The following is a 56111-nucleotide window of genomic DNA, read 5'->3' as shown; positions in this document are numbered from 1 at the left end:
GGGGTGCGGATATAGTCGCAGATGTAAACGTCTCTCATGGCTTAAACCTCCGGTGCCTTCAGATCTGTCACGTCGCCTTCGATGTGGAGCTTGCCGCCGGTAACGGTCTGCAGCTCCTCCACGCTCATCGCTCCGAGCTTCTCGCGCAGGATGAAGTGGCCATCAGCAATATCGATAACGGCAAGCGATGTGTAGACCCGGGTAACGCAGCCGACGCCGGTCAGCGGCAGCGTGCAGCGCTCGACCAGCTTGGGCTGGCCCTTCTTGGTGACATGCTCGGTCAGCACCGCGACGCGCCTTGCGCCGTGGACCAGATCCATTGCGCCGCCGACGGCGGGAACCCCGCCCCTGCCCGTCGACCAGTTGGCAAGGTCGCCGGTTTCGGCAACCTCATAGGCGCCGAGAATGGCGACGTCGAGATGGCCGCCCCGCACCATGGCGAAACTGTCGGCGTGGTGAAAGAAAGCTGTGCCGGGCTTCAGGGTGATCGCCTTCTTGCCGGCATTGACCAGATCCCAGTCCTCCTCGCCCTCTGGCGGTGCGCCGCCAAAGTCCAGCACGCCGTTTTCGGTATGGAAGATCGCCTGCTTGCCCTCGGGCTGGAACTTGGCGACCATTTCGGGAAAACCGATGCCGAGATTGACATAGGCGCCATCCTCGATGTCCTGCGCGGCGCGCCAAGCGATCTGGGCATTGGAGAGCTTGATGTCGGAAAAGTCGCTCATGGGTAACGCGCCTCCTCGCGGGTCAGGATTTCCTCCTGCAGCGGGTCTCGAACTTCGACAATGGTATCGACGAAAATGCCGGGTGTGACGACGTGTTCCGGATCGATATCGCCGAGCGGCACCACATGGCTTGCCTGAACAATCGTCCTTTTCGCCGCCATCGCCATCAGCGGCGAAAAATTGCGCGCGGCCATGCGGTAGGTCAGGTTGCCGTGCTGATCGGCACGTTCGGCCTTGATCAGGGCGAAGTCGGCCTTCAGCCAGCGTTCGCGCACATAGTGGCGGCCCTCGAACTCTTCCACCGGCTTGCCGTCGGCCAGTTCCGTGCCGTAGCTCGTCGGCGTGTAGAAGGCCGGAATGCCTGCGCCGCCGGCGCGGATGCGCTCGGCCAGCGTGCCCTGGGGAACGAGTTCCAGCTCGATCTTGCCGGCCAGATACCGTTCGTTGAAGACCGTCGCATTCGACGACCGCGGGAACGAGCAGATGATCTTTGCGACCCGATCCTGCTCGATCAGAGCCGCAAGGCCGATATGGCCGTTGCCGGCATTGTTGTTGATCACCGTCAGATCGCGCGCGCCCTGATCGATCAGGGCGTGGATCAGTTCGATCGGCGAGCCGGACCCGCCAAAGCCGCCGATCATGACGGTTGCGCCGTCAAAGATGTCGGCAACCGTTTCCGCAAGGGAAGTTGCAGTCTTGTCCATTGATGGATCTCCTTCCAGAAACCGGTTTTAGAAGGTGATTCCTCGAAGGGCCAGACAACTTGTTCATACTGCGATTTTTGTTCGCACTGAGGACAAGCCTGTGCGCATGTTGAACATTGCAGGCGTGAAATGCCGGGGCTGACACATGGAATCCAACTGCCGCTCAGCGTCCGTAGTGATGATTTACGAAAATCGTCATCTTTCTGGCATTGGGCGGCTTTTTGCCATAAAAATGACATGTGCGGACTTGCGAAATGACATTCAACTGCACATCTCGTCCTTACCTTTTAAATCAGACATATTGCAGGAGCGTTCATGTCACGCCTGTCGGAATTTCCAATCACCCAGCGCTGGCCGGCGCAAAACCCCGACGTCATTCAGCTCTATTCGCTTGCAACCCCGAATGGCGTGAAAGTCTCGATCGCGCTTGAAGAGATGGAGCTGCCCTATGAAGTGCATCGCATCTCCTTCGATACCGACGATCAGATGACACCGGAATTCCTGTCGCTCAACCCGAACAACAAGATTCCTGCCATCATCGATCCCGACGGTCCGGACGGCAATCCGATCGGCCTGTTCGAATCCGGCGCCATCCTGCTCTACCTTGCCGAAAAGACCGGACGGCTGATGCCGAACGATCCGGTGGGCCGCTACGAGATGATCCAGTGGATCATGTTCCAGATGGGCGGCATCGGCCCGATGTTCGGCCAGTTCGGCCATTTCCACAAATATGCTGCTGATAAGGTCGCCAACAACCCCTACCCGGCACAGCGCTACACCAATGAATCGCGCCGCCTTCTGGGCGTGCTTGAGGGCCGCCTGCGCGACCGCAAGTTCATCATGGGCGAGGAGCCGTCGGATTACAGCATCGCGGATATAGCCATATTCCCGTGGGTGCGCGGCCTGTCTGTCCACTATGACGCCGCTGAAGCGCTGAAGCTCGCCGACTTTCCTTCGGTCATGGCATGGGTCGAGCGTTGCTCGGATCGCCCGGCAAGCGTGAAGGGCTTCATGGTGCCTCCGCCGGTCTGATCCGGAACGCTTCCATCGGTTTGAAACGGGCGTGGCGAAGGCCGCGCCGGTTTCATTTTGAGGTTGCGCGCTTGTTGCGGAACCGGCTTGCCCCAGGGACGTTTCAGGGACAGCAACACCCGAATGCCGGGTGCCAACCGAGGAGAGACCCATGGCTAAGCAGAAAACGTTGGACGACCTGTTTCTGGATACTCTGAAAGACATCTACTACGCCGAACGCCAGATCCTGAAGGCGCTCCCGAAAATGGCGCGGGCCGCAAGTTCGGAAGATCTCGCTGAAGCCTTCCGCGCTCACAAGGAAGAGACCGAAGGCCAGGTGGAGCGCCTCCAGGAAATCTTCGAAATTCTCGGCAAGCCGGCGCGCGGCAAGACCTGCGAAGCGATCCAGGGCATTATCGCCGAGAGTGAGGAAATCATCGAGGACTTCAAGGGCACGCCTGCGCTCGATGCCGGGCTGATCTCGTCGGCCCAGGCTGTCGAGCACTACGAGATGGCGCGCTATGGCACGCTTCTCGCATGGTCGCGCCAGATGGGCATGAAGGACGTGGCCAAGCTGCTGGAAGAAACCTTCGAGCAGGAATCGAAAGCAGACCTCGACCTTTCCAAACTGGCTGAAAAGTCGATCAACCGCAGCGCCGAAGCGGCCTGACCTGACGCCTTGAAGAGGAAAGACCGTTCCGCGACCAGGGTCGCGGAACGGTCTTACTTAATACACTCAAGACATAAAATGAGAGACCGGGGTCGCGTCAGAACCTGAAGCCGATGCCTGCGCTGATATTTGCTTGCGTCACCTTGGTGTCCGAGAGCGCTGCAAGGCCGGTTGCATTGCGGACCAGATCTGTATTGCCATAATCGCTGTAGCTCGCCTTCAGCCGCCCGAAGACCTGCTCCGTAAAGGCGTAGTCGAGGCCCACCCCTGCGGTCCAGCCGTTCAGCACATCATCATAGCTCTGCCCCGTCAGCGAGAAATCGCCTTCAAGCCGGGTGGCGGCATAACCGCCGCTTGCAAACAGCAGAGCGCGCCCGAATGCATAACCGACCCGCCCCTCGACGGACGCATGCCACTGCGTGCCGAAGGTGACGGTCTGCCCGTCCAGGATCGGCAGCGGCGATGACACGGTGTAGGAATTGTCATTCCAGTTATAGCCGTAGGATGCGGCAAGGCCGACGACCATGTTGTTCTGGAACTGATGATCATAGCCGAGAAACACGCCTGCCGTGCCGCCGGATGCCGCTTCGGTGGCGCCGGCCGTCACCAGGCTTTCCGGGATCTTGCCGGCGAGCCAGCCATAACCGCCCTCCCCGCCGACATAAAAGCCCGTCCACGAAATTGCGGACTCGACCTCCGCGACCGGCTGCGAAGGCGGCGCGACAACAATATCGGCGGCCACCGCTGCAGGCGCCGAAACAAGAAGTGCAATTATGGTTGTCGAAACGGGTTTCATCACGGGCCTCTTCGCTCGGCGATCATATTTAACAGAAATCAAATATGATTCCGCTCTGCGGTGAAAGCCGCAATTCTACCAGTCCGAGAACCGCAGATCCAATGTTGCTCTGGAAGCACACAAAGGCACGCTTAATAGGGCAATCCGATATAGTTTTCCGCGAGATCACGCCGAGCGGTTTCCGATGACGCAAGATGGGCAAGGCTTGCCCGGCGCATGGCGGCGGCGAAACTGTCCTCGTCATCAAACCTGTGCAGAAGCGTTGTCATCTGCCAGCTGAAGCGCATTGCCTTCCAGATCCGGGCAAGCGCGCGCTCCGAATAGGCGTCGATGCCGGCATTGCTGTCCGATTTCAGCTTCTCGATCAGCGCCGACGACAGGTAGAAGACGTCCGAGGCCGCCAGATTGAGACCCTTCGCGCCGGTGGGGGGCACAATATGGGTGGCATCGCCCGCCAGGAACAGATTGCCCCAGCGCAGCGGTTCCGAGACGAAGGAGCGCAGCGGCGCGATGCTCTTTTCGATCGACGCGCCTGTGACCAGATTGTCCGCCGCATCGGATGGCAGCCGCCGCTTCAGCTCCGCCCAGAACGCATCGTCCGACCAATCCTCGACCTTGTCGGTCAGGGGCACCTGGATGTAGTAGCGGCTGAGTTCGGCATTGCGCATCGAGGCCAACGCAAAGCCGCGATCGGAATTGGCGTAGATCAGTTCGTCATGGACGGGCGGCGTGCGGGAGAGAAGTCCGAGCCAGCCAAAGGGATAGACCCGCTCGAATGCGCGCCGTTTCTCGTCCGGAATGGTGCGCCGCGAGACGCCGTGAAAGCCGTCACAGCCAGCGACATATTGGCACGTGATCGTCCTGCGCTCGCCCTCATGGGTGAAATGCACCTTCGAAAGCGCCTGATCGAGATCGGCGATCTCGACATCCTCGACGCCGTGGAAGAACGGCGTCCCGGCACGGTCCTGCGCGGCATAGAGATCGGCGGTGATCTCGGTCTGGCCGTAGACCATCACCCTGCGACCGGTCAGTGCCTCAAAATCGATACGCACCTGAAGATCATTGTCGGAGAGCACGCAGCCATCATGGGGAATGCCTTCCGCATCCATGCGCGCGCCGACACCGGCCGCGCGCAGAAGCTCGACCGCGCCCCATTCGACAATGCCGGCGCGGATGCGCGAGAGCACATGCTGCCGGCTGGTGCGTTCCAGCACGACCGTGTCGACCCCCGCATTGTTGAGGATCTGAGACAATAGTAGGCCTGCCGGCCCGCCACCGACTATGGCAACCTGACACTTCACGACACTCTCCTCCCGTGCGCCTTGAAGGCGCGTCAGGACACTGCGCGCGCAGCCGCCCTGATGCGAACGATAGCATATAAAAACAAACAGTCCATAACTGTTCATTGACAAAACAATTAAGTCGACCTCTAATAACGGAACAGGGATCGGAGGAGCCATGAAAATCGAGGGTGCGACAGCGCTGGTCACCGGCGGCGCAAGCGGACTGGGTGCCGCAACCGCAAGACGGCTTGCCCGTGCCGGCGCAAAGGTCGCCGTGCTCGACCTCTCCGCAAGCGCTGCGGAAAGCATCGCCGAAGAGATCGGCGGTTTCGGCTTTGGCGCCGACGTTGCGGATGGGGCGCGGCTCGAGGCAGTATTTACAGAAGTGAAAGACCAGCTCGGCGCACCACGCATCGTGGTCTCGTGCGCAGGCATCGGCACTGCCCAGCGCATTCTGCCGAAGGACGGCGCGCTCACGCTCGACAGCTTCGAGCGCACCATCCGTACCAATCTGATCGGCACTTACAGCGTCATGAACATCGCCGCCCGCCTGATGGCCGAAGCCGATCCGCTGGACGATGACGGCGCGCGCGGGGTGATCATCAACACCGCCTCCGTCGCCTTCGAGGATGGCCAGATCGGACAGGCGGCCTATGCTGCGTCGAAGGGCGGGGTCGCCTCGATGACGCTGCCTGCCGCCCGCGAGCTGGCGCGTTTCGGAATCCGGGTGATGACGATCGCGCCGGGCCTGTTCGAGACCGGCATGAGCGCCGGACTGCCGGATGATATCCGCGCCGATATCCTGAAATCCGTGCCGTATCCGAGCCGGATGGGCCTGCCGGACGAATTCGCGATGCTGGTGGAACAGATCGCCGTCAATCCAATGCTGAACGGTTCGGTCATCCGCCTCGACGGCGCTGCCCGCATGCCGGCGAAATGACCACAGGATGAAGAAGAGACAAGAATGATCCTGAAAACCGAAATCGATGGCCCGATCGCGACGCTGACGATGAACCGCCCTGAAAAGCGCAACGCCATGTGCGACGCATTGCTGGCGGCGATCGATGGCTTCTTCTCCGCGCCGCCGGAAGGCGTGCGGGCGGTCATCCTGACCGGCGAAGGCGGTCATTTCTGCTCCGGTCTCGATCTCTCCGAACATGTTGCCCGCAACGCCGAAGACACGATGCGCCATTCGCGCGGCTGGCATCGGGTGATGGAGCGGGTCGAATTTTCCGGACTGCCGGTGGTCTCGGCCATGGCCGGCGCGGTGATTGGCGGCGGACTGGAGCTTGCGAGCGCCACCCATGTGCGCATCGCCGAAGCCTCGACGATCTTTCAGCTGCCGGAGGGCATGCGCGGCATTTTCGTCGGCGGCGGGGCGACCGTGAATGTCGCCCGCATCATCGGCGCCGACCGGATGCGGGAGATGATGCTGACAGGCCGCAGGTATGATGCGGATGAAGGCCTTCGGTTGGGACTTGCCCATTACAGCGTCGGCGATGGCGAGGCGATGCCGCTTGCGCGCAAGCTTGCCGGAAAGATCGCCGGCAATGCCCAGCTTTCCAACGACATGATGATCCAGGCCATCAGCCGGATATCGGAGATGCCACGCGCCGAGGGTTTCTTTACCGAAAGCCTGTGCGCGGCCATTTCGCAGACGAGCGCCGACGCCGAGGAGGGATTGCGCGCATTTCTCGAAAAACGCCCGCCAGTGTTTCGCTAGAGGAGCCGGAACGGCAGCGCGCCGTCCGGAAGAGCGAGGCACGCGGCGGGTCCACCGGCAAGCCCGGCGGAATGCCGAAACTGAACGGTTGAAACTCGGGAGGAGAACCGACATGACCAGCACGCTGAAAATGACCCGACGCTCCGCACTTGCCGCCATTGGCGCAACGCTTGCGGCGCCCGTCTTCATCCGCAATGCGCAGGCTGCGGAGGTGACGTTGAGACTTCACCACTTCCTGCCCGCCATGGCGCCGATCCAGAGCGGCTTCTTCGATCTCTGGGTCAAGGAGCTTGCCGACGCTTCCGGCGGCGCGATCGAGGTCCAGATCTTCCCGGCCATGCAACTCGGCGGCAAGCCGCCGCAGCTCGCCGACCAGGCCCGTCAGGGCATTGTCGACATCGCCTGGTCGATGCCGGTCTATACGCCGGACCGTTTCCCGGTGGCGGAAACCATGTCGGTACCTTTCATGGTGACCTCGGCGGAGGCGACATCGGTCGCCATGGACACGCTGATGCGCGAATACGGCATGGCGGAATACACAGACAACGGCCTGACGCCGCTTGCCTTCCACACCCATGCGGGCGGCAAGCTGCATACCCGCGGCAAGGCGATCACCTCCAAGGCCGATATGGCCGGCATGAAGCTGCGCGCGCCCAACCAGGCCACCGGCGACATGCTGACCAAGCTCGGCGCGGAAGTGGTGTTCTTCCCCGTGACGGAGATGGTGGTCGGCCTTTCCAACGGCGTGATCGACGGCTGCTGCCTGCCCTATGAGGTGGTGCCGGCCTACAAGCTACAGGAACTGACGGAATATTCCGCAGCCCCGGCTCCGGGCGCCCGTGGGCTCTACACCAACACCTTCGCGCTGGTGATGAACCAGAAGAAATATGAGGGTCTTTCCGACGATGTCCGCAAGGTCATCGACGACAATTCGGGCCCGGCCCTCTCGAAGCGCATCGGCGCAAGCTTCGACAAGTTCGAGGCCGGCGGCAAGGCAGTGGTCGAAAAGCACGGCAACACCATCGTCGAAATCCCGGCTGACGAAATCGCCTCCTGGCAGGAGGTTGCAGCCCCGATCGCCGAGGCCTGGCAGAAGAAGCTCGACGACAAGGGCTATGATGGTGCGGCGATCATGAAGCGCGCCAACGAACTGCTGGACAAGGGCTGATCCATGGCGGAGCCGCTTCCAGCCGCAGATGAAGCGACCGGGGGCGGCGCCCCCCGGTTCGTCTGGCTCTACCGGCTTTGCCTTGCAAGCGCCGCGCTTGGCGGCTTTGCCGCTTTCGCGACGGCTGCCATGGTGACGCTGTCGGTGGTGATGCGCGTCCTCGGCTACGGCGGCATCAGGGGCGATTTCGAGGCGGTGGAGCTTGTCTGCGCCGCCTGCGCCTCGCTGTTCCTGCCGCTCTGCCAGTTCACCAGGGGGCATGTGATGGTCGACCTCTTCACCGGCTGGATGGCAGAACAAAGCCAGCGCCGCCTTGACGGCGTCTGGACCTTGCTCTTTGCCTTCGCCTGGGCGGTGCTGAGCTGGCGGCTTACCCACGGGCTTCTGACGCTGCAGGGCTATGGCGACCGCACCATGCTGCTCGGCTTTCCGATCTGGACCGTCTACATCCCAGCCGTCTTCGGAACCGCACTGTCTGCCCTCGTTGCTCTGGTGACCGGGCTCGATGATATCCTTTCCCGGGCCAGGCGCCCTGCGGAGACCGCCTGATGGAACCGCTGACAATCGCGCTCGGCATGATCGTGATCCTGCTTGCGCTGATCTTCCTGCGCATGCCGATCGCGCTTGCCATGGGCGGCGTCGGCGCCGCCGGCTACATGCTGCTCGCAAGCCCCTCGAGCCTGCTGTTCTATCTCGACACCGCCTGGGTCGACAAATTCATGTCCTATGAAATGGCGATCGTGCCACTGTTCATCCTCATGGGGCATATTGCCACGCGGTCCGGCATTTCCGCCAAGCTGTTTGCCGCCTCCAATGCCTGGATCGGCCATTATCGCGGCGGGCTTGCCATGGCCGCCGTTGCCGGCTGCGCGATGTTCGGCTCGATCTCCGGTTCCTCGCTTGCCACCGCATCGACCATGGCGCGGGTGGCGCTGCCGGAAATGCGCAAGCACGGTTATTCCGGCGCGCTGTCCGCCGGTTCGCTGGCAGCCGGCGGCACGCTCGGCATCCTGATCCCGCCATCGATCGTGCTGATCATCTATGCGCTGCTGACGGAACAGAACATCGTGAAGCTGTTCCTCGCCGCCACCATTCCGGCGACGCTTGCCGTGCTCGGTTTCTGCGCGGCGATCGCAATTTTCGTCAGGATCTATCCCCACCACGGCCCCAATCATGATCCGGTGCCCTTCAGGGACCGTCTCAAGGCGACGCTCGGCATCTGGCATATCGTCGGCATCTTCGTGGTCGTGCTCGGCGGCATTTATGGCGGCTTCTTCACACCCGCCGAAGGCGCGTCCGTCGGGGTGGTCCTGACGCTGATCCTCGGCATCGTTTCCGGCGGGCTCGGAGTGCGCGATATGGTCGCCTCGCTGATCGACACTGCCGCCGCCTCCGCGATGATCTTCGCAATCGTTTTCGGCGCCGATATCTTCAACGTCGCACTCGCGCTCAGCCGGATGCCGACCGATGTCGCGGCCTGGTTCTCCGCCTCCGGCATGGCGCCGATGCTGGTGATGCTCGGCATCGTGGCATTTTACCTCGTCATGGGCTGCGTCATGGACAGCCTGTCGATGATCCTGCTGACGGTGCCGGTGTTCTTCCCGACGATCATGGCGCTCGATTTCGGCATGACGCCGGAACACACAGCGCTCTGGTTCGGCATCATCACGCTGGTCGTGGTTGAAATGGGGATGATCACGCCGCCGGTCGGCATGAACCTGTTCGTGATTTCCTCGATGGCAAAGCATATACCGCTGAAGCAGATCTTTGCCGGGACGGTTCCCTTCATCCTGTCGGAACTTGTCCGGGTGTCCATACTGATCGCCTTCCCGGCGCTCAGCTACGGTCTGGTGGATCTGGTGGCAAACTGAGAAGGAACAGGCACATGACCTCGGCGAAGGCGGAAAAGACGATCGAAGACAAGACCGGCAGCGGCGCAACGGATGACGCGCTCAGAAATTTCGTCGGCTACAACATGAAGACGGCCTATCTGCTGCTGCGCGAGGATCTGAACCGGACGCTCGCGCCGCTCGATCTCAGGATCGCAACCTTTTCGGCGCTGACGGTGGTGGTCGAGAACCCGGACATCTCCCAGACGCAGTTGAGCCAGGTGCTGAAGCTCGAACGCTCCGGCATGGTGGTGCTGGTGGACGAGCTCGAAAACGCCGAGCTGATTTCGCGCAATCGCGTTCCCGGCGACCGCCGCACCTATGCGCTGCGGGCAACGCCAAAGGGCCGCAAGCTCTGGAATAGAGCCCGCGAGGCGGTGGAGCAGCACGAACGCTCGCTGTTTGCAGGCGTGCTCGACCAGACCGAACAGGAAACGCTCAAGGAACTGCTTTACCGGATCAGCACGAGATCCTGACCGTGAGGCCGGCGGGAGGAACGGCGGCCGGAGGAGAAGATGCGACTGAAACCCCTGACGCTCGTTGCCCATGCCGTCGATACCGAACGGCGCGGTGACGGCAGCCTGATCCTGACGTCTCGCGTACCGCTCGACCCGGTGGTCGCGCGCACCGGCGTCTGGCTGGAAAAATGGGCGGACGAGGCCCCTTCCCGCGTGTTTCTGGCCGAACGTTCCGGCGCCGGCTGGCGGGCGCTTGGCTACCGCGAGGTGCTTGAAAGCGTGAAGGCGATCGCGTCGGGACTGATCGCGCGCGGCGCCATGCCTGAGCGGCCGATCCTGATCATGTCCGGAAACGGCGTCGATCACGCTTTGCTTTCCTTCGCCGCGCAATATATCGGCGTTCCGACCGTACCGCTTGCCGAACAATATTCGCTGATCGAGGAGGCCCATGGCCGGCTCGCCTATGCGATCGAGAAGGTCAGGCCTGCCTTCGCCTTCGTTGATGATGCCGGACGCTATCGCGAGGCTCTCTCCCGGCCGGAATTCGAGGATATCGAGATCATCGCGGGAAAGACCGCAGGCGCACCGGGCAAGGTGATCCCGTTTGCCGACATCATGAAGGGCGACAGCGCCGTCGATCTGGCGGCGGCCCATTCCGGCGTCGGACCGGACACGCTCGCCAAGCTGCTGTTCACCTCCGGCTCCACCTCCAACCCGAAGGCGGTGATGACGACGCAGAAGATGATGTGCGCGAACCAGAGTCAGATGGCCTCGGTCCTGCCCTTCATCAAGGAACGGCCGCCGGTGATCTGCGACTGGCTGCCCTGGAACCACGTCTTCGGCGGCTCGCACAATGTCAACATGATGCTCGCCCATGGCGGCAGCTTCTATATCGATCACGGCAAGCCGACCGCCTCCGCGATCGCGACCACGATCGAGAACATCAAGATGCATCCGGGCACGATCGCCTTCAACGTGCCGGTCGGGTTTTCGATGCTGGTCCATGCGATGGAAACCGATGCGGAACTGCGCAAGGCCTATTTCGGCGACCTCGACATGCTGTTTTATGCTGGCGCATCGCTGCCGCAGGATATCTGGACACGGCTGGAAGAGATGGCGGTCGAGGTGCAGGGATATCTGCCGCTGATGATCTCCTCCTGGGGCATGACCGAGACGGCCCCTGCTGCCGTGATGCTGCACGAGCAGATCGGCCGCTCCGGGGTGATCGGCGTTCCGCTTCCCGGCACCGAGGTGAAGCTCCTGCCGGATGAGGAGATGCGCTCGGAACTGCGACTGAAAGGCATCAACCTCACCCCCGGCTATTTCGACGACCCGGAGAAGACCGAAGCCGCCTTCGACGCTGAAGGCTATCTGATGACCGGCGATGCGGTCCGGTTCGTCGATATCGACGATCACGATCGCGGTCTCGTTTTCGATGGCCGGGTGTCGGAAGATTTCAAGCTGATGAGCGGCACATGGGTACAGGCCGGCAAGCTCAGGCTCGATGCGCTGGAAGCGCTGCGCGGCCTTGTGAGCGACGTCGTCGTCTGCGGCCATGATCGCGGCGAAATCGGACTGTTCATCTTCCCGAAGCAGAGCGCCGTGCGCGACGACAACACATCCGAGGGCGCCGTCATCGACGATCATCTTCAGGCAGAAATCCACCGCGCGCTGCGCGCCCTTGCCCGGAAGGCAACGGGCTCCGCAAGGCGCATTGCCCGCGCCATCATTCTCGCCGAGCCGCCGAGCCTGAAGGATGGCGAGATCACCGACAAGGGCTCGCTCAATATTCGCAAGATCATCACCCGCCGCGCCGGCCTGCTGGAACGGCTCTACGACAATGATGATCCCGCCCTGATCCGCGTTTGAGGAGACGACATGGTTGATTTTGCCAAGGTCCGCGCCATCGACATCCATACCCATGCAGAAGAGCCCTGCGGCTGCCATGCCGATGACGGCTATGACGACCTGCAGACGGCGATGGCGAAATATTTCAACGCCCCCTGGGCCCATCCGCCGACCATTCCGGAAACGGCCGCCCATTACCGCGCAATGAACATCGCCGCCGTGATCTTCCCGGTCGATTCCGAACGCGAGACCGGCTTCCGGCGCTATTCGAACTATGAGGTCGCAGAGGCCTGCGAAAAGGAAAACGATATCCTGATCCCCTTCGCCTCGATCGATCCCGCCAAGGGCAAGCTCGGGGCCCGCGAGGCGCGCGATCTGGTCGAAAACCATGGCGTTCAGGGCTTCAAGTTCCACCCGACAATGCAGGGCTTCTATCCGAACGATCGCATGGCCTATCCGCTTTACGAGGCGATTGCCGAAACCGGAAAGCCGGCCCTGTTTCACACCGGCCAGACCGGCGTCGGCTCGGGCATGCCGGGCGGAAACGGCATGCGGCTCAAATACTCGAACCCTATGTACATCGATGACGTCGCCGTCGATTTTCCCGACATGCCGATCATCCTCGCCCATCCCTCCTTCCCGTGGCAGGAGGAGGCGCTGTCGATTGCGACCCACAAGCCGAATGTCTATATCGACCTCTCCGGCTGGTCGCCGAAATATTTCCCGGAAATCCTGATCCGCTATTCCAACACGCTTTTGAAGAAGAAGATGCTGTTCGGTTCCGACTGGCCGATGATCGCGCCGGAGAAATGGCTCGACGCCTTCGACAAGGCGCCGTTCCGCGACGAGGTGCGACCGCTGATCTTGAAGGAAAACGCGATGCGGCTTCTCGGCATCGATCAGCCCGGCTGATTGCGCCACGGGTCACGATGTGCACAATGCGAACTTTGTTCAAGACAAGATCGTCTCATGCTGCGTCCAACCGACCATATCGCCTCTTTCGCCAAGGGGCTGCGCGTCATCACCTGTTTCGGTGCGGCCACGCCACGGCTCTCGATCGCCGATGTGGCGGCGGCAACCGGCTTCGATCGTGCCACCGCAAGGCGCTGCCTGCTGACGCTGCATGCCGAGGGCTATGCGAGCTATGACGGCAAGTATTTCGCGCTGACGCCGCAGGCGCTCCGGCTTGGCATGAGCGCACTCAACGCGCTGCCGCTGCCGCAGCTCGTGCAGCCCTGGCTGGACCAGCTTTCGGAGCAGATCGGCCAGTCCTGTTCGGTGGCGCTGCTCGATGAAACCGAGATCGTCTATATCGCCCGCGCCGCCCAGCGCCGGGTGATGTCGATCGGGCTGATGCCGGGTTCGAGGCTTCCCGTGCACGCCACCTCCATGGGGCGCGTTCTCCTGGCGGCACTGCCGGACAAGGAAGCGCAAAATATAATTGCCCGCGCCAATCTCGCTCCGCGCACATCGAAAAGCCTGACCGATCCGGACGACATCATGGCGCGCGTGCTGTCAGCGCGGGCTCTCGGCTACAGCCTGATCGACCAGGAGATTGAAATGGGGCTTCGCTCGATCGCCGTCCCGGTCGTCGATGGCCGCGGCCGCACCGTCGCCGCCCTGAACACCGGCATGGCGGTCAACGGCGACCCGCCCGAAAGCCTGATCGAGACCTATCTGCCGGCGCTATTGAAGGTGCAGCAGAACCTGAAGCGGATCGTCTGAGCGCCCTACCAGCTTGCCAGCATGTGGCCGGGCCTGAGACGCGGCAGGCGCGGAGAGTGACGCTCCATCTCCGGCTCTGCCACAAGATCGACCTGGCTGATATTGTCGAGCGAGGCGATGATGTGGTTCGACAGCGCGTTGATCAGCGAGGCAGGCGCGCCCGGCCGCTTCATCAACCCGATCTGGACCGGCTCAAGCGTCGGAAAGCCATCTGCCGGGGTGAGCACCCGCATGCCGTTGCGCACCGCCGATTCCGGCAGTACCGACACCGCCATGCCCGCGAGCACGGCCGAGGCAAGCACTGTGGCCGACCAGCTCGTAAACAGGATGCGATATTCGCGGCCAACATTGTTGAGTGCGGAAACGGCAAGGTCCCGCCAGCAGCAATCGCGCCGTCCAACGGCAAGCGGCACGGGGCGATCTACCGGCAGCGGATGGTTGGCAGACCCCACCCAGCACAGCGCTTCCGTCCGCACAACGTCCGAAAGGCGCGTCCGCGGATTATGGGTGACGAGCGCCAGATCGAGCTCTCCCTGCTTGAGCCGCTCGGCGAGATCGACCGAATCCTCGCAGACGATATAGAGCTCGACATTGGGATGCGAGTTGGCAAAGCGGTTGATGATGTCCGGCATGTAGCGATCCGCATAATCATCCGGCGTGCCGATCCGGAGCGAACCCTGAAGGCTGTTCTCGTCGAAAGCCGTGATCGCCTCGTTGTTGAGCCGGATGATGCGACGGGCGTAGTTCAAAAGCTTGTCGCCATCGTCCGTCAACTTCACGCCCCGGCCATCCTTGGTGAAGAGCTGCTTGCCGATGCGCTCCTCGAGCCGACGCATCTGCATCGAGACCGCCGACTGCGTCTTGAACACATGTTCGGACGCGCGCGTGAAGGAACCATAGTCGACGATCGCGACGAAGGTCTGAAGCTGATCGATATCAAGAGGCGCTGCCATGGGATCACCCATCACGATTAATGATGAGTGATCTTAGAAACATGGCTGGCTTTGATCAATAGATATTTGCCGCCTCGTCAACCCGAAGCAAGCGCGAGACGCTTGCGGCGATGCTCAGCCTGAATGTCCGGATCGGCATCAAGGCCTGCGGCCAGCAGACGCTGGGTGTAAAGTTCGCGCGGCGCCTCGAAGATCTGGCGGACGCTCCCCTGCTCCACGATCTCGCCGCGCTTCATGACCAGAACCCGATCGGCAAAATCGCGCACCACCGGCAGATCATGGGCGATGAAGATGAAGGCGATGCCGTAGCGATCACGCAGTTCGCCAAGAAGGGCGATCACCTGCGCCTGGATCGATACGTCGAGCGCCGAGACCGCTTCGTCGCAGATGATCACATCGGGCTCGAGCGCGAGCGCGCGGGCAATCGCGATGCGCTGACGCTGGCCACCGGAAAGCTGGTGCGGATAACGCCCGGCATGCTCCGGCTTTAGCCCCACCTGCGCCAGCAACTCATCCACCCGATCGCGCCATTTCGCCTTTGCCAGGATGTCCGGGTGAATGACCCAGGCTTCCGAAATGATCTGGTAGACCGACATGTGCGGGTTCAGCGACTGGGTCGGATCCTGGAACACCATCTGCAGATTGCGGCGGACATCGCGCATCTGGCGCGGCGACCATTGCAGCAGGTTGTCGCCTTTCCACCGGACTTCGCCGCCGGTCGCGTCCTCAAGCCTGAGGATCAGCTTGGCAACCGTCGACTTGCCGGACCCGCTCTCGCCGACAACTGCCAGCGTCTCGCCCGGATAGAGCGAGAAGCTCACGCCCTTCAGCGCCTCGAACCCACCATAGCGCATGGTGAGGTTGCTGATTTCGAGGATCGGCGCGCGCTGCCTTCCGGGTTCGCGCATCTTTCCCTTGCCGGGTGCCGATGCCAGAAGCTTGCGCGTATAGGGGTGTTGCGCATTGTGATAGAGTTCGCGCGGCGTGCCGCTTTCAACAACCCGCCCGCCTTCCATCACCACGGCCCGATCGGCAGCTTCAGCGACCACGCCGAGATCGTGGGTGATCAGCAGCAACCCCATGCCGGTTTCAGCCTGAAGCTCCTCCAGCAGCGACAGCACTTCGGCCTGAACGGTGACATCGAGTGCGGTGGTGGGCTCATCGGCAATCAGGATGTCCGGCTTCAGCGCCAGCGCCATCGCGATCATCAGTCGCTGGCGTTGGCCGCCGGAAAACTGGTGCGGATATTTGGCGGCCGCCGCATCCGGCTCGGGAATGCCGACGCGCGCCATCAATTGCCGCGCCCGCTGATAAGCCTCGTTCCGGCCAACACCGTGGCACATCGCTGCTTCAGCGATCTGCCAGCCGACGGGATAGACCGGGTTCAGATGGCTGAGCGGATCCTGAAAGATCATGGCGATGCGCTTGCCGTTGATCCGGCGGCGCGCCTCGCCGTCCATCTTCAGAAGATCGCGGCCCTCGAACAGCACCTCGCCACTGGTGATCTCACCGGGCGGCATGTCGATCAGGTTCATCACGGCCGAAGCGGAGACCGATTTGCCGGAGCCGCTTTCACCCAGGATCGCCAGAGTCTCGCCGCGATCGAGATGCCAGGAAATATCGTTGACCGCATTGACGATGCCGCGGGCGGTATGGAACCGGACCGAGAGATTGCGGACTTCGAGGAGATGATCAGCCATTGGACTTGCTCCCGATTTCAAGCCGCCAGCGCTGCGTGGGATTGAGCGCAATCCGCATCCAGCTCGACAGCAGATTGAGCGACATCGTGGTGAGGATGATCGCAAGACCGGGCCAGAAGGCGAGCCACCAGGCGGTGGTCAGATATTGCCGTCCCTGGCTCACCATCAGGCCCCATGTGATTTCCGGCGGCTGGATGCCGATGCCGAGGAAGGAAAGCGCCGATTCGGCGAGCATCACGAAGGCGAAATCGAGGGTCGCGACCGTCAGCAGTGTGGGCAGGACCACCGGCAGGATATGGCGGACCACGATCCTGAGATTGGACGCGCCCATGACCTGCGCCGCCTGCACGAACATGCGCTGGCGCACCTCCATCACTTCCGCCCTGGTCGTCCTGAGATAGATCGGGATCCGGGTGATGGCGAGCACGAGGATGAGGTTTCCGATCGATGGCTCAAGCACGTAGAGCACGGTAACGGCGAGCAGCAGCGAGGGAAACGACATGATGACGTCGGCAAGCCGCATGATCACTTCCGAATGCCAGCGTCCGCGATAGCCGGCGATCAGCCCGAGGGTCGAGCCGATGATCATCGACCCGGCGACAGCGCCCGCGGACACCGCCATGGTGTTCTGCGCGGCCACCACGATGCGGGCCAGAAGCGGCCTTCCGAGCGCATCGCCGCCGAGGATATAAAGAAAGCCGCGATCAAACGTGAACGGCGCGGCATTGCGCGCCCTGAGGTTCTGCTTGGCGGCGACACCTTCAAGCAGCATCGGCCCGAAGATCGCGCAGAGAATGATCAGGATCAGAAACAGTGCTGCGCAGAAGGCGAACTTGTCGGCCCAGAGCATCTTAAGATACCGGCGCATCAGGCCGGCTTCCTGCTGGGGCATGGTCGCCTGGGTTGTTGTGGTACTCATCTTCGGCCTCACGTGCGAATGCGCGGATCGAGCACCGCATAGAATATGTCGATCAGCAGGTTCATGACGAAGATTGCAATCGCCGTGACCATGATAGCGGCCAGAATGACGTTGAAGTCGCGCTGCAGGATGGAATCGATCATCAGCTTGCCGATGCCGGGAAATCCGAAAATGGTCTCGACCACGACGGCGCCGTTCAGGAGTGCTGCGGCCTGATCGCCGATCACGGTGATCACCGGCAGCATCGCATTGCGCAGCGCATGGACGAAGACGATCGGACGGTTCTTCACGCCCTTGGCGCGGGCCGTCTTCACGTAAGCCGAGCCCAGCGCATTGATCATCGAACCGCGCACGATCTGCAGGATCAGCCCGAAGGGTCGGATGAACAGCACGGCGACCGGCAGGATCCAGTGGGCGGCAGAGCCTGTACCCGATGTTGGCAGCCAGCCGAGATGGACCGAAAACAGCACGATACCGACGATGGCGATCCAGAAATCCGGAGCCGAAGCGCCGATCAGCGACAGCACGGACGCGACCCTGTCAAACCAGGTGCCAACGTGAAAGGCGGCAATCGAGCCGACCGTGATTGCGGCAATCGTCACCAGCAGCATGGTGATGAAGGCAAGCTGGAGGGTCCAGGTGAAGGCTTCCAGCACCACATCGATCGCCGGACGCGCCTTGCGCAGGCTGTCGCCGAAATCGAGCCGCACCAGATCGGTGACATAGTGCCAGAACTGGACGATCACCGGATCATTGAGGCCGTGGATCGCGCGGAAATTCTCCCGCATCGTCTCTGACGCATCGACCGGCAGATACAGCGAGGTCGGATCGCCGGTCAGTCGCGACAGGAAGAACACCAGCACGACAAGCACCAGAAGCGACACCAGACTTGAGAGGCCGCGCTTTCCCAGCATTCTTTTCATGGTTTTCGCCCGCTCGTTTCATGAAAGGCACGCGCGGGTGGACCGCGCGTGCCATGGCAGAAGGACAGGTTTCACTTTACGCCGATTTCAGACAGCTGCAGCTGGCTGTTGGTGGCGATCGTGGGCGTGAAGTCCACACTCTCGCCAACCCGGGCAAAGCCGACCATGTGGAACAGCAGCACGTCGGCCACCACATCGTCATGCAGATAGGCAAACAGATCCGACCACAATTCCACGCGGTTCTCGCCGGTTGCCGCCGTTGCCTCTTCGATCAGCTCATCAGCATGCTCATCCGAAATGCCGGACTGGCGGCCATCGGAGTGATATTTGAAGAACATCGAGAACACCGGATCGCCGCGCGAATTGTCGTGCTGCGCGCCGACCAGGATCGGGCCGCGATCCTCGACATAGGGCTTGGAGTAGAACTGCTCGTGCTCGGCAACCTCAACCATCTGAACCTTGATGTTGAAACCGGCGTCGCTCAGCATGCCGCCGATCGCCTCGTAGAATTCCGTCGCGCCCGGGAAGTTGCCGGTGCGGCCGACAAGCAGGATTTCGGTATCGACCGGAACGCCATCGGCCTTCGCCTCTTCAAGCAGGCTCCTGGCGCGATCCGGATCGAACGGCCAGGGCTTCACGTCCGGGTTCCAGCCGAGCGTGGTCGGCACGTTGATCGCGGTTGCGACCTGCGAGCCTTCCGGCAGGATCGTGCCGATGAACGCATCCCGATCGATGGCAAGGTTGAGCGCCTCGCGCACCCGCTTGTCGTTGAGCGGGGCGACTGAATTGTCGACCCGAAGATAGGTGGTTTCCGAGTTCGGATAGGCGTGATCGAGATCGGTGGTCGCATCGATCGCAGAGATCGACGGTGCGATGTCGGCCTCGCCCGTTTCGACCATGGCGGCGCGAACGGCCGGATCGGTCCGGAACACGTATTCGGCGGTCTGAACGGCCGGAGCGTCGCCCCAGTAATCATCGCGCAGCTTGAGCGTGATGCTCTGGCCGGGCGTCCAGTCAGTCAAGACGTAAGGTCCGGTACCGACAGGCTCGCGGGTGAATTCGATCGGCGTTTCGGAAGGAACGATCGTCAACAGCGACAGGAGCAGCGGCAGGATCGGCTGCGCGGGTTCGGACTTGAAGTCGATCGTATGTTCGTCGACGACGGTCGGCGTGATCTCGATGCCATCATAATAACGCGAGATTTCGCAGACGATCTGGTCGCTCTGCGCCCGGTCGAAGGAGTGCTTCACATCCTCGGCATCGAACGTGCTGCCGTCGGAAAAGGTGACGCCCTCGCGCAGGTGGAAGCGCCAGGTATTGTCGTCGGTCATCTCCCAGCTTTCGGCGAGACGCGGCTTCAGGCCCTCGTCGCCCCGGACATCAAGCTCCGTCAGCGTCTCGGAAATGTTCTGAAGCACGATGCGTCCGATGTTGGAACGCGTGGCCATGCAGGGCTCCATCAGATCGGGCTCTTCTCCCAGCACGATCGTGACCGAGGCATCCTGCGCATAGGCGGGGGTCAGCGATGTTGCAAACAACAGCCCCGCAAGCAAACTTTTCTTTTTCATCGATCTCCTCCTCCGAGACATCTGCAGCAAGTGTTGACAACAAGTCGGCGCCGCTGCCGCGCAATCTGCATTGATCATTGCGAACGAAGACGCGGGCACGGCGTCAACGCTTGGCGCGATATTGGTAAAGTTGGCAATGTTTGTCAAACAGGTTCTCGAACTAAATCCATTCAAGTCCCATCACTTTCCGATAAACATATGTTATATATATATTTTTATATGAGAGTTCTTCAATCGACTCCTAACTTTACGAAAATTCCAACTTGACAACTTGTCAACGCCGCTGCTTTTTAGGCCCGAATGAAGCGGAGGAGCAACAGGATGTCGCCCGAGGAAATCGCGCGTGAGATGACAGGAAAGCTGAGGCCGCGGGAGGGCGGCATGGAAGCTGTCCTGCCCTCGCCCACCGTACAGAACCACGCCGCGTTTCTTGCGCGGCTTTCAGACGGTGCGCTGGTGGCGGCCTGGTTTGGCGGCAGCCTGGAAGGAAAGTCCGACATCTGCATTCACGCCGCGCTGCTCGACGAAGGCGCCGACACATGGCTTGCGCCGACGCAACTGACGGATGATCCCGACCGCTCGGAACAGAACCCGGTGGTTTTCGCAGCGCCCGATGGCCGGCTCCTGCTGTTCCACACCAGCCAGCCCGCGGGCAATCAGGATGAATCACGCGTCTTCATGCGCGTTCTCGCGCGTTACGGCGACAGGCTGATCGCAGGCGAGAAGCAGGATACCGGCCTTCCGCCTGGCACCTTCATCCGGGCCGCACCTTTCGTCCGCAATGACGGGGTATGGTGCCTGCCGCTGTTTCGCTGCAATCCGCGCCCCGGCATCCGCTGGACCGGCGCCTTCGATACCGCAGCCCAGGCCGAGAGCGCCGATGGCGGCAAGAGCTGGACGGTGCGCGAGGTTCCGCACTCGGAAGGCGCGGTGCACATGTCGCCCGTCCACCTTGAAGGCGAGGCCATGGCGGCCTTCTACCGCAGACGCCAGTCGGATTTCGTCCACCGCTCGGAAAGCAGTGACGGCGGCAGAAGCTGGTCGGCACCGGCTGCGACCGATGTGCCGAACAATAACAGCTCGATCGGCGTCGCGCGGCTTGGCGACGGCAGCGTCGCCATGGTCTGCAATCCCGTTTCCGCCGCCATGTCGCCATCGCGCCGGGCCTCGCTCTATGACGAGCTTGAGGGCGAAGATGACAGGCCGGAAGCCGACGAGGGCTGCAAGCCGATCTGGGGCGTCGAGCGTGCGCCGCTGAGCCTCTGCCTGTCGAGCGACGGCGGAAAGACATTCCCGGTGTCGCTGATCATCGAAAACAGCGCCGGAACCTGCCTGTCGAACAACTCGCTCGACGGCAAGAATCAGGAGCTTTCCTATCCGGTCGTGCTTCCACGCGCCGATGGAGGCCTCGACATCGCCTACACCCTTCACCGGCGCGCCATCCGCCATGTGCGGCTCTCCGCTGCCGCCGTTGCCGATCTGGCAGCACAACTTCCAAGGACGTGACATCATGAACAATATAGACCGCCCCATCACGCTCCATCAGCCCAAGCGCCTGGAAGTCGGCGTTGGCACCGCCAGCCGTCTCGGCGCCTTTGCCGAAGGCGCTAAGCGCGTGCTCGTCATCGCTGGCGGCCCGACCGCGCAATATGTCGACCGCCTCGGCCTTTCCGGCGATATCCGCGTCTATGCCGATGCACCACCGGAGCCCGACGTTCCGGCCTTCAAAGCGGTGCTCGAAGCCGCGCGCGAACACGAACCCGACCTTGTCGTCGGCCTCGGTGGCGGCTCGGTCCTCGATGTCGCCAAGCTGACGGCAGCGCTCTGGAACAGCGATCAGTCGCTGCATGATGTCGTCGGTCCGAACAAGGTGCATGGCCGCACCACGGCGCTGGCCCAAGTCGCGACAACCGCCGGCACCGGCTCGGAAGCCGGCATCCGCGCGCTGGTGACGGATCCTGAAACCAAGTCGAAGCTCGCCGTCGAAAGCCCGCACCTACTGGCGGATATCGCGATCCTCGATCCGGAACTCACCTATTCCGTACCGCCCGCCGTCACCGCTGCCACCGGCATCGATGCGCTTGCCCATTGCGTGGAAGCCTTCACCAATATCAAGGCGCATGAGCTGATCGACGGCTATGCCCGCCTCGGCATCGGCCTGATTGGCAAATATCTGCGCCGCGCGGTCGAAAACGGGACCGATGCGGAAGCGCGCGCCGGCATGATGCTCGCCTCCTATTATGGCGGGATCTGTCTCGGCCCCGTCAACACGGCTGCGGGACACGCGCTTGCCTATCCGCTCGGCACGCGGCTTTCGCTCCCGCACGGTCTCGCCAATGCGATCATCTTTCCGCATGTCCTGGCCTTCAACCAGTCGGTCGCCGCTGACAAGACCGCCGAGATTGCTACCGCCCTCGGCCTTGAAAACGGCGCGTCCGGCGTGCGCGATGCGGCTTACGGCTACTGCGAGAGCCTTGGCGTGGAGATGCACCTTGAAGCCCATGGCGCACAGCTTGAAGACCTGGAAGGCTTCGCCGGGGAAGCCCATGCCATCAGGCGCCTGATGGACAACAACCCGCGGCCGATGGACGTCTCAGACGTTCACGGGCTCTACAAGGACGCATTCTGACCAAGGAGTGCATTCTGTTCGGCAGGCGGGCGCGCAGTCCCCGCTTACACCCACGGCATGGAGGGCGGCCACCTGGCCGCCGCCCCGCACCTCAAATGACCATTCCCTAAAGCGAAAGATCAAACAGCCCGCCGCCGAACAGGCGCTCGCGGGAATGTTCGATATGGCCGCGCATCATGGCGCGGGCCTTGTCCGGGTCGCGATCGCGGATTGCGGTATAGATGGCGCGGTGCTCGGCCAGCACCTCCTCAAGCGCTGCCGCCCCATCGGACATCAGCGATTCGCCGTGGAGCTTCATGCCGACATAGATATGCTCGCGCAGCGCCTTCAGCGTCTCTTCGTAATACTGGTTGTTGGCGGCCTGCGCGACCGCCTGATGAAAGGCAAAATCGGCATCCTCGCGGTGCAATTGCTGACCAGTCGCATCGGAAAGCAGGTTGAGCGCACGCTCCATCTGCCCGAGCGCCGCATCATTGCGCCGGCGCGCGGCAAGGGCCGCCGCATCGGTCTCCACCGTCAGGCGGAATTCATAGCAGCGCTGGATATCGGCAATCGTCTCCACTGGCGTATAGCCGAGCGCCGATTCGCGCTTGATGCGGACGAAATTTCCCGCGCCCTGACGCGAATAGATCAGGCGCTCCTCCCGCAGGCGTTCGAGCGCCACCCGAAGCACAGGCCTTGAGACGCCGAACTTCACGGAGAGGTCCTTTTCGGCCGGCAATTTCTCGTTGGCGCCGTAGTCGCCGCGCATAATCCGGCCGCGCAGCGCTTCATAGACCTTGTCTGAAAGCGAGGTGCGCCGGGAGGCCGGGGCATTGTCTGCCGGGTTCGTCATGGACATCTCTTACGCCTCCTCAAAAGCACCGCCGGAGCGAAGCGCTTCGTCATAGAGCTCTTCCAGCAATTCGGGACTACCAAACCCGCCGGATTTTGTCACGATTTGTAAGGTCTGCCATGGACCGGACGCCAGACTGACCGGGAGACCCGGCCGAAGCTCCGAGAGAACTTGTAAAGTGACAATACCAAGATCATCGAGAATGGCATTGGCGCTCTCTCCACCCGCAATCAGCAGCATGGACGGTTTCAGCCGGCGCACCAGCGCACCGATGCTCCTGCCAAAGCGGGCGGCGGCGGTTGCGCCATCAAGACCGCCACCGCCATCCGTCATCGTCACAACTGCCGGGAGCGCAGGTGACGCCGCAGCGTCAACCAACCCGTCCGGCGCCTCAAGCACGCTGACGCGCTCTGCGATCCGCGCGATCTGGGCAAGGGTGATCGGATCGCGCGAGCCGTTGACGATCAGCATATCCGCCGGAAGCGCCGGTACCGCCGGGCCGCCTGCATCGGCCCGGGCGAGCGCAAAGCTCAGGCCCCGCGCCCCGACCCACAGCGCGCCCGCAGGCGCTGCGGCGATCGCGGCATCGAAGTCTGCATCGACAACCACATCCGGGACGTGAACAGGCATGGCAAAGCGGGCGGCCACATCGATGGGCTGCGCCACCCCGGAACCGGTGAGCCTGCCGCTTTCAACCGTCCGCCCCATGGAGGGAATTGCAGGGGCCGCGATGACCTGCGGCGGATCGAGCGCCTTGCACAGAACCGTCATTTCGGCATCGATATTGCCCTTGAGCCGGGAATCCACCTTTTTGATCACCAGATCGAAGCTCTTGAGCGGCAGCGGGCGCAGCATGGCCTCGACACGACGGGCCGCTTCTCCGGCGCTGCATTCCCTGCTGCCGCTGGAAAGCGCTATGACATCGGGGTGCTGCGCCAGCACGTCGCCGAGCGCATCGGCGCGCCGTGCCAGGACCACACTGCGCCCAGCCATGGCGAAGGCGACACTGGAGTCCAATGCGCCGGTAAGATCGTCGGCAAGAATGAGAACTTTGCGAGCCAGGGCGCGTCCCTCAATGTTGTAACATTAGTAATGCCATCAATTTTTCAGAAAAAATGACATAATTACAAGGGAAAAATCAAAAACAGCGATTTATAGGAGCAGATTGTTGAAACTTATTTACCTATAAGTTAGTGATGGTTTCACCGGAACGGCTGGATGCCCGTCGCGACATCCCGGCCACGATATGGAGTGCCGCAGCCGGTGCGGTGGGGAGAAATTGCATGAACAAGGAAGCCTTCGTCGCCCTCGTGGCCTGCTTCAACGAGGACGAAACGATCAATTACGCTGCCACCCGCGCCCAGGTGCGCCGGCAGGTCAGCGCCGGCAACAACATCATGTGTGCCGGCACCAATGGCGATTTCTCCGCCCTCACCTTCGAGGAAAAGGTCCGCCTCTGCGGCGAGGTCGTCGATGAGGTTGACGGCAAGGCCAGGGTCATCGTCAATGCGGGGATGCCGGCTACCTTCGAGACCGTGGCGCTGGCAAAGGAATTCGACCGCATCGGCGTCGATGGCATCGCCGTGATCACGCCCTTCTTCATCGCCTGCACCCAGGACGGGTTGGTGCGCCACTTCACCAGCGTTGCCGATGCCGTATCGACGCCGATCTACCTTTACGACATCCCCGCGCGGACCCAGAACCATATCGAGCCCGAAACGGCGCGCCAGCTTGCAAGCCATGGAAATATTTCAGGGATCAAGGATTCCGGCGGCGCACAGGAAACGCTCGAGGCCTATCTTGAAGTCGGCAGATCGGAACCGGGTTTCGATGTCTATTCCGGGCCGGACCAACTCGTCCACTGGGCGTTGACGAACGGCGCACGCGGCTGCATTTCCGGCCTCGGCAATGTGATGCCAGAAGTGCTTGCGCGCATTGTGGCAAGCGTCAACGCAGGCAATGACGCCGAAGCCCGCGCTGCCCAGGAAACCTATGCGGCGTTTCGCACGGATCTCTACAAGCTTGGCTACCCGCCTGCGCTCGTGAAGCGCGCGCTCTATCTGCGCGACCCCTCGGTCGGCCTTTCCAGGCAACCCGCGCTGCTGCCGGACCCAGAGCAGGACCGTGCGATCGAGGCTATCCTCGCGAAATACGATCTATAGCCGGCGCGCCCGATCAAAGGCTTCCGGGAGGCCCCGATCGGGGTTGGCGACAGAAATTTTCATGGCGATGCGGCGCTGCCGCATCGCCTTCTTCATGCGCGCACATGTCGATCACCCGATTAAATCGTTTTGAGCATGAAATAATCGATCGTTGTGGCCTGCCTCCGTCCCGCCATCGCAACACTTCACCGTAATTGATGTTTGCCATCATAAACATTCGTTAGACTGATCAGTAAGACGAGCGCATCTTGCCTCCCAAGGACGCAAACGAACACCTGCGACGAACACCGGCACAGCCTGACAGGAATCGGGTGGCTGCCGGTTGAAGTTTGAGGTTTCTATGCGTGAAAGGGAGGCGATGGCGCCTCCCATCGCAAGGCGTGGGGAGCCCAGAGGTGGTCCGCACCCACAAAGGAGGCGACAATGTCGTTGATTGAAAGGACGTCCGCGAGCCGGGCCGGCATACAGCATTCCCTTTGGGCCAGCATCAATGCGATCGTTGATGCGGCAAAGCGTTTCACGAAAAACCGAATTGCCGTGCGCTACATGTCGGAAATGGACGATTCGCTTCTGAAGGACATCGGCCTGTCACGCTACGATGTCGAGCGCGCCTATATGGCGCCGGCGTCGGAAGACCCGATGGAAGAGCTCAAGAGAGCGGCCGCGAAGCGCTCGGCGCGCATGTATATCTGAACAACACCCGCCGCATGCTGCGGCGGGCCTTGCCGTCGGCATGACGGCAGCTTCGAGCTTGGCGTTTTTGAAACCCGCAAGTCCCAACCGCGGCAGGATAAAGCGTCATTTTCCCCGCAGGGTGGTTCAGCCTTCACTCTGCATTTTGCCCGGGAACCTTTGTGTTTCCGGGCTTTTTTATGCCCTGAGCAGCTTCAATGCGAGATGCTGCAGCAAGATGACCGTCTTGCCATCACGAATTTCGCCGCTGTCGATCATCGCCAGCGCCGCATCAAGGTCGATTTCCATCACGCCGATATCTTCCCCCTCTTCCAGCGTGCCGCCGCCCTCGCCCACCCTGTCTCCGTCGGTGTAGGTGCCGTAGAAAAACGCCAGATACTCGCTGACAGAACCGGGACTCATATAGATGTCGAAGAGATGGGAGAGGTTCGACACCTGAAAACCGGTTTCTTCCATCAGTTCCGCGCGCATGCGCTCTTCAGGTGCAGCGCCTTCCAGAAGACCTGCCGGCGTTTCCACGAGCGAGGGAACATTGCCGTTGATAAAGGCGGGCAGACGGAACTGCCGGGTCAAGAGCACGGTCTGGCGATCGGGATTGTAAAGCAGGCAGGTTGCGCCATTGCCGCGGTCATAGACTTCGCGCGTCTGACGGCGCCAAACGCCATCGCTGTGCAGCAGATCGAATTCATACTTCGTCAGCTTGCCCCAGTCATTCGCCAGAACCGCCGTCGAAATCAGCTTGAAAGAGTCGTCCATCATCAGGCCTCTGTTAATTCGTGCAGTTTCGTGTATTTTCGTGCAGAGTCAAGGAGAGATTGATGCTTGTTGAGGAACGCAAATCCCGTTTACTGGCCCTGCTTGCCGAAACCGGCCGCGTCGTCGCAAGGGATGCGAGTGAGGCCATGGGCGTATCGGAGGACACGATTCGCCGGGACCTTCGTGAAATGGCAAAGGAGGGCCTGCTGAAACGGGTTCATGGCGGCGCGATGCCGCTTTCGCCCGCCACCGCTCCATTCGCGCACCGCCGCAACATTGCGGATGACGACAAGGGCCGAGTCGGAAAGGCTGCCGCGGATCTTGTGGAAAATGGACAGCTGATCTTTCTGGACGGCGGCACAACCGCGATTGCGGTTGCCCAGGCGCTGCCGGAAACGCTGAGCGCAACGGTCATCACCCATAGCCCCAATGTGGCGGTCGAGCTGATGCGGTGCCCTAACATAGAGATCGAGATCGTTGGCGGCAGGCTGTTTCGCCATTCGGTGGTCACCACCGGCGCGGCGACCATGTCATGGCTTTCCCGCTTTCGCCCGGATATCGCCTTCATCGGCGCAACAGGGCTGCATCCGGATCATGGCATTACCACCGGCGACAGCGAGGAGGCCGAGGTAAAGCGCGCCGTGATCGGCCATTCCGGTGCCAGCTATATCCTCGCCTCACGGGAGAAGATCGGCGCAGTATCCTCGTTCGTGATTGCCGGCTTCAGTGAGATCGACGGCGTGATCACGGTCGCGGGTGCAGAGAAGGCGACGCTCGAAGCGATCAGGGCTGCGGGCCCTCAGATCATCGAAACCGTCTAAGATCGTTCAATACGGACGAGACTCCAGGCGACCGCGACACTGCCCAACGCGCAGCGTCCACTCAGTACTGGAATTCCTCGAACAGCGGATCGACCGAGCCCTTCCAGCGCCCGTGATAGAGCGACAGCAGATCTTCGGCGAAGGTCGTCTTCTTGGCGACGATTTCATCGAGCGGATTGAGGAAGACGCTTTCGTCCTGACCGTCGCTGTTGAGATTGCCACGGGATTTCAGGCCCTTGCGGGCGATCGCGACGACATCGCGGGCAATATCGACGAGGCTGCGCCCACCGAGCTCCGCCTTCAGCGCAAGCCGCGGAACCTCGTCGCGCAGACGGTGGATATCGGCAATCGCCCAGTCCGCCGTCAGCTGCTCGGCCTCGTCCATCGCGCCGTGATCGTAAAGCAGGCCGACCCAGAAGGACGGCAGGGCGCAGATGCGCCGCCAGGTGCCGCCGTCGGCGCCGCGCATTTCCAGGAAGCGCTTCAGCCGGACATCGGGAAACAGCGTCGAGAGATGGTTGGTCCAGTCGCCCATGGTCGGCTGCCACTCCGCGATCTCGCCCTTCAGCGCCCCATTCATGAACTGGCGGAAGGTGATGTCGGTACAATCGCGGTAGCGGCCATCGCGGATGATGAAATACATCGGCACGTCGAGCGCCCAGTCGACATAGCGCTCGAAACCGAAATCCTCGCCGAAGGCGAAATCGAGCAGGCCTGCGCGGTTGTTGTCGGTGTCGCGCCAGATATCGCCGCGCCAGGACAGGAGGCCGTTGAGCTTGCCTTCGGTAAAGGGCGAAGAGGCGAACAGCGCGGTGGAAAGCGGCTGCAGCTTCTGAGACAGCGCCATCTTGCGGCGCATGTCGGTCTCGGAAGAGAAATCGACATTCACCTGGATCGTGCAGGTGCGGTACATCATGTCGAGACCCTGGGTGCCGACCTTCGGCATGTAGCGGGTCATGATGTCATAGCGGGATTTCGGCATGCGCGGCGTTTCCGCGCGCGTCCATTTCGGGCTGCCGCCAATGCCCAGGAAACCGATGCCCATGGGCTCGGCAACGCCGCGCAGCACGGCCAGATGTCGGTTCGACTCGCGGCAGGTTTCATGCAGCGTCTTCAGCGCGGCGCCGGAAAGTTCGAACTGTCCGCCGGGCTCCAGCGAAATCGCGCCCATGCCGGAAGGCTCGGAAAGACCGATGATATTGTCGCCATCCATGATGGCGTCCCAGCCGAGCTTTCCCTGCATCCCCTTCAGGATTGCCGAGATCGACCGCTCACCCTCATAGGGCACGGGCGAATTGTCGGCCTTGAAGAACGGGAATTTCTCATGCTCGGTCCCGATGCGAAAATCGGACTCGGGCTTGCAGCCGGCTTCAAGATGTTCAACCAGCTCCGCCTTCGCGGTAATCGGTGTCCCGTCGGACGTATCACGGGCCATGCAAGCTTCCTCGTTATTCCAGCACGCACCCGAAACGGGCGCAACTCGCTCATGGACCGTATCCAAGGTCCGATCAAGTCAATTTCTTTGATTGGCTTATAAACGCCCCGCGATCACGTTTGGTGCCGCACGCCCCTAGCGCCAGTCGCCGATTGTTGCCTGGATGACGGCAAGCGCTGCGACAGCCGCGGTATCGGCTCTCAGAATTCTCGGACCCAGAGGGATCGCCGTGACGAAGGAAAGTCCGCGCAACAGCGCCCGCTCCTCTTCCGAAAAACCGCCCTCGGGACCGACGATCAGCGCCAGCTTCTCAGCTTCGACCGCCCTTAGCGCATCGATAGGGTTCTGGCTTTCCGCCCCCTCATCGCAGAAGATCAGATGCCGGTCGGCAGGCCAGGCATCGAGGATATCCTCGAGCCGCTGAGGTTCGCGAAGCTCCGGCACGCTCAGCACGCCGCACTGTTCGGCAGCCTCGATGATATTGGCTTCCAGGCGCTCGCTCTTGGCAGGCTTGCCCTGTACGTGGCGGGTCATGACCGGCTGAATGATGCCGGCCCCCATCTCCACCGCCTTCTGCACCATGTAATCCATGCGTCCGGTCTTGAGCGGCGCAAACAGGTAATGAAGGTCGGGCCGCGCAGGCTGGGGACGGGTCTGCTCCACCGCGACGAGGGTGATCTTCTTGCGCGTCGGAAAGGTCACCCGCATCAGCCATTCGCCATCCCGCCCGTTGAAGGCGAGAAGCTCAAGCCCTTCTTCGGCGCGCAGCACATGGGCGAGATAGTGGAACTGGTTCTTGTCGGCCTCGATCTCGGCGTGAGCGCCAAGATCGGCTTCGAGAAAAAGACGTTGCAGGCGGTAATTTGCGCGCATGGGCAAGGCTCGTGAAGGATCGTATCGAATGAAGAAACACGCGCGCCATCTTCGGCGCATCGGTGTTCTTGCACGGCAAGGCGGGGCGGAGCAACCATCGGCGGTTTTGCAGGACAGGCACGACAAACGCGGCGCCGCGAAGGCGCAGGCGTTGCGCTCAGGGGCTGATGCTGCCCGCGAAATCCATCAGCAGCGTTTTCAGCTCATACTCATCGACCATTTCCGCGGCCTGCTCCGGCGTCGCCCATTTGCGCACGCGTTCATCGCGCTCGGGAAAGCGTGCCTTCGCCTTGCGGACCAGCAGCGGAAACAACTCAACCACACATGGCACGGCCGACCCATCGTTGAGGCGCTTCAGGTAGCGGAAATTGCCAACCGGCTTGTCGGAAATCCTGCCCTTGATACCGGCTTCCTCATAGGCCTCGCGCTCGGCCACTTCATGCGGCGCCTTGTTGGCCATCGGCCAGCCTTTCGGCGTCACCCAGCGCCCGGTATCGCGGCTGGTGATCAGCAGAACCTCAATGGTTTTCTTCTTCTTGGACTTGGCCAGACGATAGCAGAGCGCTGCATACTGCTGGCGGGCCTCAGCCTCGCCGTCAGCCGGATTTTCACCCTTGGCCATCCTCTTCCTTCCGCCGAATCACAATCGCCAACCAGGGGCGCCATTCACAGGATCGTATCTTGTAACACGAAGTTGCATTCGAAATTTTACGGGCGCGTGAAGATTTTGTGAAATTCGTTTGCACGCGCGGTCAAACGAAGGATCGGCCGCGCACGGGCCATATGTCAAGCCCTTCGTGAGGGTGGGGAACTTAAAGGCGTTCGCCACCGTTGTCTGGCATAGCTATTGATTTTGCTAATATTCGAAAGGCCACATCATGCTTCACTGGATTCTGATTCTGCTGATCATCGCAGCCGTCGCCAGCCTTCTGGGCTTTCGCGGAGTTGCCGGCGTTTCCGCCGGCATTGCTAAAATCCTGATCTTCGTCGTTCTTGCGGTTCTCCTGATTGCACTCCTGACCGGCATACTGGTGGTGGCCTGACGTCTAGGATATGGCCCGATCCCAGTAAGGGGTCGGGCCGTAGAGCTCTGCAAGAAAGTCGATGAACAGCCGCACCTTGGCGGGCAAGAAGCTGCGCGAGGCGTAAACCGCAAAAAGGCCGACATTTTCCGGGCTGCGGTACGCGGGCAAGACCTGGACCAGATCCCCCGTCGCAAGCGCAGGTCCGATATCCCAGCTTGAGCGCAGCGCGATCCCCATGCCTGCAAGCACAGCCTCCCGGACGACCTCGCTGGAATTGGTCGCAAGCCGACCGACCGGTCGAAAGGTGACCGGTCCCTCCGGACCCTCCAGCTTCCAGGGCTCGCCATTATGGGCGGGAAGGCAGAGATGGCCTTCCAGCGCCTTCAGGTCCCCGGGTGCCCCATGACGCTCTACATAGCCGCGCGATGCGCACAACACCCGGCGCACCGGCGCAAGCTTTCGGGCAACCAGCGTCGAATCGGCGAGATTGCCAATCCTGATCGCCAGATCGAACCCGTCGGCAACGATATCGACAAAGGAATCGCTGAGGATGAGTTCGATCTCCAGGCCTTCATGCGCATTCATGAAAGCGGCAAGATGGGGCGCGACGTGGAGCCTGCCGAAGGAGGTCGGCGCCGAAATCCTGAGCCTGCCGCGCACCGCCGAGGCATGACCTTCCACAAAGGCCTCGGCCTCTTCCATACCGGCGAGAACCGGAAGCAGGCGCTCGTAAAATCCGCGCCCGGTTTCCGTCAGCGTGACCATCCTTGTGGTTCGCTGGAGCAGCCTGACCCCAAGCTGCTCTTCCAGACGGCGGATGCTTTTGGATATCACGGCGGGCGAAAGCCTGAGCGCCCTGCCCGCCTCGCTCATGCTCCCGGTCGAAGCGACCTCGGCAAACACTTCCAGATCCTGCAGATTTTTCATAATCACCACGATTATTGCCGCACCGGAAAAAGTGTTAGCATTTGTCTCCCTGCCAAGCCAATGTTAGAGAGTGACCTTGCGGGTGACGATCATATCCCTTGTTTTTGCGCGACGCCTGATGGCCGGTCGCGCTCTGGAGGCCACCATTGACAGGCGCAATCGCATTTCGCGCACCTGATGCCGGCATTCTGGCACGGCGGGACGCGATCATTTCAGACCTGAAGGCCCTGCTGCCGGCCGATGCGCTGGTGCATGAGCCGCGCGAACTGGTGCCGTTCGAGACCGATGCCTTTCTCGCCTATCACCGCGTTCCGCTTGCCGTCTGTCTGCCGCAGACAACGGAAGATGTCGCGCGCGTGCTGCGCTATTGCCACGAAAACACCATTCCCGTCGTGCCGCGCGGCGCCGGAACCTCGCTTTCGGGCGGCGCGATCGGACAGGAAGATGCGATCATACTCGGCCTGTCGCGGATGAACCGTATTCTCGATATCGACCTGCCCAACCGGGCTGCAGTCGTCGAGGCCGGCGTCACCAATATCGCGATCTCGGAAGCGGTGACCGCGGAAGGCTTCTTCTATGCGCCCGATCCAAGCTCCCAGCTTGCCTGCACGATCGGCGGCAATATCGGCATGAATTCCGGCGGCGCGCACTGCCTGAAATACGGCGTCACCACCAATAACCTGCTCGGCGTCAAGATCGTCCTGATCGACGGTACGATCATCGAGCTTGGCGGCAAGATGCTTGACAGCGGCCATCTCGACCTGATGGCGCTCGTCTGCGGCTCTGAAGGCCAGCTCGGCATCATCACCGAGGCCACGGTGCGCCTGCTGGCAAAGCCTGAAGGCGCGCGCCCTGTTCTGTTCGGCTTCCCGACGTCTGAAAGTGCGGGCGCCTGCGTGACCGATATCATCGCCGCCGGCATCATTCCCGTCGCGATCGAGTTCATGGACAAGCCCGCCATCGAAATCTGCGAGGCCTTTGCCCATGCGGGCTATCCGCTCGATGCCGCAGCACTTCTGATCATCGAGGTAGAAGGATCGGAACAGGAAATGGAAGCGATGCTTGCGAGCATCATCGCGATTGCGGAAACCCATGGCGTGATGGCGATCCGCCGCAGTCAGTCGGCAACCGAGGCAGCGCTGATCTGGAAGGGTCGCAAGTCCGCCTTCGGCGCCACCGGCCGCATTGCCGACTACATCTGCATGGACGGCACCGTGCCGCTCAGCAAGCTCTCCTATGTGCTGAGACGAACGAGCGAGATCACCGATCGCTACGGCCTCAGGGTCGCCAATGTGTTCCACGCCGGCGACGGCAACATGCACCCGCTGATCCTCTATAACATCAACGACCCGGAGGATGCCGCCCGCGCCGAAGAGGCAGGATCCGAAATCCTGAAGCTTTGCGTGGAGGCAGGCGGATGCCTGACCGGCGAGCATGGTGTCGGCATCGAGAAGCGTGATCTGATGCGCTTCCAGTATGGCGAGGCCGACCTTGCCCAGCAGATGGCGGTGCGCGCGGCCTTCGATCCCGCCTGGGTGCTGAACCCGTCCAAGGTGTTTCCTCTGGAGGGGCGCAATGACTGAGCTTTTGACGCCCGACACCGAGGCCGAGGCCGCCGCGATCATCGCCAGCCATTTTGAGACCGGCACGCCGCTGCGTCTTTGCGGCGGCAATACCCGCACCGGTTTCGGCAATCCGGTCGAGGCGGCAACCACGCTTTCCGCCCGAGCGCTTTCCGGCATCGTCGCCTATGAGCCCGCCGAAATGGTGATGACGGCGATGGCCGGCACGCCGGTCGCCGAGATCGAGGCGGCCCTTGCCGCAAACGGCCAGTACCTCGCCTTCGAGCCCATGGACCATCGCGGCATCATGGCCACGTCAGGCACGCCGACAATCGGCGGCGTGTTTGCCGCAAATGTCTCCGGCCCCCGCCGGTTTGCGCTTGCGGGTGCCGCCCGCGACCACCTGCTCGGCATCCGCTTCATCAACGGATGCGGCGAGACGGTGCGTGCCGGCGGACGCGTGATGAAGAACGTCACCGGGCTCGATCTCTCAAGACTTCTGGCCGGCTCCCACGGCACGCTCGGTTTTCTGACAGAGGTGACCTTCAAGGTTCTGCCCGCCCCCAAGGCATCTGCAACGCTGATCGTCTCGGATCTTGCCGAGGAGGACGCAATCAGGCTGATGGCGGCGGCGATGGCGCTTTCGGTTGAGGTATCGGGTGCCGCCCACCTGCCCTACAGCGTGCGCTCCGCTTTTCTCGATGGCCGGCTGACGGGTGACAGCGCCACCTGCCTGCGGCTTGAGGGCCTGCCTGCTTCGGTGTCGGCGCGCCTTGAAAAGCTTGTCGCCTACGCCGAACACTTCGGTCCGCTTGCGCGGCTCGGCGATGACGACACGAAGACGCTGTGGCGCGAGATCCGCGATGTCGCTCCCTACCAGGACGGATCGCAGCGTCCGCTCTGGCGTGTCAGCGTCACGCCGTCGGTCGCAGCCGATCTCGTCGGTACGATGCGGCTTGGGGCGGCCGTCGATGCGTTTTACGACTGGCAGGGCGGACTGATCTGGATGCGCATGGATGGCCCAGCCGAGGATAAGGCGCTGCGCAGGCTGATTGCCCATCACGGCGGCGGACATGCAACGCTGATGCGCGCCGATCCGCAGACCCGCGCCGAGACCCCCGCCTTCGAGCCGCAGCCACCCGCAGTTGCGGCGCTTGAAGCCCGCATTCGCATGAAACTGGACCCGAAGGGGATTTTCAGCCCCGGCAAGATGGCAAGACAGGAGATGACCGCATGAGCGATCCGCAATACGAGCCGCCCAAGCGCTTCGGCGACGGCTGGATGGACCCGACCCGCAACAACATCATCCTGATCTATATCCTCTATCTGGTGAGCTTCCTCGTGGTCGTCGCCAGCGTCATCGGGCTGATTTCCGCCTATATGAACCGGGGCAAGGCCGAAGCATGGCTCCAGACGCATTACACCTGGGCGATCCGCACCTTCTGGATCGCGCTTGCGATGGCGGTCGTCTCGACGATCCTCACCCTGCTTCTGATAGGCTTCGTCGGTTTCATCGTCACCGGCGTCTGGGTGATCGCCCGCGTGCTGGTCGGCCTGCAGAAGGTTACCCGCAACGAACCGATTTCAAATCCTCAGAGCTGGCTGATCTGATCGATGCAAACCGGTTTTTCGCTCGCCCAGCTTGCCGATCCGAAGGTCGCAGAAGCCGAATCCATCCTGCGCAAATGCGTGCATTGCGGCTTCTGCACCGCCACCTGTCCGACCTATGTGACGCTTGGCAACGAGCTCGACAGTCCGCGCGGGCGGATCTACCTGATCAAGGACATGCTGGAGAATGACCGGCCGGCGGACAGGGAAACGGTTACCCATATCGATCGCTGCCTCTCCTGCCTTTCCTGTGTCAGCACCTGTCCTTCCGGGGTCGATTACATGCATCTGGTCGACCACGCCCGGGTCCATATCGAAAAGACCTACAGGCGTCCGGCGCTCAACCGCTTCACCCGCGCCGTGCTGGCAGCGGTCCTGCCCTACCCCGCCCGTTTTCGCGCAGCGCTCGGGCTCGCCCGCCTCGGCCGGCCCTTCGCCGGGCTTTTCTCGGGCAGCGAGGCGCTGAAGCCGTTCGAGGCCATGCTGAAGCTTGCACCGCGCCGCCTGCCTGCCCGCTCACCGGTCTCCAGCCCCGGCGCGCACGAGGCAAAGGGCGAACGGCGCGGCCGCGTGGCGCTTCTGACCGGCTGCGCGCAATCCGTTCTCGATCCTGCGATCAACGAGGCCACCGTCCGCCTCCTGACCCGGCTTGGCATCGAAGTGATCGTGCCGGAGGGCGAAGGCTGCTGCGGCGCGCTGGTGCACCATATGGGCCGCGAGGAGCAGGCGCTTGCCGAAGCCCGCCGCAATGTCGATGTCTGGACCCGCGAAGCCGATGCCGGCGGCCTTGACGCCATCATCATCACCGCGTCCGGTTGCGGCACCACGATCAAGGATTATGGCCACATGCTCGCGCTTGATCCCGCCTATGCCGAAAAGGCGGCGCGGATTTCGGGGCTTGCAAAGGACATTACCGAATATCTTGCAACGCTTGGGCTTGAGGACCAGCCGCGAAAGAACATCACCGTCGCCTATCACTCCGCCTGTTCGATGCAGCACGGCCAGCAGATCAAGGCCGTGCCGAAGCTGCTGCTGGAAAGCGCAGGATTCGCCGTCAGGGAACCTGCGGAGGGACATCTCTGCTGCGGCTCAGCGGGCACCTACAACATCATGCAGCCGGAGATTTCGGAGAAGCTGAAGGCCAGGAAGGTCAGGAACATCACGGCCCTCAAGCCCGATGTGATCGCCACCGGCAATATCGGCTGCATCACCCAGATTGCGAGCGGCACAGCGACACCGATCCTGCACACGGTCGAATTGCTCGACTGGGCCCATGGCGGACCGCGGCCCGAAAAGCTTTCGGGCCGCTGAAGTTCAAAGCCGCGACAGCCGCTCGGTCAGAAGCGCGAAGAACCCGTCGGCATCGGCCTTGCCGATGACGAGCGCATTCGGCTTGCGATCGGTCACCCGCCACCAGTCGATCACGGTCGCACCGAGCGTCAGCTCGGACTGGGTTTCGATCTCGACATTGCAGTGGCGGCCGGAGAACAGTTCCGGCTTGACGAGATAGGCCGTGACCGTCGGATCATGCAGCGGTCCGCCATCGGAGCCGTATTTCTCGACATCGAAGCGCTCGTAAAACCGCAGCATCGCGGCGATCGCCTGCGCGGCCGGACGGCCGATGGCATCGATGCGGTCGACGCGCTCCTTGAGGCAGAGCAGCTGATGGGTGACGTCGAGCGGCATCATCACGATCGGGATACCCGAGCGGAACACGATCTCGGCTGCTTCCGGATCGACATAGATGTTGAATTCTGCGGACGGCGTGATGTTGCCGCCCTCGAAGTAGCCGCCGCCCATCATCACGATTTCCTGCACCCGCCCGGCAATATCGGGGGCCTTTTCAAGCGCCGTGCCGATATTGGTGAGCGGTCCGAGCGTGCAGAGCGTGACCGTCTTTTCCGGCGCGCTGCGCAGCGTCTCGATGATGAAATCGACGGCATGGCCATCGGCAAGCGCCATGGTCGGCTCGTCAAGCTCGGGACCATCGAGGCCGGTCTTGCCGTGCACATGCTCGGCGGTGATCAGCGGGCGGCGCATGGGCTTGTCGCAGCCGGCAAAAACCTTGATGTCGGAGCGGCCGGAAAGTTCGCAGACGATCCGGGCATTGCGTTCGGTCTTGTCGAGCGGCACATTGCCGGCGACGGCTGTGATCCCCAGAACCTCGATCTCGTCCTCGCTTGCAAGCGCCAGCATGATCGCGGCTGCGTCGTCCTGACCGGGATCGGTATCGATGATGATTTTGCGTGCGCTCATTTTCAAACCCCAACTGAATATGGATGCCTTGTGAATGGACACCGGGCCGAGGATTGTCAAGGCGAACCGGACTTGGCAAACTGGTGCGAAAAGACGGAAGCCCCATGCCCAGAATTGACCTCAGATTCGATCCACGTCTCGCCAGCACCATGAACGCCATGAAGGGTGCGTCCGGCTATCCCCCCTTCGATGTTGCCTGGTTTCCAGGCAATGGCGAGGCTGGCTTCCTGCGGCTGACGCTTGCCGTTGCCGGCTTCAGCGAAAGCGAGCTCGATGTCGTGATCGAAGGCTCGGTGCTGATCGTCAGCGGCCGGGCGGAAGAGCGCGAGGAAGGCGAATATCTGTTTCGCGGCATTGCCGGACGCCAGTTCCGCCGCCAGTTTGCGCTGGCCGACGGCATGGAAGTGATCCGCGCCGGGCTCGAACGCGGATTATTGTCGATCGACCTCGCTCACCGCCCGCAGGAGGTACGAAAAATTAAGATTTCCGTTTCACAATAGGACTGTAAAAACACGGGCTTCCGGACTTCTGCGAAGGTTTGCCCTGATTTCCAGTTCTCTTTTCTCAGGAAGCGGCTTCATGAACATCCAGGGCACGGAACGGTCCCTCGAACATCTCGCAGAATTCGGCGCCGGCAGGATCGGCTATTACCGCGAATTCGACCGCACCGAAGCGCTCCGCCATTTTCCCGATGCTGCATCCCTGAAGACCGCGGACAAGCTCTGGGCGCTGTTTTCCGCCGATGGAACGCTGCTGCTTCTCACGGAAAACCGCACCAGCGTATTCTTCAAGGCGATGGAAGACGATCTGAAGACCGTTACCCTGCACTGAAACGATGCGGCCGCGTGATCGGCCGTTTGCCGCATCTTCCAGAGCCCGTTTCCAATCCCGTTTGACGCGTGCGCCTATCGCCGCACGAAGGTCAAATAGGCACTGCCCCGCCCCTCGCGGCGCGCCTTTGCTTCATAGCGCGTGCTCGGCCAATTGTCGTATGGCGTCAGCCAGTCCGCCGCGGTTTCAGCCTGCCACTCAAACCCGCCATGCTGCTTGCAGTGAAGCAGCGTCCAGTTGACATAGCTGTCAATGTCCGAGGCAAAGCAGAACAGCCCGCCCGGCTTCAGCACGCGATAGAACCGGTCGAGATTGGCCTTGGACACGAAGCGCCGTTTCCAGTGCTTCTTCTTCGGCCAAGGGTCGGGATAAAGCAGATCGATCTGGTCGATCGAGGCATCCGGCAGCCAGTCGAGAACATCGACCGCATCATCATCATAAAGCCTGAGATTGCCGGGTATGGCCTGATCCACCCGCCCCAGCATCTTCGCCATGGAATTCACGAAGGGCTCAATGCCAATGAAACCTGTAAACGGGTCCTCGACGAGGCGGTGAAACAGATGCTCGCCGCCGCCGAACCCAATCTCGAGCCGCACCCGCTTGACGGGCGTCAGAAAGAGATTGCGAATATCAGCTGGCGCTTGCGATGCCGGGTCGACGGCAAGCTCCGGCAGAAGCTTGTCGAGATTGCGGGCCTGGCGCTCGCGCAGTGGCTTGCCCTTGCGGCGGCCGAAAAACGCCCGCCCCGTCTGGTTCTGGCTCTCGTCACTCACGGGTTCGGTCAATCCTTCAGCGCTTGCTTCAGCGGCTTGACGAGATCCAGACGTTCCCACGAGAACGAACCGTCGCGGCCTGCCTTGCGGCCGAAATGGCCGTATGCAGAGGTCTTGGCATAGATCGGCTTGTTGAGGTCGAGGTGACGGCGGATGCCGGAGGGCGAAAGGTCCATCACGGCACGGATCGCCTTTTCAACCTGTTCTTCCGTCACCTTGCCGGTCCCGTGCAGATCCACATAGACGGCAAGCGGCTGGGCAACGCCAATCGCATAGGCAAGCTGGATGGTGCATTTTTCGGCGAGATTGGCCGCAACCACATTCTTCGCCAGATAGCGTGCGGCGTAGGCTGCCGAGCGGTCCACCTTGGTGGTGTCCTTGCCCGAAAACGCGCCACCGCCATGGGGGGCTGCGCCACCATAGGTGTCGACAATGATCTTGCGGCCGGTAAGGCCAGCGTCGCCATCCGGACCGCCGATCACGAACTTGCCGGTCGGGTTGATGTACCAGACGCAATCATCGGCGATCGGAAGATCTCCCAGCGCCTCGCGGATATACGGCTCGACAACGCTGCGGACCTTCTTCGAATCCCAGCTTTCATCGAAATGCTGGGTCGACAGCACGATCGAGGTCACGGCCGCCGGCTTGCCATCCTTGTAGTGCACCGTCACCTGGCTCTTGGCATCGGGGCCGAGCTTTGCGACCTCGCCCTCGCCCGCCTTGCGGGCTTCGGAAAGGGTCTGGAGAATGCGGTGGGCATAATAGATCGGGGCCGGCATCAGATCCGGCGTCTCGCGGCAGGCAAAGCCGAACATGATGCCCTGGTCGCCCGCACCCTCGTCACCCTGACGATCGGAAGCATTGTCGACACCCTGTGCAATGTGGGCGGACTGGGCGTGCAGCAGCACATCGATGCGGGCCGTCTTCCAGTGAAAACCGTCCTGCTCGTAGCCGATGCTGCGGATCGCGCGGCGTGCAGCGGTCTTGAAACGGGAGGGATTGACGATCTCCTTGCCGTTCTTGTCAAGCTTCATCAGGCTCGGCGGCAGGCGGACTTCGCCTGCAATGACCACGCGGTTGGTGGTGGCAAGGGTTTCGCAGGCAATGCGCACGGACCAGGGATCGACACCGGTTTTCACAGCTTCGCGATAAACCAGATCCACGATCTCGTCGGAGATACGGTCACAAACCTTGTCGGGATGGCCTTCGGAAACGGACTCACTGGTGAAGAGATAGTTTGCACGCATCGGGATTCCCCTCATAGAAATTGTCCCGATTTTGATAAACGCTTCATACCGTCCTGACAAGCGCACAACGATATCAGCATATCTTTATATCCGTGCCGTAAGCCGGATTTCAACACGAGTGTTTGACCCGAGGAGAGCGATTTGCTCTCCCCACACTGCGTCAAAATCCAGCCGTCAGGTCAGTCTGCTTCCGCTGCGAGCGACTTCACCAGATCGACGAGCTTGCGTCGAACCTTGGCGTCGCCGATCTTCACAAATGCGCGATTGAGCTGCAATCCCTCGGAGGATGAGAGGAAGTCGACCACATAGCTGGAGCTCGAAGCCTCAGCCATTCCCGAAGCGCCGGCGCCCTGTTCGCCTGGTGCGTCCTCGAAAAAGAATGAGACCGGGACATTGAGGATGGTCGAGATATTCTGCAGCCGGCTTGCGCCGACGCGATTTGTGCCCTTTTCATATTTCTGGATCTGCTGAAAGGTGATGCCGAGGCTCTCGCCCAGCTTCTCCTGGCTCATGCCCAACATAGTACGGCGCAACCTGATCCGACTCCCGACATGAATGTCGATGGGGTTCGGCTTCTTCTTGTTTTCTGTCATTTTTCGTCCTGTTTTTTTGACCCGGCAAGGATATTCCGCGCCATGCCGGAGAGCCATCAAGCCCTGCGAGTAAGGCGATAAAAAGCCATAGTTGAATGCCAGGTGCTTTCACTATGCAATTTTGTAGTAATGCGGTCAATTACGCCCGAAACCTAAAACCATTAGATGAGTAAGGTTTTGCTAATTGAGAAATTGGTGTGGCAATTTTGCTCGACAACGTAAATTTGGAACGTTACGATTTTCTAACGAAGCCTGAGTATTCCATCCAATATTGCACGCTCGTCAAACGGCGCTCTCTCGATGACGCGACCGCGTGAATCGACGATCGCGGTGATGCCGTTCTCCCCCACGCGCACCAGAGGCCTGCCTGCCTCTACCGCTCTCAGCCTTGCCTGCGCAAAGTGTTGAAAAGGGCCGGGCGTCCGGCCGAACCAGGCGTCATAGGTGATGTTGACCAGTGCCGACGCGTTTTCCGTCTGGTTGTCGATAAGGCGCGGGAAGACCGCTTCGTAGCAGATCAACGGATAGAGCGTCAGCCCGTCCGGCAGATGCAGGAGCCGCCTGTCCTGAACCGGAACGTAACCACCTGGTAACGTTGTAATCGCGTCCAGCCCGATCGAGCGGAAAAAATCCTCGAACGGAAGATATTCGCCGAAAGGAACGAGGTGGGTCTTTCCGGCAACAGAAATCGTGGCTCCGGCATCGTCGAGAGCGTATATGGCATTGTAAAACTGCGGCCAGCCATCGGGTTTCCGGCCTGCAAAACTCGCCGCCCCCAGCATCAGAGACTGGCCGGGCTGCAGCAATTCGCCAATGGCGGTGCGCGCATCGTCGCGTGATTCGAGGGTGAAGGGCAGCACGCTTTCCGGCCAGATGATCACCTCCGGAGGCAGTTCGCCCTCGGCCGGCGGTTGACCGGACAGTGCCATCAGCGTGGCAAATACCTCTTCGCGCCCTTCCGGCGTGCTCCAGTCCATGTCGCCGAAGGCTGGCTGGACCAGTCGGACACGGACGCTTCGCCCTCCTTCCGGCTCATCCATGCTGAGCCTCTGCCAGCCATAGCCGAGATCGAGAGCAACGAGCGCAGCCGCAAGCAGAAGCCCGACGGCCCTTCCCCGCGATGCGGCAAGAAGCGCCGGGCTTGCGAAGACATAGACCGCAAGCCCGCACATGACATAGAGACCGGCGAGCCGGATCGACTGCATCAGCAGCGGCACAGGCATCGCCGTATAAGCGATCGCGTTCCAGGGAAAGCCGGAGGCAAGATGACCACGCAGCCATTCGGCCGCCACCATCGCGATGGAAAGCGCGACGATCCTGAGCGATCCAGGCCGCCAGAAAAGCGCAGCCGCGGCACCTGCAAGGCCGTAGAATACGGCAAGGCCTGCCGGGAAAGCGAATACGGCGAGCGGCAGCGCGAAATAGGCGCCATCCTTCCAGATCGCAACTCCCAGCCACCACAGGCCGAATACGAAGTAACCGAAGCCGAACCACCACAAGCTGCCGAAACCGGCCGCAAGCCTTCCCCGCACGGGTTTGCCGGGCACAATCCCGTCCATGATCAGCACCAGGACCGGCAAGGCGATGAACATCACGGGCAGCAGCCCGTAAGGGGCGAGCGCGAAGGTTGCGAGCGCGCCGGCGCCGAACAGCCAGCCGCGACGCGCCCAGCCGTTTAGGTTTCCAAGATAGGCTGAAAGCCGTTGCAACGCAGCGTTCCCCTCCGGCAGTTCATCGCCGCCTATTGGCTGTCACGCGCTTCGCCGTCGTCATCATGGTAGGAAACGTCATGCTCTTCTTCATGACGGATCGCCTCGCGGCCCTCGTCATTGCCGCCGGCGCGCGCCTGATAGCGCCGACGCGCGGGACCGCGCTTGCGCAGGATACGCACCCTTCGGATGCGGCGCGGATCGGCATCAAGAATGTGAACCTCGAAGCCCGGAAGCTGGATCACCTCGCCGCGCGCCGGAATCCGGCCGATGCTCGAGAAGATCAGACCGCCAAGCGTGTCGACATCCTCAGCATGATCGTCGATCTCGAAATCCGGACCGATGGCTTCCGCGATATCCTCAAGCTCGACACGGGCGTCGGCGAGATAGACGTCGTCGGACACGCGGGTGAACATGGCTTCTTCGGAATCGTGCTCGTCGTCAATCTCGCCGATGACCATTTCGACGATGTCCTCATGGGAGACGAGACCGTCGGTCCCGCCATATTCGTCGATCACGAGCGCCATCTGGGTGCGACCGGCCTGCATGCGCTGCAACAGGTCCGAGGCAAGCATGGATGGCGGAACGAACAGAACGGGGCGGATGAGCCCGGCCTCGAGGATGGTCTTTTCGAGGCTGACCTTGGCCAGATCGAGCGCGCTCTGCTGCGCCTTGGTCTGGCGCTCCGTGGGCTTGATCTCGCTGGATTTGGTCGCGCCGTTCTTGGCGGCGTCGCGGGCATTGGCGACCCGGGGCCGCCTGCGGCCGCGCGCCTGCTTGGAGATATAGGCCAGCAGATCGCGGATATGGACCATACCGCGCGGATCATCCAGCGTTTCGCAGAACACCGGCATGCGCGAATGGCCGCAATTTTCGAAAACCAGCAGCAATTCCCCGATCGTCATCGCCTGCTCGACCGCATCGATATCGGCGCGGGGCACCATCACATCCTCGACTCGCACCTCGCGGAAGGAGAGGATGTTGTTGAGCATGGCCCGCTCTTCGGGAGAGAAATCGTTTTCGCCGGATTTGTCGGCAGACAGCGCATCTTCCAGATCTTCGCGCAGGCGCGAAGTCGCGTTCCCGTTGCGCTTGAAGTACAGGAGCAGCCCCTTCAGGGGCGAGGCGGACGTTTTGTGATGTGTTTTGCCCGTCTCCGGACTGTTCGGCTCGTCGAGCTCGGATCCGTCTTCCGAATCCTGACCGCTGTCACCGAGCGGTACAATCTGTTGCTGGTTCATTGTTCCTTAGGCGTTAGAGAGGGTCGCTGCCCTGATAGGGATCAGATAGGTCAAGTGTGGCCAAAATGCGAGTCTCGAGACGCTCCATAATTTCGGCATCGTCGTTTTCGATGTGATCATACCCCAAAAGATGCAGAAATCCATGCACCAGAAGATGGGTGAGGTGATCGTCGAACCCCTTGTCTAGCTCTTCCGCCTCGCGCGCCACGGTTTCGCGCGCAATCACGATGTCGCCCAGCATCGGGCCCGGCATACCGCCGGGAATGACAGGAAAGGCCGGAAAGGACAGGACGTTGGTCGCCTTGTCCTTGTCGCGCCATTCCGCATTGATCTCGCGGATCGCCGCATCATCGGTAAAGACCAGCGACAGCTCCGTGTCGTGGGCGGGAAATGGCTGCCCCTCGACCTTCTCCAGATAGCTCGCGGCTGCGCCAATGACGCGGATCACCAGCGCTTCCAAAGCGGCCTCATCGGGCCAGCCATCGGCTTCCCGGCTCACCTGAAAATCGAAACTTGCCATATCAGGCGTTACCGTCTCCGCGGGGCTCCGGCGTACGCGTCCTGCCTTCATAGGCCGCCACGATGCGGGCAACCAGCGGATGGCGCACCACGTCCTTGTCGGTGAAACGGGTGGTCGAGACACCCTCGATGCCCTCCAGAACGTCGAGCGCCTCAACCAGCCCCGACTTGATGCCGCGCGGCAGGTCGACCTGGCTCGGATCGCCGGTGATGATCATCCGCGAATTTTCGCCAAGACGGGTCAAGAACATCTTCATCTGCATCGACGTCGTGTTCTGCGCCTCGTCAAGGATTACCGCCGCATTTGTCAGCGTGCGCCCGCGCATGAAGGCGAGCGGTGCGATCTCGATTACGCCGGCCGTCATAGCGCGCTCCACCCGATCGCCCGGGATCATGTCGTAGAGCGCGTCATAGAGCGGACGCAGATAGGGATCGACCTTCTCCTTCATGTCGCCCGGCAGAAAGCCGAGCCGCTCCCCAGCTTCCACGGCAGGCCGCGAAAGGATGATCTTCTCGATCGCACCGCGCTCCAGAAGCTGGGCGGCATAGGCAACGGCGAGGTAGGTCTTGCCGGTACCGGCAGGCCCCACGCCGAACACCAGCTCGTTGCGCTCCATCGCGCGGATATAGCCGTCCTGCGCCGGCGTGCGCGCCGCAATCGATTTCTTGCGGGTGGAAATCTGGGACATGGAAAGCCTCGCCTTCCGCTCCAGCGTCGGCAGCGTCAGCTGATCATCGGCGGCCCGCGCCATGCGGATCGCCCCTTCGACATCTGATTTTTCCAATTGCGCGCCTTTTTGCAGCTGTGCGTAAAGATAATCGAGCGCCCGGCGGGCTTGATGGGTGGCGAGCGTTGCGCCGCTCAGCGCCACCGAATTGCCGCGTGGCACGGCGACGACGCCGAGCTCCTTCTCCAGCAATTTCAGATGTTCATCAAACTGACCGAACAATTCGCTGGCATAGCGATTGTTCTCGAAGGTGAGCACGAAGTGGCTGGCATCAGGGCCCGCCGATTTTGCGTGCGTGACAACCATATCAGTAGCGTTCAAGCGTTCTTGCTCCTCGGGTCAAACGCAAGGGGCGCCACCGGTCCGGCCTTGCCGGCAACAGCAGCGTCTTCTTCGTTACGATACATGGGGGATCGTTCAGTCAAAGACAGAAGTAAAACGGCAGAAATGTGAGTCTCAACTCGCCAATCAAGCTTCATGTGAGAAGGCTAATCGTGATTCTGCCCTTTGTGAAGCGAATTGTATTTCGCCCCGACAAATTCATGGGATTGTCACCGATCAGGCAAGCCGGACGCCCGCAAGGCTGTTGGTGGCGGCATCGGTGATGCGCACCCGCACGAGATCGCCGATGGCAGCGTTTCCGCCATCGATCACCACCGATTGCAGCCAGGGGGAACGCCCAATGAGCTGGCCGGGATTGCGGCCCGGCTTTTCGAGCAGGATATCCATCTCCATACCGACCCGCGACTGCGCGAACTCAAGCTGATGGCGGGTCAGCAGCGCCTGGAGCCGCTGCAGGCGGTCAGCCTTGACCGCTTCCGGCACCTGATCGCCAAGATCAGCCCCGGGCGTGCCGGGGCGCGGGGAATATTTGAACGAGAAGGCCTGCGCGTAACGCACCTTTTCGATGAGCGCCATCGTCGCCTCGAAATCCGCGTCGGTCTCGCCGGGAAAGCCGACGATGAAATCACCGGAAAGCGCGATATCGGGACGCGCCGCGCGGATGCGTTCGATCAGGGCAAGGTAATCTTCGGCCGTATGGCGGCGGTTCATCGCCTTCAGGATCCGGTCGGAACCCGCCTGCACCGGAAGATGCAGATAGGGCATCAGTTTCGGCAGATCGCGATGGGCCTCCATCAACCGGTCATCCATGTCGCGCGGATGGCTGGTGGTGTAGCGCAGCCGGGCAATGCCCTCGATTTCCGACAGGTGGAACAGCAAGTCGCCAAGGCCCCAGCCGGAACCGTCCGCGCTCTCGCCGTGCCAGGCATTGACGTTCTGGCCGAGCAGCGTGATCTCGCGCACGCCATTTTCAGCAAGCCGCTGCGCCTCGTCGACGATCTGCTTGGTCGAGCGGGAAATTTCCGAGCCGCGGGTATAGGGCACCACGCAGAAGGTGCAGAACTTGTCGCAGCCTTCCTGCACGGTCAAAAAGGCTGAGACATTCTTCGGGCGCGCGCCGCGCTCCTTCTTCGGCAGGTAATCGAACTTGTCTTCGACTGCATATTCGGTATCGACCACGCGCTCGCCGGTCTTTGCCCTTCTCAGAGCCTCCGGCAGGCGGTGATAGGTCTGCGGGCCGATGACGACATCGACATCCGGCGCGCGGCGCAGGATCTCCTCGCCTTCCGCCTGAGCGACGCAGCCGGCTACGCCGATCAGCGTCTCGCGCCCATCCTTGGCCCGCTCGGCCTTGAGGTCGCGGTAACGCCCGAGCGCCGAATAGACCTTCTCGGCAGCCTTTTCGCGAATGTGGCAGGTGTTGAGCAGGATCAGGTCGGCATCCTCGATCACCTCGGTCGGCTGATAGCCGTCAGCGGCCAGCGCCTCGCCCATGCGCTCGCTGTCATAGACGTTCATCTGACAGCCATAGGTCTTGATGAAGACCTTGCGCTGATTGGAGATGCCGGGCTGGGATAGTGTGATCTGTTCGCTCATGGCGGCCTTTTAACGCGGTTTGCCCCAGGAGAAAATCAAAAAAGAGAAAATCAGGAAATCGTCAGCGCCCGCGCAGCCGCTCGCCCAAAAGCGTACGCATGCGGCTCTCGATTTCGGCGGCGGCTTCCTTGCGCTTGGTATCCGCATCGAACACCACGCTCTCGCCGAAGCAGACATCCACATCGAAAGCGCCGGCCTTGATCACGCCCGCAAGCGAGGGCAGCATCTCGACATCGCCTGGCCAGGCGACGATCGGACGCAGCGCGCGGCCCATCGGCAGGCCCCTGACGCCGGTATAGGCAACCGCCACCGGCTGGACATGAACCTTGCCGGTCGGCGACTGCGGCACAGCGGTCGAGGCCGCGCCGAAAAGCGAATATTTGATCGGATAGATCCGGTTGCCGTCAGATGTCGTGCCTTCGGGAAACAGGACGATGATCTCGCCCGCCGAAAGCCGCTCGGCGATCGAGCCCACCTGCCGTCCCGTGCCGCGCTTGTCGGCGCGCTCAATGAAGACCGAATTCTGCAGCCTTGCGAACAGGCCGAAGACCGGCCAGGTCTTGACCTCGTTCTTGGCGATGAAGGCGACATCTGCAACCCGGCCCAGCACCACAATATCAAGCCATGTGGTGTGATTGGCCGATAGCATCAGCGGCCGCGCGTGTTCGAGATCGCCATGGACATGAATGCGGATGCCGAGAACGAAACAGGCGACCATGTGCCAGTAGCGCGGCAATTTGCGCGCGATCTTCCAGCCCCTCCACAGCGCCACAATCTGCAGCGGCGACAGCACGAGCGTGGTCACCAGCAGCACGATGGCGACATAGAAATAGCGCAGCCAGATCACCGCTCAGTCGCCCCGGTTCTTGATCGGAACGCCGTAAAGCTCCAGCCGGTGATCGACCAGCCGCAATCCGTACTCGCGCGCGATCCGCTCCTGCAGCGCCTCGATCTCGGGCGAGTGGAATTCGATCACGACCCCGGTTTTCAGATCGATCAGATGGTCGTGATGCTCTTCCGGCACCGTCTCGTAGCGCGACCGGCCATCGCGGAAATCATGACGGGCGATAATGCCCGCATCCTCGAACAGCTTCAGCGTGCGATAGACGGTGGAGATCGAGATCCGCTGGTCGACCAGCACCGCACGGCGGTGCAGTTCCTCGACATCGGGATGGTCCTCCGCCTCCTGCAGCACGCGGGCCACCACCCGGCGCTGCTCGGTCATGCGCATGCCGCGTTCGGCGCAGATTTCCTCAAGCGTTTTCGGCAGATCGTTCATTCCAGGTGTACCGGCGGTTGAGGCCGGAGAACCGGCTGAGCGTCGTTTACGATTCCGGGTTAGCGGAGTTCGCGCCGCATGACAAGCGCGGTGGTTCTGGTACCATCGTCGTGGGTGTAATACGCCTTTCGCCGGCCGACCTCGACAAAGCGCAGCTTCTGGTAAAGCGCGATTGCCGCCGCGTTTTCCGCCGAGACCTCAAGCAGCATGGCTTCGGCGCCGCGCGCCTTGGCCTCCTGCATCGCCGCCACCATCAGCCGCCAGCCAAGCCCGTTGCGGGCAAACTGGCGGTCGACGCAGATCGTCAGGATTTCCGATTCGTCGCCGGCATTGCGCGCCAGAACGAAACCCGCAGCCGCAGCCGGCCGCCGCGAAGAACGCACGATATGGCCGTAGACTGGATCCTGCGCCAGAAGCTTGCGAAATTCGCCCGCGCTCCACGCCGGCGAAAACCGCTTGCGGTGAAGATCGGCTGCAAGGTTCAGATGTTCCTCTTCAAGCGGAAACAGATCGAATTCGGCATTGCGCTTCAGGAAGGACGGCAGCATGGATTGCCTCCCTTGTGATAGCGATGCGCCTGCGGCGTAAGAACGCCTTCTCCAGCCGAACGCGAAAACGCTTCCGCACACGACCGCGCCAGCTTGAAGAAAGAAACGCGAGGCTTGTTCCCGATACTCTCTCCCGCCTGCGGGAGAGATGCCCCGAGAGGGGCAGTGAGGGTGAAACTGCGGTTCAACGTCGTGAGGGCGTTCGTGAGGACGGACTTCCCCCTCAGTGTCGCTTTCGCGACATCTTTCCCCTTCGGGGCGAGAAGATCGGGGGGCTTTGCGGATGGCGGGACGAGAAAAGGCATAAGCATGCCCTCACGCCCTTTCGACAGCAAAGCCGATCTGCGGCTTGGCGTCTGGGGCGCGCAGATAGAGCGGGGAAACCGAAGGACCGGGATTGGTGCGTGCACCGAGCAAGGCGAGCGTCTCGATGGCGACGCGGTCTTCCGCAGCGGCCTCGGCAAGGCCGGCGACGATCGCACCGGTGCCAACGGGAATGGCACCATGGGTGCGGGCCAAGCCTTCAAGGTCCTCGTAGCGATAGGCTGCAGGCTCCGTCACCGCATTGCCGTCAGCATCGATGACCTGGGCGAAGGCTTCCCCTCGCCGCGCATCGAGCGTGGCAAGGATCGGCACACCGGGACGCGCCAGCCGATGCTGTTCGCCAATGGCCGAAAGCGAGGAAACGCCAACGCATTCGGCCTTGATCGCAAGCGCCAGAGCGCGCGCCGTTGCAACCGCGATGCGGACGCCTGTGAACGAGCCCGGCCCCACATTGACGGCAACGCGGCCGATGTCTGCGGGTTTCACGCGGGCTCCAGCGAGGGCTGCATCGATCACGGCCATCATCCGCTCGGCATGGCCCTTGCCGATGGTCTCGACCGCGCGGCCGGCAACCGTGCCGGAGGCGCAGTCCAGCACCGCGGCCGAGCAGTCTGCCTGTGCCGTATCAAGCGCCAGTAGAAGCATATCAGTCCTCAGACGGCTTCCACTTCCTGCACTTCAGGCACGAAGTGGTGGAGCAGGTTCTGGACGCCGTGTTTCAGCGTCGCCGTGGATGACGGGCAGCCGGAGCATGCACCCTTCATGTTGAGAAACACCGTGCCCTCGCGATAGCCGCGGAAGGTGATGTCGCCGCCATCCTGCGCAACGGCAGGACGGACGCGGGTCTCGAGCAATTCCTTGATGGTGGCGACGATGGTTTCATCGCCTTCATCGAAGAACTCCTCATCGCTGTCGGGATCGATCGCCGGAGAAGCGCCCTCGGCCATCACCGGCGCGCCGGACAGGAAATGCTCCATGATCGCGCCGAGGATTGCCGGCTTGAGGTGCTGCCACTCGGGGGCGCCCTTGGTTACGGCAACGAAATCATAGCCAAACATCACGCCTTCCACACCGGGCACGGCAAACAGACGCGTGGCGAGCGGCGACACGATTGCATCGTCGGCGGATTTGAAATCCACATTGCCGCCCACCATCACTTCGCGGCCGGGCAGGAATTTCAGGGTCGCGGGATTGGGGGTCGTTTCGGTCTGGATGAACATCTTCATCTCCAAATCTTTGCGGGCGGTTTGCCCCTATATCGGCGCTCGAACGTCGAAGCGCAAGGGTTCAGCACAGTGCGTCGATATCGGCGTCGTCAAGCCCGTCGGGCAGAACCGTCACCGGAATGGTGAAGGCCTTGCCGCGGGCCGCGAGCATCGAGACCAGCGGACCCGGCCCTTCCTTGGCAGGACCGGCGGCCAGAACCAGGATCGCGATATCGCGGTCCTCCTCGACGGCAGCATTGATCCGTTCGGCCCTGTCCCCCTCGAGGATTACGATTTCAGGCTCGATGCCGATCGCCTCGCGCACGTTTTCCGCCGCACGGTTGACGATCGATTCCGCTTCCTCGCGGGCCTCGGCGCGAATGATCTCCTGCACGCCGATCCACTGCTGGGTCTCCTGCTCGGGAATGATGTAGCAGAGCACCAGGCCGCCATTGGAATTCTTGGCACGGCGGCCGGCATAGCGCACGGCGCGGATGCATTCGGGCGTATCGTCCACGATGGCCATGAATTTGCGGCGATGTCCGGCCTCGCCGGATAGACGTTTGGAAACCATTGTCGCGTCACTCCACCAGTGTCAGGAAGGCTTGTTGGACATTCGAAAAGGCAAGCAAATGGCCCTGCCCGGCCCCATGGGGCCGGATGCGCATCATATCACGATTGGGCAAAAAGCAAGTGTCAGAGAAGGCCGACGATCTCGTGGACGTCCTTCATGGTCTTTTCCGCGATCACCCCGGCGCGCTCTCCACCATCCTTCAGAACGGCGTCGATATGCCCCGGATCGTCGTTGAGACGGCGCATTTCCTCGGTGATCGGCGCGAGCACGGAAACCGCGAGATCGGCAAGCGCCGGCTTGAACTGCGAGAACTGCTGGCCGCCGAATTCGGCAAGAACATCCGCCTTGGCGCGATCGGAAAGGGCCGCGAAAATGCCAACCAGATTGTCGGCCTCCGCCCTGCCCTTCAGCCCCTCGATTTCGCTCGGCAGCGCATCCGGGTCGGTCTTCGCCTTGCGGATCTTGCGGGCCACGGTGTCGGCATCGTCGGTGAGGTTGATGCGCGAGAGGTCCGACGGGTCGGATTTCGACATCTTCTTGGTGCCGTCCTTGAGGCTCATCACGCGCGGCGCAGGCCCCTCGATCAGCGGCTCGACCATCGGGAAGAAGGCGTGCACCGGCTGATCGCCAACGGTAATGTCGATGCCGGTTCCGCTGTTACGGATCTTGCCTTCGAAATCCAGATTGAACTTCATCGCAATATCGCGAGTGAGTTCCAGATGCTGCTTCTGGTCATCGCCCACCGGAACGTGCGTTGCGCGGTAGAGAAGAATGTCGGCTGCCATCAGGCTCGGATAGGCAAGCAGGCCAAGCGACGCGTTCTCGCGGTCCTTGCCGGCCTTGTCCTTGAACTGTGTCATCCGGTTCATCCAGCCGACGCGGGCAACGCAATTGAAGACCCAGGCGAGTTCGGCATGCTCGCGCACCTTCGACTGGTTGAAGACGATGTGCTTCACCGGATCGATGCCGGAGGCGAGATAGGCCGCCGTGATCGCGCGGGTCTGCTCCTTCAGGTCCTCATGGACGAGCTGGGCCGTCAGAGAATGCATGTCGACCACGCAGTAGATGCAGTCCATCTGCTCCTGCAGCGCGACGAACTTGCGCAGCGCGCCAAGATAGTTGCCGAGGTGCAGATTGCCGGTCGGCTGGATGCCGGAGAAGATTTGCGGCTTGAATTCGCTCATGTCTCATCTCTTTCGGACGGGTGGAGGGCCCGGTCGGTTGAATTTTGCTGGCAGCGCTTATGCACCGCCCCGCGCGACGCGTCAAACTGTGAAGCCGGACTATCCCCGGCGGCGGCGAACGAGCTTCATGATCAACGCGCGGTTGACGCCACCGGTTGCAAGCACGAGGCCGAAATAGACGACCATCGCGACCGCGATCAGGATCAGCACGCCGCCCAATTGATCAAGGAAATGCGATCCCGGCTCAAACCAGTGGTCAAGCTTCACCGCCGCAAACTTCACGGCCGCCGCCATTGCTGCCGCGCTCAGCACAATCATCGGCACACGGCGGGCAAGAAGCCTGTCGAGCTTCAGATGGCCGGTGATGAATAGGGTCGTGGCAAGAAGCACGACATTGGTCCAGCCCGACACCACCTCGGCAAGCGCAATGCCGCGTTCGGCGAGAATCGGAAACAGCGAGATCGCCAGAACGGAATTGATGCCGACCGCGATCATCGTGAACCGCATCGGCAGCTTTGTGTTCTCGCGCGCATAGAAAGCGGGCTGCAGCGCCTTGGTGAGCGCAAAGGCCGGCAGGCCGAAGGCATAGACGGTCATGATTGCGGCCACCAGCGAGGTGGTTTCCGGCGTGAACGCGCCACGTTCGTAAAGCACCCGGGTGATCTCGGTCGAAATCATCATCAGGCCGAAAGCCGCCGGCACCGTCAGGAACAGCACGAATTCGATGGTGCGGTTCTGGATATGGCCGGCTTCCTTGAAATTGCCGCCCTTCAGCGCCCGCGACAATTCCGGCAGCAGCACCACGCCGCCGGCAACGCCGACGACGCCGAGCGGCAACTGGTAGAGCCGGTCGGCATATTGCAGCGCCGAGATCGCCCCGTCCTTGCCGGAGGCGACCGCCTGGCCGATCAGCTGATTGATCTGGATGACGCCGCCGGTGATGGCAGCGGGCACCGCGAGCGCCACGAGACGGCGGATCTTCGGCGTGATCCTCGGCAGGCGGAAAGTAAAGCGGATGCCGGCGCGGCGGACATCGAACCAGACCACGGCAAGCTGGATGACGCCGGCGCCGAGCACGCCCCAGGAGAGATACTCCGCCATCATCTGCGGGTCCGCCTTGACCCACACGCCGTAGGCCAGCACGCCAATCAGCACGACATTGAGGAAAACCGGCGCGATCGCGGCCGCGAAATAGCGGTGCAGCGAATTCAGCATCCCGCTCATCATCGCCATCAGCGACATGCAGATCAGATAGGGAAACATCACCGATGACAGCCGCACGGTCATCTCGAACTTGTCGGCATCATCTGCAAAGCCGGGCGCGATGATGAAGCGCACGATCAGCGGCATCGCCAGTTCCATCAGCACGGTGATCAGGAACAGGGCCGAAAACAGAACGCCCAGGACTTGCTCGGAGAAGCGCTTGGCGCCGTCGATCCCGTTTTCCTCGATCTCCTTGGAAAACAGCGGCACGAAGGCGGCGTTGAATGCGCCTTCGGCAAACAGCCGGCGAAACAGGTTGGGAAAACGGAAGGCGGCGTAGAAAACGTCGGCCATCGCGCCATTGCCAAGAGCTGCCGCCATCATCGTTTCACGCGCGAAACCGAACAGTCGGCTTGCGAATGTTGCCCCACCAACGGTGGCGAACTTGCCGGCAAGGCTCATTTATTGCGTCCATCCCTGATTTCGACCCGGCGCGCCCTGTTTTCGGCTTCGGCCGGCAGCAGCATGCCCGGCGGCATGCCCTTGCGATAGGCATCGCCCTTGTCGTCAAGCACCGCCTTCATCCTCTCGACAATCGCCGCCTGACGGCTTTCGCTGGTGATCTTGGCGCCCACGAGATCGGTCACGTAGAAGCTGTCGATCACCTTCTCGCCGAAGGTCGTGATCCGCGCCGTCTGGATGTCGAGCGACAATTCCGAGAGCGTCTGGGTCACGTCGGCGAGAAGGCCGGTGCGGTCGAGGCACTCGATCTCGATCACGGTGAAGATGTTGGAAAGCTTGTTCGACACCGAGACATGGGTGGTAACCGAAAACGGCTTGACCGAGCGGCGCTCGCGCTTGCGGGCCGCGATCAGCTCGTTCAGGTGCTTGCGGCCTGCCAGCAGATCCTCGATCAGCTTGCCGATCGTGTTGGCACGCCGCAATTCGTCCGCATCATCGGGAAAGGCGCGGTTCAAAAGGATGGTATCGAGCGCGCGGCCATCCGTCGTCGTGAAGATCTGGGCGTCGGCAATATTGGCGCCGGTCGCCGCACAGGCGCCCGCGATGATCGACAGAAGCCGCGGGTGGTCCGGGGCAAGCAGCGTGATCTCGGTGATGTCATGAAACGCATTGGTGCGCACCATGGTCGAAAACAGCTGCCGCGTCTTGTCCGCGTCACGAATGAAACGGGCATGGCGGACCTGATCCTCGAGCGGTACCGAGAGCAGGTAGTTCTGATATTGCAGATTGGCGTATTTGTGCCGCTCGGCATCGCTCCAGCCCGTCAGCGAATCTTCGAGCACTTCCACCGCGCGTTCGGCGCGGGCCTTGCGGGAAACGGCGGAGAAGCCGCCGGACAGCAAGATTTCCGATTCGTAGTAGAGCGTGCGCAGGAGCTGGCCCTTCCAGCCGTTCCAGACATCGGGACCTACGGCGCGGATATCGCAGACGGTCAGGATCAGCAGCAGGTTCAGCCGGTCGAGCGATTGCACGGTATCGACGAAATCGACCACCGTCTTGCGGTCGGCGAGATCGCGGGTCTGGGAAGTCATCGACATCACCAGGTGATTGTCGATCAGCCAGGCGACCAGCTCGGTCTGCTTCGGTGTCATGCCGAAGCGCGGGCAGAGCTTGCGCGCGACGCGAGCGCCGGCGATCGAATGATCTTCCTTGCGGCCCTTGGCGACATCGTGCAGCAGCACCGCGACATAGAGCACGGCCCGGTCGTCGAGCGACTGGATCAGCCGTGCCGCCAGCGGATGCTGCTCGGACTGCCCGCCGGCATTGTCGATCTCCGACAGCACGCCGACCGCGCGGATCAGATGCTCGTCAACAGTGAAGTGATGATACATGTTGAACTGCATCATCGACACGATCCGCCCGAATTCCGGGATGAACCGGCCGAGCACGCCTGCCTCGTTCATGCGCCTCAGATAAAGTGCCGGATCATTGCGCGAGGTCAGGATCGACAGGAACAGCCGGTTCGCCTCTTCGTTTTCCCGAAGGTCCTTGTTGATCAGCGACAGGGAGCGGGTAACGATCTTCAGCGCGTCGGGATGGAATTCAAGGTCGTTGATGACGGCGACGTAGAAGAAGCGGATGAGAGCGACCGGATCCTTCTTGAAGACGTCCGGCTCGGCAAGCGCGATCCGTCCGCTGTCGGACACGAATTCGATCGAGCCCGGTATCTTGCGCTGGCGGCGTGAAAATTTCGACCAGACGACCTGACCGATGCTGGGCGAGGCCTTGGCCTGCTGTTCCTCGAGATCGGAGCAGAAGATCCGGGTCAGATCGCCCACATCCTTGGCCACCAGGAAATAATGCTTCATGAACCGCTCGACGGCAGAAAGGCCCGGCCGGTCCTGATAGTCGAGCGCTGCGGCGATCTCGCGCTGCACGTCGAAGGAGAGCCGTTCCTCGGCCTTGCCGGTCAGGAAATGCAAATGGCAGCGCACGGTCCACAGGAAGTCCTCGGCGCGGACGAACAGTTTCAGCTCCTGCCGCGACAGCACGCCAAGTTCGACGAGCTGGGCGGTATCGCGCACGCGGTAGAAATATTTGGCGATCCA

General features: G+C 61.8%; 58 protein-coding genes (2 of these 58 running past the window's edge). 23 read left to right on the top strand and 35 right to left on the bottom strand.

What is annotated here, in order from left to right; translation table 11 throughout:
- The 3 genes in view from pcaF to HPQ62_RS17080 are tightly spaced (at most 3 nt apart) and all read right to left on the bottom strand, a layout consistent with a single transcriptional unit that may run on beyond the window.
- Positions 1-38, bottom strand: partial view of a 3-oxoadipyl-CoA thiolase gene (gene pcaF / locus HPQ62_RS17090; protein WP_174803781.1) — the beginning only. It extends 1162 nt beyond the left edge of the window; the window shows 38 of its 1200 coding nt (coding positions 1-38); its start codon is at positions 36-38; its stop codon lies beyond the left edge, outside the window.
- A gap of 3 nt (positions 39-41) precedes the next feature.
- Positions 42-725: a 3-oxoacid CoA-transferase subunit B gene (locus tag HPQ62_RS17085; protein ID WP_174803780.1), complete on the bottom strand. Its 684-nt coding sequence runs from the start codon at positions 723-725 to the stop codon at positions 42-44.
- Positions 722-1429, bottom strand: a complete 708-nt coding sequence (locus tag HPQ62_RS17080) for a 3-oxoacid CoA-transferase subunit A (protein ID WP_174803779.1) — start codon at positions 1427-1429, stop codon at positions 722-724. The genes HPQ62_RS17085 and HPQ62_RS17080 overlap by 4 nt, the downstream gene beginning before the upstream one ends.
- A gap of 315 nt (positions 1430-1744) precedes the next feature.
- Between HPQ62_RS17080 and HPQ62_RS17075 the strand changes: the two genes are divergently transcribed.
- Together HPQ62_RS17075 and HPQ62_RS17070 are read left to right on the top strand one after the other, a co-directional pair.
- Positions 1745-2461, top strand: a complete 717-nt coding sequence (locus HPQ62_RS17075) for a glutathione S-transferase N-terminal domain-containing protein (protein WP_174803778.1) — start codon at positions 1745-1747, stop codon at positions 2459-2461.
- Positions 2462-2612: 151 nt separating this feature from the next.
- Positions 2613-3110, top strand: coding sequence for a YciE/YciF ferroxidase family protein (locus tag HPQ62_RS17070; protein ID WP_174803777.1), 498 nt, complete (start codon positions 2613-2615; stop codon positions 3108-3110).
- 97 nt (positions 3111-3207) lie between these two features.
- Here the strand turns inward: HPQ62_RS17070 and HPQ62_RS17065 are convergent, their stop codons facing one another.
- Both HPQ62_RS17065 and pobA read right to left on the bottom strand, forming a co-directional pair.
- Positions 3208-3906 carry an outer membrane protein gene (locus HPQ62_RS17065; RefSeq protein WP_174803776.1) on the bottom strand — a complete coding sequence of 233 codons (699 nt, stop codon included), beginning with the start codon at positions 3904-3906 and terminating at the stop codon, positions 3208-3210.
- 131 nt (positions 3907-4037) lie between these two features.
- Positions 4038-5207, bottom strand: a complete 1170-nt coding sequence (pobA, locus tag HPQ62_RS17060) for a 4-hydroxybenzoate 3-monooxygenase (RefSeq protein ID WP_174803775.1) — start codon at positions 5205-5207, stop codon at positions 4038-4040.
- Positions 5208-5364: 157 nt separating this feature from the next.
- On the opposite strand from pobA, the gene HPQ62_RS17055 reads away from it, so the two are divergent.
- The 9 genes from HPQ62_RS17055 (at position 5365) to HPQ62_RS17015 (ending at position 14000) form a co-directional block, all read left to right on the top strand.
- Entirely contained in the window at positions 5365-6129 is a 765-nt protein-coding gene (locus HPQ62_RS17055) for an SDR family NAD(P)-dependent oxidoreductase (protein WP_174803774.1), read from the top strand.
- Between the two features lie 24 nt (positions 6130-6153).
- Positions 6154-6912 carry a crotonase/enoyl-CoA hydratase family protein gene (locus HPQ62_RS17050; protein WP_174803773.1) on the top strand — a complete coding sequence of 253 codons (759 nt, stop codon included), beginning with the start codon at positions 6154-6156 and terminating at the stop codon, positions 6910-6912.
- Between the two features lie 112 nt (positions 6913-7024).
- A complete protein-coding gene (locus HPQ62_RS17045) occupies positions 7025-8080 on the top strand; it encodes a TRAP transporter substrate-binding protein (protein WP_206678099.1) in 1056 nt (351 codons plus the stop codon).
- Between the two features lie 3 nt (positions 8081-8083).
- Positions 8084-8629, top strand: coding sequence for a TRAP transporter small permease (locus HPQ62_RS17040; RefSeq protein ID WP_174803772.1), 546 nt, complete (start codon positions 8084-8086; stop codon positions 8627-8629).
- The gene (locus tag HPQ62_RS17035; protein ID WP_174803771.1) at positions 8629-9951 is read left to right on the top strand and encodes a TRAP transporter large permease; all 1323 of its coding nucleotides are present in this window, start codon (positions 8629-8631) and stop codon (positions 9949-9951) included. Before HPQ62_RS17040 ends, HPQ62_RS17035 begins: the two co-directional genes overlap by 1 nt.
- Before the next feature lie 14 nt (positions 9952-9965).
- Positions 9966-10445: a MarR family winged helix-turn-helix transcriptional regulator gene (locus tag HPQ62_RS17030; protein WP_174803770.1), complete on the top strand. Its 480-nt coding sequence runs from the start codon at positions 9966-9968 to the stop codon at positions 10443-10445.
- Positions 10446-10484: 39 nt separating this feature from the next.
- Complete coding sequence (locus HPQ62_RS17025; RefSeq protein WP_174803769.1) at positions 10485-12296, top strand: feruloyl-CoA synthase; 1812 nt, start codon at positions 10485-10487, stop codon at positions 12294-12296.
- Between the two features lie 9 nt (positions 12297-12305).
- The gene (locus HPQ62_RS17020; protein WP_174803768.1) at positions 12306-13187 is read left to right on the top strand and encodes an amidohydrolase family protein; all 882 of its coding nucleotides are present in this window, start codon (positions 12306-12308) and stop codon (positions 13185-13187) included.
- Between the two features lie 57 nt (positions 13188-13244).
- On the top strand, positions 13245-14000 hold the full coding sequence (locus HPQ62_RS17015; RefSeq protein ID WP_174803767.1) for an IclR family transcriptional regulator domain-containing protein: 756 nt from the start codon (positions 13245-13247) through the stop codon (positions 13998-14000).
- Between the two features lie 5 nt (positions 14001-14005).
- Here HPQ62_RS17015 and HPQ62_RS17010 read toward each other — a convergent pair whose 3' ends face one another.
- The 5 genes from HPQ62_RS17010 to HPQ62_RS16990 all read right to left on the bottom strand — a co-directional run bounded on the left by HPQ62_RS17010 (position 14006) and on the right by HPQ62_RS16990 (position 20063).
- On the bottom strand, positions 14006-14953 hold the full coding sequence (locus HPQ62_RS17010; protein WP_174803766.1) for a LysR substrate-binding domain-containing protein: 948 nt from the start codon (positions 14951-14953) through the stop codon (positions 14006-14008).
- Positions 14954-15030: 77 nt separating this feature from the next.
- Positions 15031-16653 carry an ABC transporter ATP-binding protein gene (locus HPQ62_RS17005; protein WP_174803765.1) on the bottom strand — a complete coding sequence of 541 codons (1623 nt, stop codon included), beginning with the start codon at positions 16651-16653 and terminating at the stop codon, positions 15031-15033.
- Positions 16646-17572, bottom strand: a complete 927-nt coding sequence (locus tag HPQ62_RS17000) for an ABC transporter permease (RefSeq protein WP_174803764.1) — start codon at positions 17570-17572, stop codon at positions 16646-16648. The genes HPQ62_RS17005 and HPQ62_RS17000 overlap by 8 nt, the downstream gene beginning before the upstream one ends.
- Before the next feature lie 8 nt (positions 17573-17580).
- Complete coding sequence (locus HPQ62_RS16995; RefSeq protein ID WP_174803763.1) at positions 17581-18495, bottom strand: ABC transporter permease; 915 nt, start codon at positions 18493-18495, stop codon at positions 17581-17583.
- Between the two features lie 71 nt (positions 18496-18566).
- Positions 18567-20063 (bottom strand): ABC transporter substrate-binding protein, encoded by a 1497-nt coding sequence (locus tag HPQ62_RS16990; protein WP_174803762.1) that lies wholly within the window; start codon positions 20061-20063, stop codon positions 18567-18569.
- Between the two features lie 321 nt (positions 20064-20384).
- On the opposite strand from HPQ62_RS16990, the gene HPQ62_RS16985 reads away from it, so the two are divergent.
- Both HPQ62_RS16985 and HPQ62_RS16980 read left to right on the top strand, forming a co-directional pair.
- Positions 20385-21569 (top strand): sialidase family protein, encoded by a 1185-nt coding sequence (locus HPQ62_RS16985; RefSeq protein WP_174803761.1) that lies wholly within the window; start codon positions 20385-20387, stop codon positions 21567-21569.
- Positions 21570-21573: 4 nt separating this feature from the next.
- Complete coding sequence (locus tag HPQ62_RS16980) at positions 21574-22692, top strand: iron-containing alcohol dehydrogenase (RefSeq protein ID WP_174803760.1); 1119 nt, start codon at positions 21574-21576, stop codon at positions 22690-22692.
- A gap of 106 nt (positions 22693-22798) precedes the next feature.
- Here HPQ62_RS16980 and HPQ62_RS16975 read toward each other — a convergent pair whose 3' ends face one another.
- Both HPQ62_RS16975 and HPQ62_RS16970 read right to left on the bottom strand, forming a co-directional pair.
- On the bottom strand, positions 22799-23533 hold the full coding sequence (locus HPQ62_RS16975; RefSeq protein WP_174803759.1) for a FadR/GntR family transcriptional regulator: 735 nt from the start codon (positions 23531-23533) through the stop codon (positions 22799-22801).
- A gap of 3 nt (positions 23534-23536) precedes the next feature.
- Positions 23537-24571, bottom strand: coding sequence for a four-carbon acid sugar kinase family protein (locus tag HPQ62_RS16970; RefSeq protein WP_342343731.1), 1035 nt, complete (start codon positions 24569-24571; stop codon positions 23537-23539).
- Between the two features lie 239 nt (positions 24572-24810).
- Between HPQ62_RS16970 and HPQ62_RS16965 the strand changes: the two genes are divergently transcribed.
- A complete protein-coding gene (locus tag HPQ62_RS16965; RefSeq protein WP_174803757.1) occupies positions 24811-25689 on the top strand; it encodes a dihydrodipicolinate synthase family protein in 879 nt (292 codons plus the stop codon).
- Positions 25690-26112: 423 nt separating this feature from the next.
- The gene (locus HPQ62_RS16960; RefSeq protein WP_174803756.1) at positions 26113-26382 is read left to right on the top strand and encodes a YjiS-like domain-containing protein; all 270 of its coding nucleotides are present in this window, start codon (positions 26113-26115) and stop codon (positions 26380-26382) included.
- A gap of 177 nt (positions 26383-26559) precedes the next feature.
- On the opposite strand, the gene HPQ62_RS16955 is transcribed toward HPQ62_RS16960, so the two are convergent.
- Complete coding sequence (locus HPQ62_RS16955) at positions 26560-27141, bottom strand: NUDIX domain-containing protein (RefSeq protein ID WP_174803755.1); 582 nt, start codon at positions 27139-27141, stop codon at positions 26560-26562.
- Positions 27142-27200: 59 nt separating this feature from the next.
- On the opposite strand from HPQ62_RS16955, the gene HPQ62_RS16950 reads away from it, so the two are divergent.
- The gene (locus HPQ62_RS16950) at positions 27201-27959 is read left to right on the top strand and encodes a DeoR/GlpR family DNA-binding transcription regulator (RefSeq protein WP_174803754.1); all 759 of its coding nucleotides are present in this window, start codon (positions 27201-27203) and stop codon (positions 27957-27959) included.
- A gap of 61 nt (positions 27960-28020) precedes the next feature.
- Here the strand turns inward: HPQ62_RS16950 and HPQ62_RS16945 are convergent, their stop codons facing one another.
- The 3 genes from HPQ62_RS16945 to HPQ62_RS16935 all read right to left on the bottom strand — a co-directional run bounded on the left by HPQ62_RS16945 (position 28021) and on the right by HPQ62_RS16935 (position 30889).
- Positions 28021-29394 carry a glutamate--cysteine ligase gene (locus tag HPQ62_RS16945; protein ID WP_174803753.1) on the bottom strand — a complete coding sequence of 458 codons (1374 nt, stop codon included), beginning with the start codon at positions 29392-29394 and terminating at the stop codon, positions 28021-28023.
- Between the two features lie 135 nt (positions 29395-29529).
- Positions 29530-30267 carry a 16S rRNA (uracil(1498)-N(3))-methyltransferase gene (locus tag HPQ62_RS16940; protein WP_174803752.1) on the bottom strand — a complete coding sequence of 246 codons (738 nt, stop codon included), beginning with the start codon at positions 30265-30267 and terminating at the stop codon, positions 29530-29532.
- A gap of 157 nt (positions 30268-30424) precedes the next feature.
- Complete coding sequence (locus HPQ62_RS16935) at positions 30425-30889, bottom strand: NUDIX hydrolase (protein ID WP_174803751.1); 465 nt, start codon at positions 30887-30889, stop codon at positions 30425-30427.
- 256 nt (positions 30890-31145) lie between these two features.
- Here HPQ62_RS16935 and HPQ62_RS16930 point away from each other — a divergent pair, with 256 nt between their 5' ends.
- Positions 31146-31310 (top strand): DUF1328 domain-containing protein, encoded by a 165-nt coding sequence (locus HPQ62_RS16930; RefSeq protein WP_174803750.1) that lies wholly within the window; start codon positions 31146-31148, stop codon positions 31308-31310.
- Positions 31311-31313: 3 nt separating this feature from the next.
- On the opposite strand, the gene HPQ62_RS16925 is transcribed toward HPQ62_RS16930, so the two are convergent.
- On the bottom strand, positions 31314-32219 hold the full coding sequence (locus tag HPQ62_RS16925) for a LysR family transcriptional regulator (RefSeq protein ID WP_174803873.1): 906 nt from the start codon (positions 32217-32219) through the stop codon (positions 31314-31316).
- A 146-nt stretch (positions 32220-32365) separates the two neighbouring features.
- On the opposite strand from HPQ62_RS16925, the gene HPQ62_RS16920 reads away from it, so the two are divergent.
- The 4 genes from HPQ62_RS16920 to glcF are packed head-to-tail and all read left to right on the top strand — an operon-like array spanning position 32366 to position 36700.
- Positions 32366-33802, top strand: coding sequence for an FAD-binding oxidoreductase (locus HPQ62_RS16920; RefSeq protein ID WP_174803749.1), 1437 nt, complete (start codon positions 32366-32368; stop codon positions 33800-33802).
- A complete protein-coding gene (glcE, locus tag HPQ62_RS16915) occupies positions 33795-35018 on the top strand; it encodes a glycolate oxidase subunit GlcE (RefSeq protein ID WP_174803748.1) in 1224 nt (407 codons plus the stop codon). Before HPQ62_RS16920 ends, glcE begins: the two co-directional genes overlap by 8 nt.
- Positions 35015-35392: a DUF4870 family protein gene (locus HPQ62_RS16910; protein ID WP_174803747.1), complete on the top strand. Its 378-nt coding sequence runs from the start codon at positions 35015-35017 to the stop codon at positions 35390-35392. The genes glcE and HPQ62_RS16910 overlap by 4 nt, the downstream gene beginning before the upstream one ends.
- 3 nt (positions 35393-35395) lie before the next feature.
- Positions 35396-36700, top strand: coding sequence for a glycolate oxidase subunit GlcF (gene glcF / locus HPQ62_RS16905; protein ID WP_174803746.1), 1305 nt, complete (start codon positions 35396-35398; stop codon positions 36698-36700).
- Between the two features lie 3 nt (positions 36701-36703).
- Here glcF and HPQ62_RS16900 read toward each other — a convergent pair whose 3' ends face one another.
- Positions 36704-37645 carry a nucleoside hydrolase gene (locus tag HPQ62_RS16900; protein WP_174803745.1) on the bottom strand — a complete coding sequence of 314 codons (942 nt, stop codon included), beginning with the start codon at positions 37643-37645 and terminating at the stop codon, positions 36704-36706.
- Positions 37646-37749: 104 nt separating this feature from the next.
- Between HPQ62_RS16900 and HPQ62_RS16895 the strand changes: the two genes are divergently transcribed.
- Both HPQ62_RS16895 and HPQ62_RS16890 read left to right on the top strand, forming a co-directional pair.
- Positions 37750-38145, top strand: a complete 396-nt coding sequence (locus HPQ62_RS16895) for an Hsp20 family protein (RefSeq protein WP_174803744.1) — start codon at positions 37750-37752, stop codon at positions 38143-38145.
- Between the two features lie 79 nt (positions 38146-38224).
- A complete protein-coding gene (locus HPQ62_RS16890) occupies positions 38225-38476 on the top strand; it encodes a BQ00720 family protein (protein WP_174803743.1) in 252 nt (83 codons plus the stop codon).
- A 74-nt stretch (positions 38477-38550) separates the two neighbouring features.
- Here the strand turns inward: HPQ62_RS16890 and trmB are convergent, their stop codons facing one another.
- The 17 genes from trmB to HPQ62_RS16805 form a co-directional block, all read right to left on the bottom strand.
- On the bottom strand, positions 38551-39249 hold the full coding sequence (gene trmB / locus HPQ62_RS16885; RefSeq protein WP_174803742.1) for a class I SAM-dependent methyltransferase: 699 nt from the start codon (positions 39247-39249) through the stop codon (positions 38551-38553).
- A gap of 8 nt (positions 39250-39257) precedes the next feature.
- Positions 39258-40496: a methionine adenosyltransferase gene (gene metK / locus HPQ62_RS16880; RefSeq protein WP_174803741.1), complete on the bottom strand. Its 1239-nt coding sequence runs from the start codon at positions 40494-40496 to the stop codon at positions 39258-39260.
- A gap of 179 nt (positions 40497-40675) precedes the next feature.
- Positions 40676-41089, bottom strand: a complete 414-nt coding sequence (locus tag HPQ62_RS16875) for a helix-turn-helix domain-containing protein (RefSeq protein ID WP_174803872.1) — start codon at positions 41087-41089, stop codon at positions 40676-40678.
- A 242-nt stretch (positions 41090-41331) separates the two neighbouring features.
- Positions 41332-42798: an apolipoprotein N-acyltransferase gene (lnt, locus tag HPQ62_RS16870; RefSeq protein WP_174803740.1), complete on the bottom strand. Its 1467-nt coding sequence runs from the start codon at positions 42796-42798 to the stop codon at positions 41332-41334.
- Between the two features lie 32 nt (positions 42799-42830).
- Positions 42831-43916 carry a hemolysin family protein gene (locus HPQ62_RS16865; RefSeq protein WP_425312644.1) on the bottom strand — a complete coding sequence of 362 codons (1086 nt, stop codon included), beginning with the start codon at positions 43914-43916 and terminating at the stop codon, positions 42831-42833.
- A gap of 136 nt (positions 43917-44052) precedes the next feature.
- A complete protein-coding gene (gene ybeY / locus HPQ62_RS16860) occupies positions 44053-44559 on the bottom strand; it encodes an rRNA maturation RNase YbeY (protein ID WP_174803738.1) in 507 nt (168 codons plus the stop codon).
- A 1-nt stretch (position 44560) separates the two neighbouring features.
- Entirely contained in the window at positions 44561-45592 is a 1032-nt protein-coding gene (locus tag HPQ62_RS16855) for a PhoH family protein (RefSeq protein WP_425312643.1), read from the bottom strand.
- 252 nt (positions 45593-45844) lie between these two features.
- Entirely contained in the window at positions 45845-47224 is a 1380-nt protein-coding gene (gene miaB / locus HPQ62_RS16850; protein ID WP_174803736.1) for a tRNA (N6-isopentenyl adenosine(37)-C2)-methylthiotransferase MiaB, read from the bottom strand.
- A 61-nt stretch (positions 47225-47285) separates the two neighbouring features.
- Positions 47286-48071: a lyso-ornithine lipid O-acyltransferase gene (olsA, locus tag HPQ62_RS16845; protein WP_174803735.1), complete on the bottom strand. Its 786-nt coding sequence runs from the start codon at positions 48069-48071 to the stop codon at positions 47286-47288.
- Positions 48072-48074: 3 nt separating this feature from the next.
- Complete coding sequence (locus HPQ62_RS16840) at positions 48075-48503, bottom strand: Fur family transcriptional regulator (RefSeq protein ID WP_174803734.1); 429 nt, start codon at positions 48501-48503, stop codon at positions 48075-48077.
- Between the two features lie 59 nt (positions 48504-48562).
- Complete coding sequence (locus tag HPQ62_RS16835) at positions 48563-49051, bottom strand: GNAT family N-acetyltransferase (protein ID WP_174803733.1); 489 nt, start codon at positions 49049-49051, stop codon at positions 48563-48565.
- A gap of 315 nt (positions 49052-49366) precedes the next feature.
- A complete protein-coding gene (gene tsaB, locus HPQ62_RS16830) occupies positions 49367-50020 on the bottom strand; it encodes a tRNA (adenosine(37)-N6)-threonylcarbamoyltransferase complex dimerization subunit type 1 TsaB (protein WP_174803732.1) in 654 nt (217 codons plus the stop codon).
- An 8-nt stretch (positions 50021-50028) separates the two neighbouring features.
- The gene (locus tag HPQ62_RS16825; RefSeq protein WP_174803731.1) at positions 50029-50595 is read right to left on the bottom strand and encodes a NifU family protein; all 567 of its coding nucleotides are present in this window, start codon (positions 50593-50595) and stop codon (positions 50029-50031) included.
- A 67-nt stretch (positions 50596-50662) separates the two neighbouring features.
- Positions 50663-51154, bottom strand: a complete 492-nt coding sequence (locus HPQ62_RS16820; protein WP_174803730.1) for a universal stress protein — start codon at positions 51152-51154, stop codon at positions 50663-50665.
- Between the two features lie 122 nt (positions 51155-51276).
- Entirely contained in the window at positions 51277-52338 is a 1062-nt protein-coding gene (gene trpS / locus HPQ62_RS16815; RefSeq protein WP_174803729.1) for a tryptophan--tRNA ligase, read from the bottom strand.
- A gap of 99 nt (positions 52339-52437) precedes the next feature.
- Positions 52438-54003, bottom strand: coding sequence for a murein biosynthesis integral membrane protein MurJ (gene murJ, locus HPQ62_RS16810; protein ID WP_174803728.1), 1566 nt, complete (start codon positions 54001-54003; stop codon positions 52438-52440).
- Positions 54000-56111, bottom strand: partial view of a [protein-PII] uridylyltransferase gene (locus HPQ62_RS16805; protein ID WP_174803727.1) — the 3' portion only. 792 nt of this gene lie beyond the right edge of the window; the window shows 2112 of its 2904 coding nt (coding positions 793-2904); the start codon falls outside the window, past its right edge; it ends in the stop codon at positions 54000-54002. Before HPQ62_RS16805 ends, murJ begins: the two co-directional genes overlap by 4 nt.

Source organism: Martelella limonii, from assembly GCF_013344475.1.
GTDB lineage: Bacteria > Pseudomonadota > Alphaproteobacteria > Rhizobiales > Rhizobiaceae > Martelella > Martelella limonii.
The sequence above is the reverse complement of the archived record's forward strand: the minus strand, read 5'-3'. Positions and strand labels throughout refer to the sequence as shown.

Coding starts and splice junctions, on each gene's coding strand:
- HPQ62_RS17085 (WP_174803780.1), bottom strand. CDS start 725: ATGAGCGACTTTTCCGACATCAAGCTCTCCAATGCCCAGATCGCTTGG.
- HPQ62_RS17080 (WP_174803779.1), bottom strand. CDS start 1,429: ATGGACAAGACTGCAACTTCCCTTGCGGAAACGGTTGCCGACATCTTT.
- HPQ62_RS17075 (WP_174803778.1), top strand. CDS start 1,745: ATGTCACGCCTGTCGGAATTTCCAATCACCCAGCGCTGGCCGGCGCAA.
- HPQ62_RS17070 (WP_174803777.1), top strand. CDS start 2,613: ATGGCTAAGCAGAAAACGTTGGACGACCTGTTTCTGGATACTCTGAAA.
- HPQ62_RS17065 (WP_174803776.1), bottom strand. CDS start 3,906: ATGAAACCCGTTTCGACAACCATAATTGCACTTCTTGTTTCGGCGCCT.
- HPQ62_RS17055 (WP_174803774.1), top strand. CDS start 5,365: ATGAAAATCGAGGGTGCGACAGCGCTGGTCACCGGCGGCGCAAGCGGA.
- HPQ62_RS17050 (WP_174803773.1), top strand. CDS start 6,154: ATGATCCTGAAAACCGAAATCGATGGCCCGATCGCGACGCTGACGATG.
- HPQ62_RS17045 (WP_206678099.1), top strand. CDS start 7,025: ATGACCAGCACGCTGAAAATGACCCGACGCTCCGCACTTGCCGCCATT.
- HPQ62_RS17040 (WP_174803772.1), top strand. CDS start 8,084: ATGGCGGAGCCGCTTCCAGCCGCAGATGAAGCGACCGGGGGCGGCGCC.
- HPQ62_RS17035 (WP_174803771.1), top strand. CDS start 8,629: ATGGAACCGCTGACAATCGCGCTCGGCATGATCGTGATCCTGCTTGCG.
- HPQ62_RS17030 (WP_174803770.1), top strand. CDS start 9,966: ATGACCTCGGCGAAGGCGGAAAAGACGATCGAAGACAAGACCGGCAGC.
- HPQ62_RS17025 (WP_174803769.1), top strand. CDS start 10,485: ATGCGACTGAAACCCCTGACGCTCGTTGCCCATGCCGTCGATACCGAA.
- HPQ62_RS17020 (WP_174803768.1), top strand. CDS start 12,306: ATGGTTGATTTTGCCAAGGTCCGCGCCATCGACATCCATACCCATGCA.
- HPQ62_RS17015 (WP_174803767.1), top strand. CDS start 13,245: ATGCTGCGTCCAACCGACCATATCGCCTCTTTCGCCAAGGGGCTGCGC.
- HPQ62_RS17010 (WP_174803766.1), bottom strand. CDS start 14,953: ATGGCAGCGCCTCTTGATATCGATCAGCTTCAGACCTTCGTCGCGATC.
- HPQ62_RS17005 (WP_174803765.1), bottom strand. CDS start 16,653: ATGGCTGATCATCTCCTCGAAGTCCGCAATCTCTCGGTCCGGTTCCAT.
- HPQ62_RS17000 (WP_174803764.1), bottom strand. CDS start 17,572: ATGAGTACCACAACAACCCAGGCGACCATGCCCCAGCAGGAAGCCGGC.
- HPQ62_RS16995 (WP_174803763.1), bottom strand. CDS start 18,495: ATGAAAAGAATGCTGGGAAAGCGCGGCCTCTCAAGTCTGGTGTCGCTT.
- HPQ62_RS16990 (WP_174803762.1), bottom strand. CDS start 20,063: ATGAAAAAGAAAAGTTTGCTTGCGGGGCTGTTGTTTGCAACATCGCTG.
- HPQ62_RS16985 (WP_174803761.1), top strand. CDS start 20,385: ATGTCGCCCGAGGAAATCGCGCGTGAGATGACAGGAAAGCTGAGGCCG.
- HPQ62_RS16980 (WP_174803760.1), top strand. CDS start 21,574: ATGAACAATATAGACCGCCCCATCACGCTCCATCAGCCCAAGCGCCTG.
- HPQ62_RS16975 (WP_174803759.1), bottom strand. CDS start 23,533: ATGTCCATGACGAACCCGGCAGACAATGCCCCGGCCTCCCGGCGCACC.
- HPQ62_RS16965 (WP_174803757.1), top strand. CDS start 24,811: ATGAACAAGGAAGCCTTCGTCGCCCTCGTGGCCTGCTTCAACGAGGAC.
- HPQ62_RS16960 (WP_174803756.1), top strand. CDS start 26,113: ATGTCGTTGATTGAAAGGACGTCCGCGAGCCGGGCCGGCATACAGCAT.
- HPQ62_RS16955 (WP_174803755.1), bottom strand. CDS start 27,141: ATGATGGACGACTCTTTCAAGCTGATTTCGACGGCGGTTCTGGCGAAT.
- HPQ62_RS16950 (WP_174803754.1), top strand. CDS start 27,201: ATGCTTGTTGAGGAACGCAAATCCCGTTTACTGGCCCTGCTTGCCGAA.
- HPQ62_RS16945 (WP_174803753.1), bottom strand. CDS start 29,394: ATGGCCCGTGATACGTCCGACGGGACACCGATTACCGCGAAGGCGGAG.
- HPQ62_RS16940 (WP_174803752.1), bottom strand. CDS start 30,267: ATGCGCGCAAATTACCGCCTGCAACGTCTTTTTCTCGAAGCCGATCTT.
- HPQ62_RS16935 (WP_174803751.1), bottom strand. CDS start 30,889: ATGGCCAAGGGTGAAAATCCGGCTGACGGCGAGGCTGAGGCCCGCCAG.
- HPQ62_RS16930 (WP_174803750.1), top strand. CDS start 31,146: ATGCTTCACTGGATTCTGATTCTGCTGATCATCGCAGCCGTCGCCAGC.
- HPQ62_RS16925 (WP_174803873.1), bottom strand. CDS start 32,219: ATGAAAAATCTGCAGGATCTGGAAGTGTTTGCCGAGGTCGCTTCGACC.
- glcE (WP_174803748.1), top strand. CDS start 33,795: ATGACTGAGCTTTTGACGCCCGACACCGAGGCCGAGGCCGCCGCGATC.
- HPQ62_RS16910 (WP_174803747.1), top strand. CDS start 35,015: ATGAGCGATCCGCAATACGAGCCGCCCAAGCGCTTCGGCGACGGCTGG.
- glcF (WP_174803746.1), top strand. CDS start 35,396: ATGCAAACCGGTTTTTCGCTCGCCCAGCTTGCCGATCCGAAGGTCGCA.
- HPQ62_RS16900 (WP_174803745.1), bottom strand. CDS start 37,645: ATGAGCGCACGCAAAATCATCATCGATACCGATCCCGGTCAGGACGAC.
- HPQ62_RS16895 (WP_174803744.1), top strand. CDS start 37,750: ATGCCCAGAATTGACCTCAGATTCGATCCACGTCTCGCCAGCACCATG.
- HPQ62_RS16890 (WP_174803743.1), top strand. CDS start 38,225: ATGAACATCCAGGGCACGGAACGGTCCCTCGAACATCTCGCAGAATTC.
- metK (WP_174803741.1), bottom strand. CDS start 40,496: ATGCGTGCAAACTATCTCTTCACCAGTGAGTCCGTTTCCGAAGGCCAT.
- HPQ62_RS16875 (WP_174803872.1), bottom strand. CDS start 41,089: ATGACAGAAAACAAGAAGAAGCCGAACCCCATCGACATTCATGTCGGG.
- ybeY (WP_174803738.1), bottom strand. CDS start 44,559: ATGGCAAGTTTCGATTTTCAGGTGAGCCGGGAAGCCGATGGCTGGCCC.
- HPQ62_RS16855 (WP_425312643.1), bottom strand. CDS start 45,592: ATGGTTGTCACGCACGCAAAATCGGCGGGCCCTGATGCCAGCCACTTC.
- miaB (WP_174803736.1), bottom strand. CDS start 47,224: ATGAGCGAACAGATCACACTATCCCAGCCCGGCATCTCCAATCAGCGC.
- HPQ62_RS16840 (WP_174803734.1), bottom strand. CDS start 48,503: ATGAACGATCTGCCGAAAACGCTTGAGGAAATCTGCGCCGAACGCGGC.
- HPQ62_RS16835 (WP_174803733.1), bottom strand. CDS start 49,051: ATGCTGCCGTCCTTCCTGAAGCGCAATGCCGAATTCGATCTGTTTCCG.
- tsaB (WP_174803732.1), bottom strand. CDS start 50,020: ATGCTTCTACTGGCGCTTGATACGGCACAGGCAGACTGCTCGGCCGCG.
- HPQ62_RS16825 (WP_174803731.1), bottom strand. CDS start 50,595: ATGTTCATCCAGACCGAAACGACCCCCAATCCCGCGACCCTGAAATTC.
- HPQ62_RS16820 (WP_174803730.1), bottom strand. CDS start 51,154: ATGGTTTCCAAACGTCTATCCGGCGAGGCCGGACATCGCCGCAAATTC.
- trpS (WP_174803729.1), bottom strand. CDS start 52,338: ATGAGCGAATTCAAGCCGCAAATCTTCTCCGGCATCCAGCCGACCGGC.
- murJ (WP_174803728.1), bottom strand. CDS start 54,003: ATGAGCCTTGCCGGCAAGTTCGCCACCGTTGGTGGGGCAACATTCGCA.